The sequence below is a fragment of the Mesorhizobium sp. CNPSo 4661 genome (assembly GCF_057784215.1).
Map to the genome: position 1 here is coordinate 112020 of NZ_JBWGIO010000017.1, position 52182 is coordinate 164201.

General features: G+C 60.2%; 54 protein-coding genes, 2 tRNA genes and 4 pseudogenes (1 of these 60 cut by a window edge). 26 read left to right on the plus strand and 34 right to left on the minus strand.

What is annotated here, in order from left to right; all coding sequences use genetic code 11:
• Both AC0YKC_RS25085 and AC0YKC_RS25090 read left to right on the plus strand, forming a co-directional pair.
• Positions 1 to 1198: the 3' portion of a MalY/PatB family protein gene (locus AC0YKC_RS25085; RefSeq protein WP_488513010.1), read on the plus strand. Its footprint begins 35 nt before the window's first position; the window shows 1198 of its 1233 coding nt (coding positions 36-1233); the start codon falls outside the window, past its left edge; its stop codon occupies positions 1196 to 1198.
• Positions 1199 to 1266: 68 nt separating this feature from the next.
• Positions 1267 to 1943, plus strand: a pseudogene (locus tag AC0YKC_RS25090) (aspartate/glutamate racemase family protein).
• 553 nt (positions 1944 to 2496) lie between these two features.
• Here the strand turns inward: AC0YKC_RS25090 and AC0YKC_RS25095 are convergent.
• The 9 genes and pseudogenes from AC0YKC_RS25095 to AC0YKC_RS25135 all read right to left on the minus strand — a co-directional run bounded on the left by AC0YKC_RS25095 (position 2497) and on the right by AC0YKC_RS25135 (position 5227).
• Positions 2497 to 2628, minus strand: a complete 132-nt coding sequence (locus tag AC0YKC_RS25095) for a hypothetical protein (protein WP_488513011.1) — start codon at positions 2626 to 2628, stop codon at positions 2497 to 2499.
• Between the two features lie 183 nt (positions 2629 to 2811).
• A complete protein-coding gene (locus AC0YKC_RS25100) occupies positions 2812 to 3030 on the minus strand; it encodes a hypothetical protein (RefSeq protein WP_488513012.1) in 219 nt (72 codons plus the stop codon).
• 127 nt (positions 3031 to 3157) lie between these two features.
• Positions 3158 to 3340 carry a hypothetical protein gene (locus AC0YKC_RS25105; RefSeq protein ID WP_488513065.1) on the minus strand — a complete coding sequence of 61 codons (183 nt, stop codon included), beginning with the start codon at positions 3338 to 3340 and terminating at the stop codon, positions 3158 to 3160.
• Between the two features lie 141 nt (positions 3341 to 3481).
• Positions 3482 to 3660, minus strand: a pseudogene (locus tag AC0YKC_RS25110) (transglutaminase family protein); the annotation flags it as partial.
• 10 nt (positions 3661 to 3670) lie between these two features.
• Complete coding sequence (locus AC0YKC_RS25115; RefSeq protein WP_488513013.1) at positions 3671 to 3946, minus strand: DUF1488 family protein; 276 nt, start codon at positions 3944 to 3946, stop codon at positions 3671 to 3673.
• Positions 3943 to 4272, minus strand: coding sequence for a hypothetical protein (locus tag AC0YKC_RS25120; protein WP_488513014.1), 330 nt, complete (start codon positions 4270 to 4272; stop codon positions 3943 to 3945). The genes AC0YKC_RS25115 and AC0YKC_RS25120 overlap by 4 nt, the downstream gene beginning before the upstream one ends.
• Complete coding sequence (locus tag AC0YKC_RS25125; protein ID WP_488513015.1) at positions 4269 to 4505, minus strand: hypothetical protein; 237 nt, start codon at positions 4503 to 4505, stop codon at positions 4269 to 4271. Before AC0YKC_RS25125 ends, AC0YKC_RS25120 begins: the two co-directional genes overlap by 4 nt.
• A 97-nt stretch (positions 4506 to 4602) precedes the next feature.
• On the minus strand, positions 4603 to 4971 hold the full coding sequence (locus AC0YKC_RS25130; RefSeq protein WP_488513016.1) for a hypothetical protein: 369 nt from the start codon (positions 4969 to 4971) through the stop codon (positions 4603 to 4605).
• A complete protein-coding gene (locus tag AC0YKC_RS25135) occupies positions 4931 to 5227 on the minus strand; it encodes a hypothetical protein (RefSeq protein ID WP_488513017.1) in 297 nt (98 codons plus the stop codon). Before AC0YKC_RS25135 ends, AC0YKC_RS25130 begins: the two co-directional genes overlap by 41 nt.
• Here AC0YKC_RS25135 and AC0YKC_RS25140 point away from each other — a divergent pair.
• From AC0YKC_RS25140 to AC0YKC_RS25155, 4 genes are all read left to right on the plus strand, one after another.
• Positions 5226 to 5474, plus strand: a complete 249-nt coding sequence (locus AC0YKC_RS25140) for a hypothetical protein (protein WP_488513018.1) — start codon at positions 5226 to 5228, stop codon at positions 5472 to 5474. The two genes, AC0YKC_RS25135 and AC0YKC_RS25140, sit on opposite strands and share 2 nt — an antisense overlap.
• 257 nt (positions 5475 to 5731) lie before the next feature.
• Positions 5732 to 6049: a co-chaperone GroES gene (locus tag AC0YKC_RS25145; RefSeq protein ID WP_488513019.1), complete on the plus strand. Its 318-nt coding sequence runs from the start codon at positions 5732 to 5734 to the stop codon at positions 6047 to 6049.
• Between the two features lie 52 nt (positions 6050 to 6101).
• Complete coding sequence (gene groL / locus AC0YKC_RS25150; protein WP_488513020.1) at positions 6102 to 7739, plus strand: chaperonin GroEL; 1638 nt, start codon at positions 6102 to 6104, stop codon at positions 7737 to 7739.
• A gap of 154 nt (positions 7740 to 7893) precedes the next feature.
• On the plus strand, positions 7894 to 8286 hold the full coding sequence (locus tag AC0YKC_RS25155; protein ID WP_488513021.1) for a hypothetical protein: 393 nt from the start codon (positions 7894 to 7896) through the stop codon (positions 8284 to 8286).
• A 711-nt stretch (positions 8287 to 8997) separates the two neighbouring features.
• On the opposite strand, the gene AC0YKC_RS25160 is transcribed toward AC0YKC_RS25155, so the two are convergent.
• The 6 genes from AC0YKC_RS25160 to AC0YKC_RS25185 all read right to left on the minus strand — a co-directional run bounded on the left by AC0YKC_RS25160 (position 8998) and on the right by AC0YKC_RS25185 (position 13247).
• Positions 8998 to 9189, minus strand: a complete 192-nt coding sequence (locus AC0YKC_RS25160; protein ID WP_488513022.1) for a hypothetical protein — start codon at positions 9187 to 9189, stop codon at positions 8998 to 9000.
• Positions 9190 to 9442: 253 nt separating this feature from the next.
• The gene (locus AC0YKC_RS25165) at positions 9443 to 9892 is read right to left on the minus strand and encodes a BA14K family protein (protein WP_488513023.1); all 450 of its coding nucleotides are present in this window, start codon (positions 9890 to 9892) and stop codon (positions 9443 to 9445) included.
• A 539-nt stretch (positions 9893 to 10431) separates the two neighbouring features.
• Positions 10432 to 11499, minus strand: a complete 1068-nt coding sequence (locus AC0YKC_RS25170; RefSeq protein WP_488513066.1) for a sensor histidine kinase — start codon at positions 11497 to 11499, stop codon at positions 10432 to 10434.
• A gap of 308 nt (positions 11500 to 11807) precedes the next feature.
• Positions 11808 to 12110, minus strand: a complete 303-nt coding sequence (locus tag AC0YKC_RS25175) for a hypothetical protein (RefSeq protein WP_488513024.1) — start codon at positions 12108 to 12110, stop codon at positions 11808 to 11810.
• Positions 12107 to 12367: a hypothetical protein gene (locus AC0YKC_RS25180; RefSeq protein ID WP_488513025.1), complete on the minus strand. Its 261-nt coding sequence runs from the start codon at positions 12365 to 12367 to the stop codon at positions 12107 to 12109. The genes AC0YKC_RS25175 and AC0YKC_RS25180 overlap by 4 nt, the downstream gene beginning before the upstream one ends.
• Positions 12368 to 13001: 634 nt before the next feature.
• A complete protein-coding gene (locus AC0YKC_RS25185; protein WP_488513026.1) occupies positions 13002 to 13247 on the minus strand; it encodes a hypothetical protein in 246 nt (81 codons plus the stop codon).
• Positions 13248 to 13870: 623 nt separating this feature from the next.
• Between AC0YKC_RS25185 and AC0YKC_RS25190 the strand changes: the two genes are divergently transcribed.
• Positions 13871 to 15874, plus strand: a complete 2004-nt coding sequence (locus tag AC0YKC_RS25190; RefSeq protein ID WP_488513027.1) for an AI-2E family transporter — start codon at positions 13871 to 13873, stop codon at positions 15872 to 15874.
• Positions 15875 to 16250: 376 nt separating this feature from the next.
• On the opposite strand, the gene AC0YKC_RS25195 is transcribed toward AC0YKC_RS25190, so the two are convergent.
• The 4 genes from AC0YKC_RS25195 to AC0YKC_RS25210 form a co-directional block, all read right to left on the minus strand.
• Positions 16251 to 16547 carry a hypothetical protein gene (locus AC0YKC_RS25195; protein WP_488513028.1) on the minus strand — a complete coding sequence of 99 codons (297 nt, stop codon included), beginning with the start codon at positions 16545 to 16547 and terminating at the stop codon, positions 16251 to 16253.
• On the minus strand, positions 16544 to 16750 hold the full coding sequence (locus AC0YKC_RS25200; protein WP_488513029.1) for a hypothetical protein: 207 nt from the start codon (positions 16748 to 16750) through the stop codon (positions 16544 to 16546). The genes AC0YKC_RS25195 and AC0YKC_RS25200 overlap by 4 nt, the downstream gene beginning before the upstream one ends.
• Before the next feature lie 371 nt (positions 16751 to 17121).
• Entirely contained in the window at positions 17122 to 17724 is a 603-nt protein-coding gene (locus AC0YKC_RS25205) for a DUF1003 domain-containing protein (RefSeq protein ID WP_488513030.1), read from the minus strand.
• A gap of 32 nt (positions 17725 to 17756) precedes the next feature.
• The gene (locus AC0YKC_RS25210) at positions 17757 to 18215 is read right to left on the minus strand and encodes a hypothetical protein (RefSeq protein WP_488513031.1); all 459 of its coding nucleotides are present in this window, start codon (positions 18213 to 18215) and stop codon (positions 17757 to 17759) included.
• A 1-nt stretch (position 18216) separates the two neighbouring features.
• Here AC0YKC_RS25210 and AC0YKC_RS25215 point away from each other — a divergent pair, with 1 nt between their 5' ends.
• A complete protein-coding gene (locus AC0YKC_RS25215; protein WP_488513032.1) occupies positions 18217 to 18519 on the plus strand; it encodes a hypothetical protein in 303 nt (100 codons plus the stop codon).
• A 518-nt stretch (positions 18520 to 19037) separates the two neighbouring features.
• On the opposite strand, the gene AC0YKC_RS25220 is transcribed toward AC0YKC_RS25215, so the two are convergent.
• Positions 19038 to 20129, minus strand: a complete 1092-nt coding sequence (locus AC0YKC_RS25220; RefSeq protein WP_488513033.1) for an AI-2E family transporter — start codon at positions 20127 to 20129, stop codon at positions 19038 to 19040.
• A gap of 518 nt (positions 20130 to 20647) precedes the next feature.
• Between AC0YKC_RS25220 and AC0YKC_RS25225 the strand changes: the two genes are divergently transcribed.
• Positions 20648 to 20935 carry a hypothetical protein gene (locus AC0YKC_RS25225; protein WP_488513034.1) on the plus strand — a complete coding sequence of 96 codons (288 nt, stop codon included), beginning with the start codon at positions 20648 to 20650 and terminating at the stop codon, positions 20933 to 20935.
• A gap of 971 nt (positions 20936 to 21906) precedes the next feature.
• On the opposite strand, the gene AC0YKC_RS25230 is transcribed toward AC0YKC_RS25225, so the two are convergent.
• The 5 genes and pseudogenes from AC0YKC_RS25230 to AC0YKC_RS25250 form a co-directional block, all read right to left on the minus strand.
• Positions 21907 to 22215 (minus strand): hypothetical protein, encoded by a 309-nt coding sequence (locus tag AC0YKC_RS25230; RefSeq protein WP_488513035.1) that lies wholly within the window; start codon positions 22213 to 22215, stop codon positions 21907 to 21909.
• Between the two features lie 72 nt (positions 22216 to 22287).
• The gene (locus AC0YKC_RS25235) at positions 22288 to 22668 is read right to left on the minus strand and encodes a VOC family protein (protein WP_488513036.1); all 381 of its coding nucleotides are present in this window, start codon (positions 22666 to 22668) and stop codon (positions 22288 to 22290) included.
• Between the two features lie 494 nt (positions 22669 to 23162).
• Positions 23163 to 23408: pseudogene (locus tag AC0YKC_RS25240) on the minus strand (IS91 family transposase); the annotation flags it as partial.
• A gap of 132 nt (positions 23409 to 23540) precedes the next feature.
• Positions 23541 to 23789: a conjugal transfer protein TraD gene (locus AC0YKC_RS25245; RefSeq protein ID WP_488513067.1), complete on the minus strand. Its 249-nt coding sequence runs from the start codon at positions 23787 to 23789 to the stop codon at positions 23541 to 23543.
• A gap of 1 nt (position 23790) precedes the next feature.
• Positions 23791 to 24117: a conjugal transfer protein TraD gene (locus AC0YKC_RS25250; RefSeq protein WP_488513037.1), complete on the minus strand. Its 327-nt coding sequence runs from the start codon at positions 24115 to 24117 to the stop codon at positions 23791 to 23793.
• Positions 24118 to 24288: 171 nt separating this feature from the next.
• Between AC0YKC_RS25250 and traA the strand changes: the two genes are divergently transcribed.
• The 3 genes from traA to AC0YKC_RS25265 all read left to right on the plus strand — a co-directional run bounded on the left by traA (position 24289) and on the right by AC0YKC_RS25265 (position 30716).
• Positions 24289 to 27336, plus strand: a complete 3048-nt coding sequence (gene traA / locus AC0YKC_RS25255) for a Ti-type conjugative transfer relaxase TraA (protein ID WP_488513038.1) — start codon at positions 24289 to 24291, stop codon at positions 27334 to 27336.
• 315 nt (positions 27337 to 27651) lie between these two features.
• Positions 27652 to 28329 carry an outer membrane protein gene (locus tag AC0YKC_RS25260; protein WP_488513039.1) on the plus strand — a complete coding sequence of 226 codons (678 nt, stop codon included), beginning with the start codon at positions 27652 to 27654 and terminating at the stop codon, positions 28327 to 28329.
• Between the two features lie 1232 nt (positions 28330 to 29561).
• Positions 29562 to 30716, plus strand: a complete 1155-nt coding sequence (locus AC0YKC_RS25265; RefSeq protein ID WP_488513040.1) for a Shedu immune nuclease family protein — start codon at positions 29562 to 29564, stop codon at positions 30714 to 30716.
• A 78-nt stretch (positions 30717 to 30794) separates the two neighbouring features.
• Here AC0YKC_RS25265 and AC0YKC_RS25270 read toward each other — a convergent pair whose 3' ends face one another.
• The 3 genes from AC0YKC_RS25270 to AC0YKC_RS25280 form a co-directional block, all read right to left on the minus strand.
• Complete coding sequence (locus tag AC0YKC_RS25270; protein WP_488513041.1) at positions 30795 to 31319, minus strand: hypothetical protein; 525 nt, start codon at positions 31317 to 31319, stop codon at positions 30795 to 30797.
• A gap of 389 nt (positions 31320 to 31708) precedes the next feature.
• Positions 31709 to 31927, minus strand: a complete 219-nt coding sequence (locus tag AC0YKC_RS25275; RefSeq protein ID WP_488513042.1) for a hypothetical protein — start codon at positions 31925 to 31927, stop codon at positions 31709 to 31711.
• 139 nt (positions 31928 to 32066) lie between these two features.
• Positions 32067 to 32321 (minus strand): hypothetical protein, encoded by a 255-nt coding sequence (locus tag AC0YKC_RS25280; RefSeq protein WP_488513043.1) that lies wholly within the window; start codon positions 32319 to 32321, stop codon positions 32067 to 32069.
• 317 nt (positions 32322 to 32638) lie between these two features.
• Between AC0YKC_RS25280 and AC0YKC_RS25285 the strand changes: the two genes are divergently transcribed.
• The 5 genes from AC0YKC_RS25285 (at position 32639) to AC0YKC_RS25305 (ending at position 37455) form a co-directional block, all read left to right on the plus strand.
• Positions 32639 to 33187: a recombinase family protein gene (locus tag AC0YKC_RS25285; protein WP_488513044.1), complete on the plus strand. Its 549-nt coding sequence runs from the start codon at positions 32639 to 32641 to the stop codon at positions 33185 to 33187.
• 227 nt (positions 33188 to 33414) lie between these two features.
• Positions 33415 to 33861 (plus strand): hypothetical protein, encoded by a 447-nt coding sequence (locus AC0YKC_RS25290; protein ID WP_488513046.1) that lies wholly within the window; start codon positions 33415 to 33417, stop codon positions 33859 to 33861.
• Positions 33862 to 35036: 1175 nt separating this feature from the next.
• Positions 35037 to 35486, plus strand: a complete 450-nt coding sequence (locus AC0YKC_RS25295; RefSeq protein ID WP_488513047.1) for a hypothetical protein — start codon at positions 35037 to 35039, stop codon at positions 35484 to 35486.
• Between the two features lie 852 nt (positions 35487 to 36338).
• A complete protein-coding gene (locus tag AC0YKC_RS25300) occupies positions 36339 to 37256 on the plus strand; it encodes a hypothetical protein (RefSeq protein ID WP_488513048.1) in 918 nt (305 codons plus the stop codon).
• Positions 37257 to 37293: 37 nt separating this feature from the next.
• A complete protein-coding gene (locus AC0YKC_RS25305; RefSeq protein ID WP_488513049.1) occupies positions 37294 to 37455 on the plus strand; it encodes a hypothetical protein in 162 nt (53 codons plus the stop codon).
• Positions 37456 to 38059: 604 nt separating this feature from the next.
• Here AC0YKC_RS25305 and AC0YKC_RS25310 read toward each other — a convergent pair.
• A complete protein-coding gene (locus AC0YKC_RS25310; protein ID WP_488513050.1) occupies positions 38060 to 38245 on the minus strand; it encodes a DUF3606 domain-containing protein in 186 nt (61 codons plus the stop codon).
• A 124-nt stretch (positions 38246 to 38369) separates the two neighbouring features.
• On the opposite strand from AC0YKC_RS25310, the gene AC0YKC_RS25315 reads away from it, so the two are divergent.
• The gene (locus tag AC0YKC_RS25315; protein WP_488513051.1) at positions 38370 to 39245 is read left to right on the plus strand and encodes an ATP-dependent DNA ligase; all 876 of its coding nucleotides are present in this window, start codon (positions 38370 to 38372) and stop codon (positions 39243 to 39245) included.
• A 499-nt stretch (positions 39246 to 39744) separates the two neighbouring features.
• Here the strand turns inward: AC0YKC_RS25315 and AC0YKC_RS25320 are convergent, their stop codons facing one another.
• The 5 genes from AC0YKC_RS25320 to AC0YKC_RS25340 all read right to left on the minus strand — a co-directional run bounded on the left by AC0YKC_RS25320 (position 39745) and on the right by AC0YKC_RS25340 (position 43224).
• Positions 39745 to 39990 (minus strand): hypothetical protein, encoded by a 246-nt coding sequence (locus AC0YKC_RS25320; RefSeq protein WP_488513052.1) that lies wholly within the window; start codon positions 39988 to 39990, stop codon positions 39745 to 39747.
• Positions 39987 to 40280 carry a hypothetical protein gene (locus tag AC0YKC_RS25325; protein ID WP_488513053.1) on the minus strand — a complete coding sequence of 98 codons (294 nt, stop codon included), beginning with the start codon at positions 40278 to 40280 and terminating at the stop codon, positions 39987 to 39989. The genes AC0YKC_RS25320 and AC0YKC_RS25325 overlap by 4 nt, the downstream gene beginning before the upstream one ends.
• Positions 40281 to 40893: 613 nt before the next feature.
• Positions 40894 to 41571: a hypothetical protein gene (locus AC0YKC_RS25330; protein ID WP_488513054.1), complete on the minus strand. Its 678-nt coding sequence runs from the start codon at positions 41569 to 41571 to the stop codon at positions 40894 to 40896.
• A 132-nt stretch (positions 41572 to 41703) separates the two neighbouring features.
• Positions 41704 to 43062, minus strand: coding sequence for a site-specific integrase (locus AC0YKC_RS25335; RefSeq protein ID WP_488513055.1), 1359 nt, complete (start codon positions 43060 to 43062; stop codon positions 41704 to 41706).
• 87 nt (positions 43063 to 43149) lie between these two features.
• A tRNA-Asn gene (locus AC0YKC_RS25340) sits at positions 43150 to 43224 on the minus strand.
• A 206-nt stretch (positions 43225 to 43430) separates the two neighbouring features.
• On the opposite strand from AC0YKC_RS25340, the gene AC0YKC_RS25345 reads away from it, so the two are divergent.
• The 8 genes and pseudogenes from AC0YKC_RS25345 to AC0YKC_RS25380 all read left to right on the plus strand — a co-directional run.
• A complete protein-coding gene (locus tag AC0YKC_RS25345) occupies positions 43431 to 43691 on the plus strand; it encodes a hypothetical protein (protein WP_320295430.1) in 261 nt (86 codons plus the stop codon).
• A 164-nt stretch (positions 43692 to 43855) separates the two neighbouring features.
• A tRNA-Cys gene (locus tag AC0YKC_RS25350) sits at positions 43856 to 43929 on the plus strand.
• 87 nt (positions 43930 to 44016) lie between these two features.
• Positions 44017 to 44691, plus strand: a complete 675-nt coding sequence (locus AC0YKC_RS25355; protein ID WP_488513056.1) for a protein-L-isoaspartate O-methyltransferase family protein — start codon at positions 44017 to 44019, stop codon at positions 44689 to 44691.
• 184 nt (positions 44692 to 44875) lie between these two features.
• Entirely contained in the window at positions 44876 to 46258 is a 1383-nt protein-coding gene (locus AC0YKC_RS25360) for a TolC family outer membrane protein (protein WP_488513057.1), read from the plus strand.
• Between the two features lie 281 nt (positions 46259 to 46539).
• On the plus strand, positions 46540 to 47337 hold the full coding sequence (locus AC0YKC_RS25365; RefSeq protein ID WP_488513058.1) for a PopZ family protein: 798 nt from the start codon (positions 46540 to 46542) through the stop codon (positions 47335 to 47337).
• Positions 47338 to 47573: 236 nt separating this feature from the next.
• Positions 47574 to 50357, plus strand: coding sequence for a valine--tRNA ligase (locus tag AC0YKC_RS25370; RefSeq protein WP_488513059.1), 2784 nt, complete (start codon positions 47574 to 47576; stop codon positions 50355 to 50357).
• A 363-nt stretch (positions 50358 to 50720) separates the two neighbouring features.
• Positions 50721 to 51944, plus strand: a complete 1224-nt coding sequence (locus tag AC0YKC_RS25375; protein ID WP_488513060.1) for an outer membrane protein transport protein — start codon at positions 50721 to 50723, stop codon at positions 51942 to 51944.
• Positions 51945 to 52040: 96 nt separating this feature from the next.
• Positions 52041 to 52182: pseudogene (locus tag AC0YKC_RS25380) on the plus strand (IS5/IS1182 family transposase); the annotation flags it as partial.

Below are 52182 nucleotides of genomic sequence, written 5' to 3' on the forward strand. Positions count from 1 at the left end.
GCAACGAAACAGTGCGGGAATAGATTTCGACCAAATCCACGACCGCCAGCAATTCGGATCGGTCAAATGGGCCAATCAGTGGGATGAGTTCTCGCCGCAGGTCGAAGGCCAGGATCTGCTATCGCTGTGGACGGCGGATATGGATTTCCGGGCTCCCGAACCTGTCATTACGCGGCTGCGCGAAGCCGCGGACCATGGCATTTACGGCTACACCCGCCGCGATCCGCGTCACTATGAGATCGTGCAATCGTGGTTCACGCGCCGGCACAACTGGTCGCCGATGCTGGAGACCCTGCTTCCCGCGCCAGCGATCATGCCATCAGTGGCTGCGATACTGCGAACATTCACCAAGCCCGGTGACAGCATCATCGTGCAGTCACCCGTGTACTCGCCCTATTTCGAAGTGGTTCAAGGAAATGGGCGGGTTTTGCTGACCAACCGGCTGAGGCTGCAAGACAACAGATATGAGCTCGACCTGGAGGATTTCGAGAAACTGGCGGCCGGCGGCGCCAAGGCGTTCCTGCTCTGCAATCCTCACAACCCCGCCGGAAAAGCCTGGACCCGGGAGGAATTGGCGGCGCTGAACCACATTTGTGAGCGCCATGGGGTCCTGGTCATATCGGATGACATTCACTGCGACATAAGGTTGTCGGATCGTCCGCACATCGCCTTCTCTTCCATTTCCGACGATGCCGCAGAGAAGTCATTCATTTGCACCGCTCCGACGAAAACTTTCAACCTGGCCGGGGTTCCTTCTGCGACCATTTCAGTGGCGAACAAAAAGCGCCGCGAGAAGCTTCTTGCGGCAATGCAGGCATCCTTCATGGTGAACGCAAACTTTTTTGGCCGCCTTGCCCTGGAGGTTGCCTACAGCACCGGCGCGCCATGGCTCGACCACCTCACAGGCTACATCGCCAGCAACATTGATCTCGTTTGCGAATTTGCCGGTGAACACCTTCCAGGCATCACGCCCATGCGGCCCGACGCGTCGTTTCTGGTGTGGTTGGATGCTCGCGGCCTTGATCGCCGAGTGGGAGGAATTCAGAAGTTCTTCGTCGATCGGGCAGGGGTCAATCTTTACGACGGCCGCGTCTATGGCCCTGGCGGTGAAGGTTTCATCCGCTTGAACGTCGGCTGCCCGCGGCCTCTGCTACGCCGAGGGCTAGAGCGCATGTCCAGCGCGCTGGCATCGTTGTGATCGAGCAGAACCAAGCCAGGATTTTCCGAATGCGAATTGCCGTCATCAATCCCAACACGACCGCCTCGATGACCAGAAGGATCGTCGCCGCCGCCGTGGCGGCAGCAGGCCCGGGGACGGAGATAGTCGGCATGCAGCCAATGGTTGGACCAGAAGCGATTGAAGGGCCATTTGACGGTGCACTCTCCGTACCCGGCCTGCTCAAGCAGGTGGTTGCGGCGGAAGCGGACAGTGTCGAGGCTCATATCATAGCCTGCTTCGACGATACGGGCTCGACGCGGCAAGGGCGATCGCCACCAAGCCAGTCATCGGCATCGGTGAAGCTTCGCTCCATGCCGTCAGCCTCGTCGCTCACAGCTTCTGTGTCGTAACCACCCTGTCGCGTTCCGCGCCGATCATTGAAGACAACATTCGCCGCTACGGATTCTCCCATCGCTGTCGCGGCGTGTTTGCTTGCGACATACCGGTCCTTGAGTTGGAGAGACCTGAGAGTGATGCGTCCGAACGAATTTCGGAGCTCATTCGCAAAGGCATCGTGCTCGGAGCGGAGGGCGTTGCGCTGGGATGCGCGGGCATGGCCGAGTTTGCCTCCACCCTCCAGCGCAAGCACGATGTTCCTGTGGTCGACGGCGTCGGCGCTGCGGTCGGCCTAGCTGAGACGCTGATACGTTGCGGCCTTGCGCCTCCCAAACGTGGCGTGTGGGCTACGCCGGCGTGCGCGAAGGTGCTGGACAGGTTCGAGTAAGCGGGGCGGTCCTTCGCCAGGTGCACGTCCGTATGGCCTCAGGCCTTGAAATCATTCAAGATTCTTTGGAGCAGGCGCTACCACATATCCGTGATTTTGCTGTGATTTCAAAGGCTTATGATAATTTTGGTAGCGGGAGAGCGCTACCGCCTTTCCCCCCACTCAGAGACCATCCGATATTTTCTACAGTGTCGGGCGTGATGGGCCTGTCTCGGTGCTGCAAAGACCCGTAGGGAACGGCAGAGTCTGACCCGAAAGCTAACGACGACGCGAACGGCAGCTTTGCGCCGCATGTCGGCCATTTGAGCCAGCTTGGCCGCCGCCTGTAAGCAGACGTCGCTGCTCAAAAGGAGAGAACGATTCACAAAGACGAAGTTAAGGGCGCAGCCAAAGAAACTTCGCGGCCAAGTGAAGGACAAAGGTTGGCAAAGCAAGAAATGCAAACCCGAGACGCCGTGAAGGACTCAACTATGAAACCTGATCGAGATGGCCGCGACAGGCCTACGTCAATAGCCCGATGGCCGCCACCCGGCGGAGCAGTTCTTGCTTCAAGCTACGCCTCGGCGGGCGTGGCATCCGAAGCAGGGCCAAGGCTTCGGTCAGCGTTAGTCGTGGAAGCCGCTGTGGCGACAAAAAAGCGGCAGGTGGCGCTCTGGACGGTCACCGTCTCGCCGATGATGCTCATGATGTCGGTACCTCCACTATCAGAGCCCACGCCGTTGACACATGAGGTCGGTCCCTGGCGAAGCGGCCGGGCGCAAATCGGTCGCCGGATGCACGGTCGGCTTTTTAGCCCAAGCAAGCTGCTAGGTCTTGCTTCGTGTCCGGACCTGATCATTGGCACAGTGACTCGTCGCAGCTAAAGACCCTATTGCTCCACTCCAAGGCGAAGCCGGACAGAAGCCTCTAGGTCTTTGGCAAAATCAAGCGCGACCTGAAGAACCGTGGTTTCGTTCGAAGCGACGGATCCTTGACCCTCGATGGCGATCGGCAGTTCTATTTTGCCAGCGGTTGAGGTGACGCGAACATTAAATAGAAGCTGGCCCCCGGGCCGCTCCTCAACAGTTATCAATTCGACGGTTGCCATTGTCACTCTCCCACTCGTCAGCCGATCCCCTGAACCCCAACCTTGCCTCGCTGGGAAATGCAGTTTTCGGCTCTAATCACGATGGCGGCTGTTGCGGCAGACACCTTTTGTCCAACGACGGGGTGGTTCAAATCAGGCGGTTGCGTTCTGCGAGTTCGCGTGACCGCCTTAGAGTGCCGTCGGTGTCAGCGATCCTGCGCCTTGCCGCTTCGTCGGTTCTGATCATCAGCCGAGCTGACATAATCTTGGATGATTTGGCGACCGTCACGATCACGACGGGCGGGGCATCCGGTGTCTTCATGGTTCTCATGGATCTTATCCTTTCAAATGAAATGAGGCAGTCGACATTCGGCGATTGCTCCACATGACCGGGCCAGGAGCGCTGAACCGCAATATCGGCCTTGCCAATCAGGAGTCCCCGCCGGCCTCTTCCCACCGCTTTGCGTCCTGAACGCCGGCAATGGTTCCCGAACAGATCGCGGTAGCTAGAGGCTGGTACGTCGGGATTGGTGACGTCGTCTCCGGCTCCCTGATGTCAGCCGCGCGATCCTCATGGACCGATAACAGGCAGACCAGCGCCGTGGGCTGCTGGCAGGTTAGCGTGATCTCGTAACCATAGCGGATCAGCATGAAGATCCGCCTATCGGAAATTCGCGGCTGTTAGCGTATAGGAATCGCGGCGGTCGTGGGAATAGGCCTTGCGCGCGACATCGTAGATGGACGTGCGCAATGCGTCGAAAGCCGACAGGCATTTGACTTCCAGCGCGGCCGCCTCGCGTTTGGCGCTGTGCGACTTCGTGAGCACATCGGCCTCGACGAAAAAGCGGATTTGGAACATGCCGTCATGGCCCACGAAGCGAACGGCATTACGCGTTTCATCGAAGCTGCGGGTTGGGTTGGGGAAAGCCAGAGTCATGATCCGCACTCCGCCGGTTTCGCGACGGTGTTCAAGGACAAGAGTTCGATGCGTTCCCTGCGGCGCTCGGCATTGCGCAGATTTAAACGCAGCATGCCGCTCGTCGCGTCCAGACAACTCAAGCCGGTCATAGCATCGCCGCCGAAGCGTGCCGGAACACCGGAAAAAACATGATAGATCGACCAGGAGCGGTCGGCTTCGATACGGCGGCCATATTGATGGTGCATTGAATCGTGGCCGGGGGCACCACCTTCGTTCTCCCAGACGCTGATCGCGGTGGCAAGTCGCTTCCGTTCCGTTTCCTTGATGTGCGTATTCATGGTCATTGCCTTCCTTCTTTCACCGCTTCCGAGCCGATGATGCCGGAGTAGTGCATTTTGCCGTTTGCGTCGGTGATCATCATGGAGTCGGGATGCTGTGGCATGTCGAGGGTCCGCGCCAAAAGGCGCGCGGCTGCCATGGCGCCGTCGAGATCGTCGACCTCAACGGTTTCACGACCGACGAGGGCATGGGCATTGTCGGCGTCGCGGGTCCGGTAGAATTCGATCACGACCTTCATTGTTCTTGCCCCCCGATCCCATCGCGGTCATCAGCCCTTGCCGTTGCCGCGCGAAGCGTTGCTGTTCGCGGCCTTGATCGGGCTGCCGGATCCGCTTTCAGACTTGGGCGACGCCTTTTCCTGCTTCGGCTTCCTGATCTCGCGATTGCTGCGTCTTTGTCCCTTGGCCATGGCCGAACGTCCTTTCGATGAGGGTTGCGCCTTCGCTGGATTGCGAAGGACGGATTGGTTCGAGGCTGTCCTGTGTGGCCACCCGCTCATGCCGCTCCTCGTCGTTGCGGATGCGGTATTGTGGCGAATCTCCCCTCGGCGGGAGCGTGCCGGTGACGCGGTAGACTTCCGAGGTCTTCGGGAATGTGCCGAAGTTGCCGCGCAGGCGGACAGCTTGTCCAATAGTGAAGAGATGCATCGGCATCGCGCGGCGATTAGTATGCCCGGAGCGTCGCTGAATGCTCATGGTGGTCATGGTTGTTATCCTTTTCGAGGGCGGCGTCGAGGTCCGCCGGATTGATCGGCACCATCTGCTGCGTAGGTCCACGCATTCCGATGGCCGGCAAGTGGATGAAAGCGGCAACACGTCGCCAGGCAAGCCAGGAGGCGCCCTCGATTGCTTCCTCGTCATGGTCAACGCGATAGTCTCCAGCCGGCTGCAGTGTGTCGAAGTCCGGCAGCCGGAACGGCGCGGAGAAGTGAACGACGGTCTGTGTGGTACGGCTTGTCATGGTTGCGACTTTCGCGGGAGCACGCGGAGGCGCCTCCCGCATCATTCCCCATCCGAACCGGAACGATGCCGATGCCGCCAGTACATCCGTGGTCAGCGCCGACGTTCATTCCAAGGTTCGAACGGAGCGGCGCACGCGCCGGATCGGCGCATGGAACCGCTATCGAGAATTCGGTGGTGAATGGCGGGTCTCTGACACCGCAAAAGCCAAATCGGCCAAATCGACGAGTTCCTTATATGCGCTTTAATTCAGTTGCGAACAAGGCGCGACGTGAACTTTATTTCGCTGTCGAATAAAAAAGTTAGAACCGTCCAAAATAAGCAATCGGCTTGAGCGAACGATATTATGAACAAAAAACGCGTATCTCTTACTTTCCGATAAATTGATATTGGAGGTATTTTTTGAGATACGCGAGAATTAATTTTGGCACTCCTATCAATCGAGTGCCAAATGCACTATTTTGGTGGCGTGGTCGCCCTATGCGCCGGCCGCAGAAAGACACCAATGAAATTCCGGCCACTCCACGACCGCGTCGTCATCCGGCGCGCTGAAGGTGATTTGAAATCCAAAGGCGGGATCATCATCCCCGACACCGCGAAGGAAAAGCCGCAGGAAGGCGAAGTGATCGCCGTCGGCCCCGGTGCCCGGGACGAAAACGGCAAGCCGGTGCCGCTCGACGTCAAGGCAGGCGATCACATCCTGTTCGGCAAATGGTCCGGCACCGAGGTCAGGATCGACGGCGAGGATCTCTTGATCATGAAGGAGGCCGACATCATGGGCATCGTCGAAAAGACCGAGGCGGCCGCCAGCAAGGCCGCCTGACCGCGGCCTCATTCAAGATCGCCCTCATTCAAACATCGATTGGACAAACATCATGTCTGCCAAGGAAATCAAATTCGCCACCGATGCCCGCGACCGCATGCTGCGCGGTGTCGAACTGCTCAACAATGCGGTCAAGGTGACGTTGGGCCCGAAAGGCCGCAACGTCGTCATCGACAAGGCGTATGGCGCGCCGCGCATCACCAAGGACGGGGTCACCGTCGCCAAGGAAATCGAACTTGCCGACAAGTTCGAGAACATGGGTGCGCAGATGGTGCGCGAAGTGGCTTCCAAGACCAACGATCTTGCCGGCGACGGCACCACCACCGCGACCGTGCTTGCTGCTTCCATCCTGCGCGAGGGCATCAAGTTGGTCGCCGCGGGCATGAACCCGATGGATCTCAAGCGTGGCATCGATCTCGGCGTCACCGCCGTCGTCAGGGAAATCCAGGCGCAATCGAAGAAAGTCAAATCGTCCGGCGAGATCGCCCAGGTCGGAACCATCGCAGCCAATGGCGACGCATCGGTGGGCGAGATGATCGCCAAGGCGATGGACAAGGTCGGCAATGACGGCGTTATCACGGTGGAGGAGGCCAAGACGGCCGAGACAGAACTCGACGTCGTCGAGGGCATGCAGTTCGACCGCGGTTATCTTTCGCCCTACTTCGTCACCAATGCCGAAAAGATGCGCGTGGAGATGGAAGACTCCTACATCCTCATCCACGAGAAGAAGCTCGGCAATCTACAAGCCTTGCTCCCGGTCCTGGAGGCCGTCGCACAGAGCGGCAAGCCGCTGCTGATCATTTCCGAGGACGTCGAGGGCGAGGCGCTGGCAACGCTGGTCGTCAACAAGCTGCGCGGCGGCCTCAAGGTCGCGGCCGTCAAGGCGCCCGGATTCGGCGATCGCCGTAAGGCCATGCTGGAAGACATCGCCGTGCTGAGTGCCGGACAGATGATCTCCGAGGACCTCGGCGTCAAGCTGGAGAACGTCACGCTCGATATGCTCGGACGCGCCAAGCGCGTCGTGATCGAGAAGGATACGACCACGATCATCGACGGCGCCGGCGACAAGGCCAGCATCGCTTTGCGCATCGCCCAGATCAAGGGGCAGATCGAGGAAACGACCTCGGACTACGACAAGGAAAAGTTGCAGGAGCGGCTGGCCAAGCTCGCCGGCGGCGTCGCGGTGATCCGCGTCGGCGGCGCGACCGAAACCGAGGTCAAGGAAAAGAAGGACCGCATCGACGATGCCCTGAACGCCACCCGCGCGGCCGTCGAGGAAGGCATCGTTCCGGGTGGCGGCGTCGCGCTGTTGCGCGCAAGGACGGTACTGACGTCGTTGACGGGCGCCAATTCCGACATCAGCGCCGGCATCTCGATCGTGCTCAGGGCGCTGGAGGCGCCGGTCCGGCAGATCGCCGAGAACGCTGGCGTTGAAGGCTCCATCGTTGTCGGCAGGCTCACGGAGAGCAAGGATCGCAACCAGGGCTTCGACGCGCAGACGGAAACCTATGTCGACATGATCAAGGCCGGCATCGTCGACCCCGCCAAGGTGGTTCGCACCGCCTTGCAGGATGCCGGCTCAATTGCCGCCCTGCTGATCACCGCGGAAGCGATGATCGCCGACATCCCGGCGAAGGAGTCCGCGGCCTCGGCTGCCAGAAACGGCGGCATGGGCGGGATGAACTATTAAGTGCATCGACAGTCGCGGATGCCAAGTATGGCATCTGCAAAGTTCGTATTTTCGTTTCAGGCCGTCGTGCCCGAGCCGACATCCAAAGGCAGTGCCTCAATCCCCCGCCGCCGGCGGAGGGCAATCGTAACTTCAATCGGAAAGGATTGATACCATGGCTATGCAGAGCACGACGAAACGATCCCTCTCGCGGCGTTGGGAAGATTATCAGCCTTCGAAGACCATGCTGGTCTGGGCGTGCATCGCGGCGATCGTCGCCACGATGGTCGTCGGCTTCAGCTGGGGCGGCTGGGTGACCGGCGGAACCTCGCAAGCGATGGCGGCGACGGCAGGCGAGAACGCGCGCGGAGAACTGGCCTCCGCCGTATGCGTCGAACGATTCAACGCGGCGCCGGACAAGGCTGCAAAACTCGCCAAGTTGAAGGCCCTGACCGATAGCTACACGAAACGAGATTTCATCGCAGCGGGCGGCTGGGCGACCATGCCCGGACAGAGCAGCCCCGACAGGCTGGGCGTTCAAGGCTGCGCCACGACTCTCGCCGCATAGGCTTTTGAGGCGAGGGATCTGATCGCCGGGCAGGTTCCGGCGGTCTCTTTCGCTCTCCCATTCGATGATCGCCTATGTCAAAAAAGCGGCTCCAAAGCCAGCAACTGACGACAACGAACAAACCGCTTCGAAAGTCTCCGCGACGCGGCTGCCGAACGGCGCAGGAAAGCGGACAGGGATAGCACACCCTGGCGTGCTCGCCAGACGGCCGAGGACAACCGACACATATGACAACGGGAGGTCGGCTGCTCTTCAGCATTCACCAGGCTTCTGCTTGACAGGCCGTTCGGTGCGCAGTCTCCAAATCCATCGAGGCCCGACCATTGTCTTTGACCGACCCACCCACATCCATCTCCCCGCTCCGGGACGGCGAACGGGCTGGCCCAAGATTCTCGCCGGCTATCGGGTGCCGCACAGGGGACGCAGCCTACTTGGACTGATGGTGACGCTTATCCCGTAGCCGGCCGTTGGACGCTTGCCGCGATGGCGGTGCATTATGGCACCTGGTAGGGATGGTCCTGACGGTTCTGGCGGCAGGCTTTCTGACGTTTCTTTTTCTCGGCGCGGATTAGGGCTCGACCGGGCGATGGTGCTGGACTCCAGTCCGAACAGGCCAGCGACCATAGCTCCGCCCTAAGCGTGTCGATGAGTTGGTTCGACCGATCCCGGCTGCTCCAACTAAGCGGTCGGTGGTAGAAGCGTTTCTAGGCTTCAGATCCGATAGGCATTCGTTCTCCCACTCTGCATGATCAGGTTGAGCTGTTTGCGAAGGGCGGTGCCCTCCGTCTGCTTGAGGTCATAGCCTTCAGCTTTCAGCTTTGTTCGTAGCTCGTCCAAATTGGCGTAACCTCCAGATTTGGCGAGTTCGAAGGCGCGCTCTAGTGTCGTTTTGTTTTGATCCATGACGCCAAGCTTATAGGAATTCGACGCGTGGCGCGACAGGCGAGCAACACGGAGGACAGGCGGCCAATGTCAAAGATCTGCCGCCCTTTTTCTTTCCGCCGCTCGAGTTGCGGAGCCTAAACAATCGACGATGGCCGGATTCGGCCGCGCCGTCTTCCGGCGCCTGCATGGCTCGATCTGGGCAATGTGCAGGAAAGCCCGCCACCTTGCGGTGGCGGGCTTCTGAGACACGCGGGCGCCATCGACGCCGTTTTCAATAGGGCGAATTGCACTGCTGACGAGGACCGTAATCGGGCTGGAACGTGTTGTCCGAGGCGCGATAGCTCCGGTACCGGTCGTAGCACCACTGCACATGCGAGTTGCCGCGATAGACGCGATTGTTCTCGCTGTTGACGATGGCGCCGGTGATGAGCGCGCCGGTGACGAAGGCCGCGAGCGGGAACCAGTAGTCGCCGTGACGGCGATAGCCGCGATGATAGTCACGGGAACCTCGATGCCCATTCCAGTATGCACCGTCACTGCCGGAGAAACTGCGATTGATGCTCCGGTGCTTCATCCAGGGCTTGTAGTCGACCGACTGTGTGTCGGGCGACGCGAAAGACGCTTGTGGCTGGAATATCTGCGCAGCATCGGCGGGCACGGCGGCGACGGCAAACGACACTGACAATGTGCCCGCGAGCAAACTCGCTACGATCTTTTTCATGGTCTTTTCCTTAAAGGGTTGTTGACGCTCTTTATCGATATAAAAACTCTCCAAGTCGTTTTTCGTTCCCTAGTGAATCCAAAAGATAAATAAAAACAGTAGATTTATTCTGAAAAGGCCGTCGAAATAACAGTTATTAATGAATCTAGTTATTGATGATTGACATATTTATTCAAGAGATACGACGTTAAATTGAAAATATTCCTGGCTGCGGAACGGTGACGCCTGTATTATCGAACAACGAGATGGAGGTGGGGTTGAGCTTCTCTCCAAGTCCAAATTCGTCCGCCCTCGTGCAAGCCTGCGCGAGCTGGCAGTAGGCGCGGCGGCCCGCAGGAGCGTCTGTCATTCTGTTTTCAGCGAAGAATAAAGCCGGCTAGGGCGATCGTACCGAGAAGTGACAGCGGAACGGCAAGAAGCCAGGAAGCCTCCAGAATGGTGGTTTTCCAGAAGTTCATTTGGGCCTTCCATTCGGTTTCCCGTCAAGAACGGGCAGACCCCAGTTGGCGGTTGCGAGCGCTCAAGCGGCAGGGCTGTTCCTAGGCCGCCCGCGGTATGCGCGACGTGAATGTCGCCCTGGTGATCGACACGCTGGTGCCGCTGCCGTCGCTGATGATATCCATCCGGGCCTCGAGCTGTTTCACCAAGGCCTCGACAATAGCCGTTCCGAGGCCAGCGCTTGACGTCCCGGCTGCCTTGCCGGCGCCATTGTCCGAGACCGTCAGCTTCCAGTCACTGCCGTCGGTCTCGTAAGACACCTGGATCAGCGCCTTGGCCTTCTCCACCGGAAAGGCATATTTGATTGCGTTGAGAACGAGTTCGGTGACGATCAGGCCGAGGCTCACCGCCTTCTGCGAGTCTATCCAGCCACCTTGAGCCGTGACGTTGACCGCGATCGGCTGGTCTTCACCGACCATCGAGGAGGCTAGGCTGCTGCACAGCTTTGACAGATACGACACGACGTCGATCTCTTCGATACCAGCCGAGGTGTGAAGATGGCGCTGCACCTCGGCGACCGAAAGCACCCTTTGATGGGCGTCCTTCAGATGCTGGCGGGTTTCCTCCGAGGTGGCGGAGCGGGCCTTCAATAGAAGGATGCTGGCGATGATCTGCAGGCTGTTGGCAACCCGGTGCTCCATCTCTCGCAGCAGCACATCCTTCTGCCGCAGCAGGTCTTCTGTGCGTCCAAGAAGCTCTTCCTTTTCCCTCTCTATGACGCGGCGGGCGGTTATGTCGTTGAAGGCAAGCAGGATCGTCACAGCCGAACTGTGGTCATAGAGAACCCTTCTGGCGTTGAGCAGCATCGTGCGGCGGCCGATAGCCGGGAAATCATGCTCGACCTCGAAGCCATCCATGGCGGTCTTCTCGGGGATGATGGTCTCCAGGAGCAGGCGAAGCGCTGGGATATCCCACTGGCCGCCGCCGAGAGCGTAGAGCAACGAGCCGAGCGTCTGTTCCGAGTCAACCTTGAAAGTCTCATAGAAAGAGCGGCTGGCCGCAAGGACATGAAACTTCTCGTCCAGCACGAGCAAGGGCTCGGCGATCGTATTGACGATGGCCTGCGCCAGTGTCTGGGCATCGTCGAAGTTGGCAGAGGGATGGAACAAGGCGTGAAGCCGATCTGAAGGCGTTTTGCCTTCCTTCATGGCGTCTTACACCGTCGCCGCCTCTGTGTCGCGAATTGAATCTGCCTCGGCTTGAGGTTCGTCAGCATCGCGGGCGCAGTAAACTCGACCAAGATTTTCGTCGTTTGCCCGTTGCTCCGTCTGGTTCAGGCCGTCAATCCCTGCCGATCCCTACCGTTGCGAACCGAAGCATTGCCCTTTGCGGCGAGCTTGAGCGGGTTGCCGGCCCCGCTTTCAGGTACCTTTTCCTTCTTCGGATCCTGATCCCGCGATTGCTGCGTTTCTGTCCCTTAGCCATGGCCGAATGTCCTTTCGATGAGGACTGCGCCTTCGCCGGATTGCGAAAGGCGGACGGGTTCGAGGCTGTCCTGGGTCGTCACCCGCTCATGCCGCTCGCCATCGCTGCAGATGCGATACCGCGGCGAATCTCCCATTGGTGGGAGCGTGCCGGTGACGCGGTAAATTTCCGAGGTCTTAGGGAATGTGCCGAAATTGCCGCGCAGGCGCACAGCCTGGCCGACTGCAAAAAGATGGGTTGCGGCGGCAGGCCGGATCGAGCGGGCGCCGGGTTGCCGGGCGGTTGTATAAATCATGGTTGTCTGTCCTTTTCGAGGGCGGCGCCGAGGTCCGCCGGATTGATCGGCACCATCTGTTGCGTCGATCCGCGCATTCCGATGGCCGGCAAATGGATGAAGGCGCCGACACGTCGCCAGGCAAGCCAGGAGGCGCCCTCGATCGCTTCCTCGTCATGGTCGACGCGATAGTCTCCAGCCGGTTGCAGCGTATCGAAGTCCGGCAGCCGGAACGGCGCGGAGAAATGAACGACGGTCTGTGTGGTACGGCTGGTCATGGTTGCGACTTTCGCAGGAGCAAGCGAAGGCGCCTCCTGCATTCCCATCCGAACCGGAACGATGCCGCCGGTACATCCGTGGTCAGCGCCGGCGTCTCTAGGGTTCGAACGCAGCGGCACACGCGCCGGCTTGGCGCAATGAGCCGCTATCGAGAATTCGGTGGTGAATGGCGGGTCTCTGACACCGCAAAAGCCAAAATCGGCCAAATCAACGAGCCACTTATATGCGCCTCAATTGAGCTGCGAACAAGGCATGGATAGTTTTGTTTCAGATCCATTAGAATTCTCTATCCAGGGAAACGGGTATTCCCGAAGTTTCGCTTTGGCACCGTCACGGATGTTAATTTCTTCGACAGAGAGCGGGATGGAGGCGATACGCGGGAGCCATGCCCGAACCACCACGGCGAAACGTTCACATTGGAAAGCAGCGACTAGTCGCAGGAAGAGCTGGTGCCAACTTCATAAGATCGTTGAAGAGGCCGGCGCGGAGGCAAGGGCTAAGGCCGCCGAAATCGACCTCATGGCCTGCTTCCTCAGACGCGACCTCGAATACGCTTTGAAGGTTGCGAGAGACTGACAGGATTGGACAACTTGTCCAAGCCGGCCCCTGACTGACGGTGGAGGGCGTTTTCTATTACTGCGATGTCATTGCAATTGCCGAGATCGACGATCTCGCCTTTACCCGCTCTAAGCATCGTTGAGGGATGTCCGGCCATATCGCCTTGGTGCATTCATCGTCGACCACCGCCACAACTTCGACAGGTTGCACAGCGGCGGCCTGGGTTGTCGTTGACGAAGCGAAAAGAAGTGCGTGGGTGATCAGGGCGATAAAGGCGGCGACGGAGATGAGCAGGGCGGGGAAAGCAATCTTCTTGACCATGCACGACAACGCGCTTGTCTGTTACAAGTTCCGGGCGGTCCGCTGTCGACAATATGGCGGGGCGTTTTTTATGTTGCACCATGTTCCCCGTCACGGAGTTGCCGCTACACTTTTGGATTGCCTTAGAATCAAATCAAAAGGACCTTCCGTATCTCGGGCTTTGATGCAAGGTGCTGGCCGGAATGGAGGCCGGCATCTGATGACGCGACCTCTCTCGGATGATCTTCGACAACCGATTATATCGGCGGTTTTGGATGGCGAGAGCCGCCGGTCGGCGGACGCTAAAGGTTTGGCATTTCGGCGGCGGTGAAAATGTTCCAACGCCTCGCACTGATCGCTATCTGCTTCTGCGTGCCGTCCAGGCGGCCCAGAAAGCCGTCATACAGCCGCTGGCTTTGCCGCCTTGTCATCTTAACATCCTCACAGGAGCCACTTAACTCCCCGGAGTCTCCGCCGGAACCGGACAGCATTGCGATAATCCGGGCTGACCCGCTGCGTTGCCGCTTCTTCTGAAGCGTGCAAGGCCGCCGCTCGCGCAATCGGTTCACCGTCTGCGGAAAAAGGAACGTTGCACGCCGGTCTAATATGCCTGATCATGGCCATTGGCAGGGCGGAGATATCAAGTGGCGGCCAACAGTCGAAACGGCTCGCATCCATCGGGTTCCGGACTGGCGGGTATCCTGTATGCGGGCAACGTCCACCCGCGCATGCCCTTGCCCACGGTCGCGACTGTCGTCACGACGGTAGCCGCCCTGTATTTCGGTCGCGAGGTTTTTCTGCCAATCGCGATCGCGCTGCTACTTACCTTCGCGCTTGCCCCGTTGGTTTCCGCACTGAAACGAGCCGGCATTCCCAGGCTTCCTGCTGTCATCGTCAGTGTGCTTGGCGCATTCGCGGCGCTCGCCCTGTTTTCCTTCATCATGGCCACGCAGGTCAGCGAACTTGCTCAGAACATCCCGGTCTACCAGAGCAACATCCTTACCAAGATCCGCTCGCTCAAGGAGACAGGCGTAGGGGGAGGCATGATTGCCAGGTTGAGCGGGGTCATTGAGCGCGTCGGTCAGGAGATCAACCAGCAGGAACCGTCGCCGCCCGCCGCCGACAAGCCAGCGCGCGAGCCGGTGCCAGTCGAGATCGTCGCACGTGAAAGGCCGATCGAGGTGCTCCAGAACCTGGTCGCCCCGCTAATCGGGCCGCTGGCATCGGCTGGACTGATCATCGTCGTCGTCATTTTCATGCTGCTCGAGCGCGAGGACCTGCGCGACCGTTTCATACGCCTCGTCGGCTACGGCGATCTTCATCGAACCACCGAGGCACTCCAGGACGCCGGCAAGAGAGTCGGCCGATATCTGCTCATGCAGTTGGTCGTGAACACCGTCTACGCCATACCGATTACGGTCGGCCTTTGGGTCCTGGGCATACCCAATGCACTGCTGTGGGGATTGCTGGCGTTGGCGTTGCGCTTCGTCCCGTATATTGGCCCGGTCATTGGCGCGCTGCTGCCTTTGTTCCTGGCGCTCGCCGTTGCTCCAGGCTGGGCGCTGGTACTGTGGACCGTCGCGTTGTTCGTGGCGATGGAGTTGATTACCGGAAACGTCGTCGAACCCTGGCTTTACGGTTCGCGGACGGGGCTTTCTCCCTTAGCCATCATTGTTTCGGCAATCTTCTGGACCTGGCTATGGGGTCCGCTGGGTCTGGTCTTGTCGACCCCGCTCACGGTTTGTCTTGTCGTGCTCGGCCGACACGTGCCGCAGTTCGAGTTTCTCGACGTGCTGTTCGGGAATGAGCCCGTGCTCGAACCCCATGCCCGGCTCTATCAACGGCTACTGGCCGGTGATCCGGACGAAGCAACCGATCACGCCGAGGAGATGCTGGAGGACAAATACCTTGTCGAATTCTATGGCAAGGTCGCCATTCCGGCACTCCTGCTCGGCGAGCAGGACCGCGTTCGGGGGGTAATGGGCGACCAGCAAAGGCGGCAGGTGGCGGCCAGCGCCCAGACGCTGGTGGCAAACCTCGACGACAGCGCTAAGGAGGAGGCGGGAGATGAAGCTGATCCAACCGTAGCCGAGCACGCAGGCGCGGATACGGTGAAAGAGGCAGCAGTGGATGGCGGGGACGACATCGAACTACCAGACGGCATCGGTATGTCGGTGCTCTGCGCCGGCGGCCGGGGCGAACTCGACGATGCTGCCGCGGCCATGTTGGCGCAAGTGCTCGAAGTGCAGGGAGCGACCATATCGAAGGCAAGCTTCACTGACATGGAACCGGCAGGCATTCGCCGCCTCGAGCTGGACGCTGTTGACACTGTCGTGGTCGGTTTCCTGAACCGGGATTCTGTCAAGCACGCTCGCTTTCTGGTTCGCCGTCTGAAGCGCGCCAAGCCGGCGTTGCGGGTCGGTATCGTGTTCTGGTCCGAGACCGAAAACAACAACAACGCCCGTCTGGCGGCAGACCTGAATGCGGATTTCGTGTCGCATGGGATTGTCGACACCGTGCTCGGCGCCTTGTCGCATGAGCCGCCGATTGCGATCAAACTCGCCGCCAAACGCCGCATGCGCCGGCGGCCGCCCCCCGCCAAGAAAGTGCCGCTCGCGGTTGCAAAAGCTCAGCGTGAAGCAGGATGACGGACGCATCATTACCGCGCTTGCTGGATGGTTGCTTCTCTGGTTGTCGGCCGCGGGTCGCGGTCGCTTCACTCGGATGCTGCGCATGGCCGATTTGCGAGCCCCTATCAATGGGCGCCCAGCTGGCATGCCGGTAGGGCCGCCGGCTAGCAATTGCCCCATTGGCCCCCTGGCGAGCACGGCTATGCCTCGGAGTTCGGCCGGATACGCTTTTCATGATGCTGGTATTGAAGCATGACGGGTCCGATTTGAGGCGCAGACGTTATTAGCAAAGCACGTCGTGCGATCGGCCGGCTCTCGCTTAAGAACGGAAGCCCGCCGGATTGCTGATCACCTCTGCGATAGAAATTGCCTCAATTGCGGGACTTCCCGACGATCAGTACCCGCCGTTCTCGATAGCGACCTGATGAGGCCTGTGATGAGGATGGGTCGAGACGACGACCACATCCTGGCGATGATGACGCCGGCGCCCGTGGTCATAGAACGCGAGCTGGCCGTGGTGGCGATGATGAAGGCGTTGACCGTCTTCGTTGATGACCACGTTGTTGCCCTCGTTGTTGAAGTATCGGTGATGATGGCGATGGGTTGTAAAAATAACGTCGGCCTCGGCGGTCGAAGCTATCGCAGGCACAGCCAAGCTCAGCGCCAAAGCGCCAAAAATCACCGTTTTCATGGGGAGTTCTCCAAGGCCTGAATGCCCTTCGCCACATCAACTGCCGGCGAACACATTGGTTCCGGTGGGACGCAGAAAGCGTTCAAGATCATCGCCAGAATTCCGGTCACCACCAGCAGCACGCCCTCCACCAGATACCAAAGCGAATACCCCTTGACCGTCTGCCTCATTGCCTCACGAAATACCTCTGCGGCGGCATCCAATGGCTTGCTTCTAACAACGCTCCGTCTGAATGGGCCGAGACGTCTTAGGCTACAGTGCTCGGCATTCGACAACCGTCCAAGTGGGCTTTGCCGCCTTTGTCCGGCCCAGGTTCGCGCACTTCTATCAAAAGCCGCTCAATAGTCTTCGTGTCGTCGGGTGGTTAAGTATCTGAAGGACATAGCATCCTCCTTAAATCCAGGGCTGGAGCTCAATGGCCGCCCTCATTCTACACCGCCCATACTAGAGGCTGAGATTGCGATTGATACGCCTTTAAGAAACGGATAGCAAACGGTCTCTAGAGTCCAGGCAGCTATTGAACGTTAGAAGATCTTCACCCGAGCCATCACGGCGTTGACTTACTGTCTGCGCGTTAGTTTTTGCTAATGCTCTTCGTATCGATATCTGTATTTTGAATTACAATCCGGCTCAAGAGATCGATCTGCTCTTGCTGCTTATGAATGAGGTTCCGTAGTTCCTGGCTGCGCATTTGATCGAGTTTATCGTGCAGCGCCATAATCTCAATCTCAGCTTTCAGGTTCACTTGATAGTCATGGCTCGCGTCAAGCCTATCCCTCGCTGTCTGCCTGTTTTGGCTCATCAAGATCACAGGAGCCTGGATCGCTGCCAGCATTGAGAGCACAAGATTGAGAAAGATAAAGGGGTATGGATCAAACGCTTGCGCTGCAAAATGCAAGTTCGCCAGCACCCAGAAGGCTAGCACCACGCCAAATAGCCCAATGAATTTCCATGACCCTCCGAACTCGGCGACCTTGTCGGCCAGACGCTGTCCAAGAGTCTGGCCTTCATCGAAAGATCGATTAACGTCGCGAGTCACAGTTCTGCGGGAAACCAGATGCCGGAAGACGGAATGCTCGCGCTCATCGAGAGCTTCGATCGGTCTACCTAGATAACGCGAAACATGTTCGGCGATCTGCGGCTCGTCGTCTGCTACTTTTGTTTCATCGCTGTTCATGGCCAGTCCTTCACATGCCGGGAAATTTGATTTTAGCGTGCGGCCGTGGCCCCGCAATGCCGTAGCGGTGTGGCGCCAAAAGAACTCGGTTCACCGGTGTGGCGGCCGTCTGGCAGGCTCCATCGTCCAAAGTGGTGAGAGGCTCCGAGACGACCCATTTTTAGCTTTGTGGTCGGGATGATTGCTCGCCTCGCATCCGAGTTGCCGGCGAGCTTCGTCTCGATCAGGCTGGCATCGACAGCAAAACGTTCACTGCCTGTGATACCTTCCGTCCGCTCCACGCTGGTGCCGAAACAACAGCCACGATCAGCGTGCAGGTTCAGGTCGATCGACGGTGTTTTGCCCGATCCCCGGTCATTATTTTCATCGCATTCGGTCGATGGGCGTACCATATTAGTGCGGCTGGTCAGCAGGACCGGACCCGTTGGTTCCGATTGATGCTCTCCACAAACGCGTTCAGATGATGAACGCAGTCCCCGATCGGAATCCATTATGGATGTCGTTGTAAGAACTTACTCAGGTAAGGGCTCAAAAGAGCTGTTTTCATTCCTGGAAAAGAATAAGGCTAACATTGAAAAGCTCATGCGTTCTGTGAAAGGCTTTGAGAGCTACACGCTCGCACGCAGCAGTGACAGCGAAGGTGGCCTATCGATGACCGTATGCCAGGACAAGGCAGGCACCGAAGAAAGTGTCCGCCTCGCGAAGGATTGGATCTCAAAAAATGCAGCAGACATTAGCGCGGCTGCGCCAAAGGTTTCGGCCGGATCCATAATTATCCACGCCACAAAGCATTAGTTTTATGATTTTGCCCGGCCGTACAACGAGCCGGCCGGGCTTTTCAGGCTGGTGCGCTCAGCCCTGCGGCGCTGGTGAGGTTCCGCGCCTGACGGGGTTGGCTCCTCGCCTCCGGAGAGCGCGATAACACTGCCTTGCTGGTCTTCTGCAACCTCCCGACCTTCGCCTGACAAATCGGCCGTCTTAACCCCGGTCCTTCGCCCTGATCCTTGTCGGCGGCAGCTTAATTGCGTCGCAGTCGCAGCCCACCCTTCGATCAGATCCTGCGCTTGGTCGCATGGTCGGCCATATGCCATCTCGCCCGTTCGCGGCAAGGCGTCCTCCCGTCAACCCAGAGCGGCCTCGCGGCCGATCGCGCCCGGCCTGCTGGCAATGCCGATCGTGACTGCCGGACAAACGGGCCCCCCGATCCCAGATTTGAAAGGCATGCTGCGTGATCATTTCCGGCCGATCGCCGCCCATCTTTCGCGCCTCCATTTCACCTCTTTGTCCCGGCGTCATAGCGGTTGCAAGGGCGATCATTCTTTGTGTGGTGGCATAGGCCCGGGCGGGCTAACAACGTCGTCGTTTACTGCCGTGTGCCATTCCAGGAAGACGCTGTACCCGACTGCTAACAATACTGGCCCCAGAAATATCCCTATGAAGCCGAAGGCAAGAACTCCACCGACGAGCCCGAAAAAACTGAGCAGCACTGGCAGGCTGTTTGCCTGGGCAAGGAGATACGGCTTCAACACGTTATCGACGCTGCTGACGAGCAGCAAGCCCCAGGCTCCAACGAAGAAACCCCAACCGACCTCGCCTTGGAGGAATAGCCAAAGCGTGACCGAGCCCCACACAAGAGGGGCGGCAAAGGGCACGAAGGACAGAATGAAGGTGATGAAGCCGAGCAGAAGTGCCTGAGGCACGCCCGCTATCCAGAAGCCTATGCCGGCCAGCAGCCCTTGCGCGAGGGCAGTGCCGATTAAGCCGTAAACAACACCCGTTACCGTTAGACCTACCACAGACAGCAGATGTCGAGCTCGAGCGCCCGCTATGCGCTCGGAACTGATGCGCACGTAAGCTGCCATCTGCGGGCCACTTCGATAAAAGAAGAAAGCTATAAACACACTGAGGGCAAGCTCTAGCAGGCCCACGCCAAGAATTGCGCCGCTCGCGACGGCGATATCGGTGGCAGGTCGGATCAGCTTCGTGATTTCAATGAGAAAAGCCGGTGCGTTGTACGCCAAGCCTTGCCAGTAAGCGGCCAAGCGCTCACCAACCAGCGGGAGCCCTGCAACCCACGCTGGCGGCGCGGGAGGACCCTGCTCAAGGACACGATTTGCGCCCGTAACGATGCTCGACACGCTTTCAGCCAGCGTTGCCGCTGAAATGGCAAATGGCGCCACGACCACAAGTGCGATCAGCAAGGTCATCAATAAGGCAGCGAGTGTCCTTCGGCCACCCAGCAGTCGTTCGAACCAGCTATACGCCGGCCACGTGGAGAAGCAGAGCACAGCCGCCCAAAGCAACGCCGATAGAAAAGGCCAAAGCACGACTAAGCAGCCCACTCCCAGCAGCACCAGTGCCCCGATCCCCAGGATCTGCTCGACTGAACGGTCGAATTCCATCATGGCTCGCATTTGCTGTCTTGGTCATTCCTGGCATGTCCAGGCCGCTCGATCGAGTGGATAGCGTACCGAATCTAGCGGCCGTCAGCGTGCCCGTACGCACTGTCTCGATCGCGCAGTGACGCACCGGAATGTAGGCGTGCGGCGCGCAAATGATAGCTCAAGACCGCCAGAACCGAGATTCTTTTCGAGGATCTTAAGGCGAAAGGCTAGTATCCATTTGCGGACGACCGGATGCCGGATCAGGAGATCGGCGTTGCTGGTCATTTCGCTGCGCCAAAGCTATCAACCTCCGTCTCGCCGACAATCTTTTCCCAAGCTCGGCTCGACGCGGTGGGTTCTGTGGGTTAGAGAAAAGCATCAAAATTTCATAACAATTACCTTGAAAAACTGTATTTTCAACGCGCTCAGGCAGATATTTATTTCTAACCAACTCCCGGTTTCTTGGAACTATTTTGTATTTCGCTGGTTGTACAATGCAGGGTCGGCGTTTCGTTGATCCACCCAAAAAGGAAATTCCCATGAAAATTCAGATGGTTTGCGCTGGCGCGATAGCGCTTGCGATGATGACCGGTGCCGCACTTGCCAGCGGCAACACCTCAGCGCTCGACAATCCGGCCAAGATGTCGCCCTTCTTCACGGATGCCGGAATGAAGACCTTGAAGTCCGAGAAGGAATTCAAGGCCGCATGGATGGCGATGAAGGATGAAGACCGCGCTGGAATGATGAAGGAATGCGGCGACAAGGCGATAGCCAAGGCGCACGACAATTTCTGCAAGATGACCAAGCAGCTCGGCGGCGCAAACTGACGTTGATCATTAACTAGCAGGGATGGCGGGCCTTTTTCGCTCGCCATCCTCGAAGCAAGCCGGGTGCGAGAGAGATCTCTACCGGGCCGAAATCGATCGTATGAGCCTGCTCGCCTGACAGTGGAACAGTTCAGCATCGATCCACTCGCGGCTTCCGCATATCCGACAGCGAGCCTTGGTCCGCACCTCGTTGATCGTGGACAACGCCCCCCGCAGCTCTAACGGCAGAATCGCTGACGTTGCACCGGATGCCCGCCGCCGGCCCGCGTTAGCATCTATTGCCATGAATGCCGCTCCGGCCGCACGATCGGAACTCCATGCCATGCGGGAAAACTCGCCGGGCGAGGCGATCGACCCCATAGGTAGCTTCACCAGCCTCAAGGCGGCTTGACCGACAGGCCACGTCCTGCCAGCCACGGTTTCGGCAAAAATGCGGCCGACCTTACTTTGATTGACCGGCCCAAGGGTAGGAACCGCGGCGAAAGCCTCTATATCGGCAGCCATGGATGCATCGAGCGACTACCCGCTTTGTTACGAGCTTGCTTCGGACATCCAGCGCCTGTCGTTCGAATATTTTCTCAAAGAGGCAAACCCGGAAAATGGCCTGATCGCCGACCGCAACGCCCAGGCTCGCATAGCGGCCGTCGGGCTCGCCTGGCGCGTCCTATCCCGTCGGTGTCGAGCACGGTTTCATAACGCGCACCGCCGCCCGCCGGGCGGACATTGGCCACGCTTCGCTTCTTCTGGAACGCGCAGCATGGGCCGGAGCACGACGCCACTGGCTATATGGGCCTCTACTACCATTTCCGTGACATGGAGACGGGCCGTCGCGTCTGGAACTGTGATAGCGATGAATGTTGCGAGTTCCTTTAGGAGACAACCGTCCGATAAGGTTGGTTTCTTCGCGACCCCCGCCGGAAGATGGCCGGACCCGACTCTCGCTTTCGAGAAGCCGGGCCGCAGAGTTTCAATCAGTAATCATTATTCTCGATTACGATCGGATGGGGCCGGTGGAGGTGACGGGTCGGAACGGAACTCACCACCACCACGGTGTTGTGTCGGTGATGCCGATGCCAGTTGCGCTGGCCCTGATCATAGAATGCAAGCTGACCGTGGTGCCGATGGTGCAGACGTTGACCGTCTTCGTTGATCGCAGTGGTATCCTGGTTGGTGTTGTAGTGCTTATGGTGGGTTTTGATGACCACGTACGTCTCGGCTGCGGAAGCTGCTGCAGGGACAGCAAAGCTCAGCGCCAAAGCGCTCAAAATCACAAATTTCATGGGAATTGCTCCGAGGGCGGAATGCCCTTCGCCACAACAACAGTGGGCGGACGCATTCGTTCCCGCCCTGCGTCAATCTGGCTGGCCATGAACAAGCACGTTGCCGAAAGGGTCACTAATACGGGCGCATCCCCTGATCGCGATGTCGAAGGGTGGTTCCACTGCCCTTCCGCCCGCTGCCAAAAGCTCTCGACATGCTGCGTCCACGTCATCAACCATAATATCGATCTCTGGACGAATACGAAGATGAATTACTAGTTCTGCATCAGGCAACGCCAATCCGGCGGCTTCCGCGTCCGGCCAGATAAGGGCATGGCCGAGCCGATCCCGATAAAAGGATATGGCTTCCTCAAGATCGCTTACATGCAGTAGATAGTTGTCGAGTTTTCGAAACGATGGTTTTTGGCGGCCTCGTAGGCCATTGGGGAACCTCGCGCAGCATCGCCGGCTCACATCACACTACCCAAGATATGCTTTCGTACGCGTTCCGCAACGACTCAATGCTGTCTAGCTTGCAACAGCTTTTGTATCACCGGAACGGCAGCTATCGGTCGCTTCTGAAGGGCAGCTTCCCGGCTGTTCGAGCGCAAACCTGTCCGTCAGCAAACGTGGAGGTTTTTCGATGCGGGCCGCAGCGCAACGTCTGCCGCTGGCAGCATTGGCGGCCCGCGTTGACAAACCGTCGAAGGAGGAAGCCGCGGGGGGCTGGGTGGGACCTATGGGGAAAGCGCGGCCGCGGGTGTCTGTTGAGAAGTTCGGCGCTGACGGCATAAGCAACCGCGCCGGCCTGAGGGGGTGCGGTGGCATGATCGGCAGCAGATCTGCCGGTCTCCTTCCTGGCGGTTTCGACTGTTTTGCGGTGCTCAGCCTTATGTGGCGCAAACCGATGCGATCCCGGAATGCCGTGTTTTTCCGGGTCAGCCCTGGCCGATATGACGGGCGGCTCGTCATGCTGCCTGCTCCCGCGGTGGCGCACGGGATCTGGGCTTCTGGCCGCGGCGGAAGATCTCGATGATGCGCATCGGGCCGCCACACTCGGGGCATGGCTCTCTCAGGGTGAGTGGGATGATCTCGGCGCTTGGCGGATCACCCTGTCTGGCCGAGTGTGCTCTGAGCAGGGCGCGGATCCTTGCGACAGTGGCCTTGCGGCCTGCGCAGGTTAGATGGTGGGCGATGCAAGGATTGAACCCCTCCCGTGTGAAGGGCTCCGCTGTCTCGTCGGTGCGAGATCACATGTGTCAAACCTGCTGTCAGTGTGAATGCCCAATTTCGCGCCAGGTGTCCAGGTGGGCGGCTTCGGCTAACCCTCTGTTCGGCGACTACCGCTATGTTCGCCGTCCCATCCGCTCTTCACGCCGTTCACCATCGAACGCCTGCCTACCCTTTGCGGCCCATAGATGTCGCACATTGTCACCTTCATGGCTCTGCAGCTTATCGGCGATCCACGGCAGCGCGCCGTAGATGACGGCGCGATCGTCATTGGTCAGCTCGACGATGCCTGCCTTGATGACGAGACCACCGAGCTCGATCAGATGTCGTGTGCGTTTGCGGCGCTCGACCTGCCAAGTGCGCATGTCATGCCGAGCCATTGCCGCTTGCCAGCGATTGTGTGCTGCCCGGTTGCCCTGGAGCGCTGCGAGGGTTGCGCTGAGATGCCGGAGCAGTTTGCCGTGACCGGCTCTCGAAAAACGTCACCCCACGCTTGGCCCATGCCTCACGCTTTGCGGCGTCCTTCGTTTCGGCGACTGCAACCAATGCTCCCGCAAGTTCGTCGGTGCTAAGCTGATCGGCGCCGGTGGCAATCACCAGTTCGCCAAGCTGCTGCACCTTTCGCGTCTTGAGTTCTCGCGCCTTCTCTTCGAGTGCCTTCAGTTCGGCGTCGAAGTCGCGTGGTTTGCGCATAGGTGTCTCCATCGATTGCGATGGGGCGATGATAGGCGAGCCGTTGCCAGAAGGCTTCAGGGTTGCCGAGACAGCCCGGGACGGGCTGGTCCATCCCGAGAATTTTTCGAGGGAGGGCGCGCTTATACGTCGTGCCGACGTGCGCTTTGCCGTGCAAATAGTCTGGTCGCGATGGCGATCTATCATCTTCACGTCAAGGTCATTGGCCGCAAGGCTGGGAGCAGCGCTGTGGCATCCGCCGCCTACCGCTCGGCGTCGCGGCTGCGCGACGAGCGGATCGAACGCACGCACAATTTCTCGGCCAAGCGCGGCGTCATCCATTCCGAGGTGATGCTGCCGGACAATGCACCGAAAGCCTGGAGCGACCGCGAGCGGCTGTGGAACGACGTCGAGGCATTCGAGATGCGCAAGGACGCGCAGCTTGCCCGCGAGGTGGAGTTTGCCCTGCCGCGTGAGCTGAGCCAGGCGCAAGGCATCGAGCTGGCGCGCGACTTCGTGCAGGCCGAGTTTGTCAGTCGAGGCATGGTCGCCGATCTCAACGTGCATTGGGACAGGGCAGAGGATGGCAGTCCCAAACCGCATGCCCATGTCATGCTCACCATGCGGTCGGTGGACGAGGATGGTTTCGGCGCGAAGGTTCGAGACTGGAACGCTACCCAAATGGTCGAACGCTGGCGTGAGCGATGGGCCGGGCTTGCCAATGAGCGTCTTGCCGAGCTCGACATCGACGCTCGCATCGATCATCGCAGTCTGGAAGCGCAGGGCATTGCCTTGGAGCCGCAGACCCAGATCGGTGCACCGGCGCAACGCATTGAGGGCAGCGGCCTTGACGTTGCCGACACTAAAGCAGACCGCGCCGAACTGCATCGCGAGATCGCGCGCAACAATGGCGCGCGCATCATTGCCGATCCATCCGTGGCGCTGGATGCCATCACGCATCAGCAATCGACCTTTACCCGAAAGGACATTGCGAAGTTCGCGCATCGGCACAGCGACGACATCGAGCAGTTCAACGAGGTGATGGGCGCGATCGGCAACGCGGCGGATCTGATCGAACTCGGCAAGGACGGACGCGGCGAAGACCGGTTCACCACCCGGCAGATGATCGAGACCGAACAGCGCCTTCACCACGCGGCGGAACGAATGGCCGGGGAGGAACACTATGCGGTGAGTGATCAGGATCGCGAGGCTGGTCTCGCGCGCGCAGCGCAACGCGGGCTTGCCCTGTCAGGCGAGCAGCTCGACGCGTTGGCGCATGTCACAGACAGCCGCGGTCTTGGTGTCGTTGTCGGGTTTGCCGGAACGGGGAAGAGCGCCATGCTGGGTGTCGCGCGCCAGGCATGGGCTGCAGCGGGCTATGAGGTTCGAGGCGCCGCACTCTCCGGCATTGCGGGCGAGAATCTCGAAAGCGGTTCAGGAATTGCTTCGCGCACCATCGCCAGCATGGAACATGGCTGGGGACAGGGTCGTGATCTGCTTACCGCGCGCGATGTCCTGGTGATCGATGAGGCAGGCATGGTCGGCACGCGCCAGTTGGAGCGCGTGCTCTCCCATGCCGCCAAAGTTGGCGCAAAGGTTGTGCTGGTAGGTGATCCGCAGCAGTTGCAGGCGATCGAGGCTGGCGCTGCGTTCCGTTCGATTCACGAGCGACATGGCGGCGTCGAGATCGGCCAGGTGCGCCGGCAGCGCGAGGACTGGCAGCGAGACGCAACGCGCGATCTGGCAACCGGCAGGATCGGCGCTGCGATCAGCGCCTATGACACGCAAGGCATGGTGCATCAGACTGCATCGCGCGAGGCGGCGCGCAGCGATCTCGTCAACCGCTGGGATCGCGAAAGGCAGGCAGAGCCAGACGCAAGCCGGATCATTCTCACCCACACAAACGACGAGGTGCGCGCGCTCAACCAGGCCGCGCGCGAGCGCATGCGCGCCGCCAGCGATCTCGGCCACGATGTTCGGGTGGATGTCGAACGCGGGGCACGAAACTTCGCCAGCGGCGATCGTGTCATGTTCCTGCGCAACGAGCGCGGCCTCGGCGTCAAGAACGGCACGCTTGGCATCGTGGAACAAGTCAGCATACAGAGCATGGCCGTGCGCACCGACGACGGCAGGTCCGTACGGTTCGAGCTGAAAGACTATGCCCACATCGACCACGGCTATGCGGCGACCATCCACAAGGCGCAGGGCATGACAGTCGACCGCACCCATGTCCTGGCGACGCCAGGCATGGATGCGCATGGCAGCTACGTGGCTCTGTCGCGGCATCGAGATTGGATGGACCTGCATTATGGCAGCGATGACTTCGCGACCCGCGAGCGGCTCGTCCGCACGCTGTCGCGTGACCACGCCAAGGACATGGCGTCGGACTACGACCAGATCGACCCGGCCCAACACTATGCCGAGCGGCGAGGGATCAGCTTCCAACAGCGTGTGGTCGATATCGTGCGCAGTGTCGTTCCGGAGAGGCTGCGTGACCGGATCGGTGAGCTGCTGGACGGGTTGCGCTCAGCCGCAGATGCCGAGCACGGCCAGGACAGTGGACGCAGTCCGGGAAGGGAGCATGTTGGAGCGCTAAGCGCAGATGGCGGCGCTGTGCCTCCAAGAGACGCTTCGGCCAGGGGAGCGCAGCGCGAAACGGATGTGCAGGTTGACCCGGAAGCGGTGTTGCGCAGGGAACGCACCAATGCGCTTGTGCGTCATGCGCGCGCGATCGACGCGATCACTCGCACCGGAAATGCTGACGGGCAAAGCAGTCCCGAGCAGATGCGCGAGTTGAGGGATGCCCGCAGCGCGTTCGAGAAGGTTCGGCCGCATGGCTGGCGCGATGCCGAAGCGGCATACGTCAAAAATCCCGAACTGGTTCGTGAAGCGGGGGCGGGCCGCGTCAACCGCATCGTCCTTGCTCTCCAGCTTGAAACGGAAATCCGCACCGGACTGGATATCGATCCGGTCCGCCGTGCAGACCGTTTCGTGGAACGTTGGCAAAAACTCGATCGAACAAGCCAGCGTCAATATCAGGCCGGCGACATGTCGGGCTACAAGTCAACGCGCGCGGCAATGTCCGACATGGCTAAGAGCCTTGAACGCGATCCGCAACTTGAATCCCTGCTCGCCAATCGCAAAAAGGCGCTTGGCATCCAGGTCGAATCCGGCCGGCGCCTTGGCGCGGAACTCGCATTCAGCCATGGCATCGGCAGGGGGCGTGGCATAGGTATCTAAATTATATACCTTACCAAGGGAACTTTTCCTATGATTCGCGGCGACAGGCCGCGCGAGCCAGTAGGATTTGGGACTCACAGACGAGAGCCCGCCGCTATCACCATGACAACAGCGGGTTCGTCGGCGCGGTTCACGCTTCGCCCGGCAGGAAGGATTGCAAGGCCACAGAACCCCACTGTGGTCCCCAGAACGGCGGGGGTCGCCTTGTGACCCGTCCGCAACAAGATATTGAAATCGCTGCCAGGGGCCACCCAAACCATTTTCCGATTGGGAGGTTCGTTCTAAGATTTCGTATCGATCGCAAAGGGGCTTGCCATGAAATCGATTCTGCTCGCGGCCGCCGCTCTCATTGCAGCAACCGGCAGCGCATTCGCGGCTGACGTTTTAACCCAGGAACCTGTGGCCGCTACGTACAACTGGACTGGGCTCTATGTCGGCGCTCAGGCTGGCTATGAGTGGGCGAGGACGAGCTACAGCTTCAACGGCCCTGTCCCAAGCGGGTCCTTTACCCCGAGCGGTTTCGTGGGTGGTCTGTATGTTGGGTACAATCACCAATTCGACTCGCCGCTCGTCGTCGGTGTGGAAGGCGATATCGAATACGCCAATGTCAAAGCCAGCTTCAACAATCCATTTGGCAATTTGAGCGCCGGTAGCGCCGATTTGCGGTGGCAGGGCTCCGCGCGCGTTAGGGTCGGTTACGCCGTCGATCGCTTCTTGCCCTATGTTACCGGTGGCGTGGCCTTTGGCAATTTCCGCTTCGAGGGCGGTCCGGACCCGGCAACTTTGCAGTCTTGGACGAAGACCAAAACTGGTTGGACCATCGGTGCCGGATTGGAGTACGCGTTCGCCGACAAATGGAGCGCGCGTGTTGAGTATCGCTACACGGACTTCGGGACCGCCAATGGAAGTCTCGCGCCGTCCTTCCCGGGCGTGATCGAAACCATGAAGATCCGGGACCACGCAGTTCGCGTTGGCGTGAGCTACAAATTCTGATCGGACCGCCATCAACGATTATCAGGCCCCGGCATCGTCCGGGGCTTTTCGTTAGTGGCGAGAGAAACCATGACGGCTTGGACCGCCACGCGGGTTAGGAAAGAACTCGTTTACCAAGTCTTGTTGCGTTAGGATGACCTAATATACAAACCTGGAGTATGATTCCCACGGGACGGAGAGGCGTCGTTAGGAGAGACGCCATGCAACGTTTTATTCTTTCCACGTCAGCGATTTTGACGCTCGCGGTTCGCTGCATCTCGGGCCAGGCTCATGCAGCGGGGGATGGCGTAGCATGTAAGAATGGTAGTGTTCACGTCTCAGTTGGCGGAACGGGCGCCAAATGCTCGCCCAATGTAGGATCCACTCAGGTCACCTGCACAAATAGCGAAGGCGAATCGATAACAGGAAAGTGCGGCTCCGATGGTCACGGGCTGTGTCCGTCCACCTCCGGAACCGAAGATTGCAGCGCCACATCAAATCCTCCGGGCGGCGGCGTTGTGATTAAGCGTCCTCCGGTCGGCACAAGGCACAAATAGAACTGCTGTGAGAGGCTTAGTGGGAAAGGTCATTGTAGGCATTGCGGCGCTGATGTTCCTACTCGCTGCGGTGTCGACCATCTATTCCTTGATTTTCGGCTGTCCGCATGGCGGCAAGTACCGCTGTGAGCAGCGCATTAATCGCTACGTATGTGGCTGCCCGGAATCGTAGCGGCGGCGCCGGGAGGTAACCGCTACCGGCGCCTGAAGCGTTGACGGACTGAGGGAATGGCGACGGTCCGAAAGCCGAAGCCGCCGGGCGAATCGAACTCTATTACCGCCGCGAAAGGGAAGGGCGTTGGGCGATACTGGAGTTCGTCAAAGCCTTTCGTCTGATCGCGGCAATCATCAGATCAGGCCATAGCGAAACCCGATTCTGTAGACATGCTGTAGATCAGCCGGTTTTTAGAAATTTTCAGGATCGGCTAAGTCTCTGAAAAGTTTGGCTCCCCGGGCCGGGCTATAGGAGCCAAATCGAACCGCGTGGCAAAGTCCTATTATCTCAACGATACCAAAGCCTTGCGCAATGTCCCTCTGCTGAACCCATTCCGCTGTTGTGGACCTCTTGCGGAAGGAATGTGTACCGCAACGCCGTCCGATTGCCAAGGTGCGGTGGGTTCTCCCGCTTTGCCGCGAGGTATGCAAAGCTGATCTGATGGGTTGTACTGTTGCGAGACGAAAGGTGAGGGGGTGTCGATGAATGAGGACGACGCGAAATTCTTCCAGCTTCGCAAGGAGGGAAAGACCTATCTTAGCAGGGTCTTCACCCACGGTACGATCGATCCTGAAAGGCGGCGCTTTGCCTACGCCGTCTTCGAGGGGACCGAACGTGCCTTACTCGGCGAAATTGAAGGTGCTCTTTGCCTGCGGCTGACCGGTGAACAGCGGAAGACCCAAGTTGCGGCGTTAGTCAGTCAGGATGACGCGTCTGTAAGGCGGGTGACCCTGCAAACCTTTCAGAGCCGTGTGGGGGACTGGTACCAAGGCTACGCAAAAGATGCCTTCACGTTCCGTTCAGATGAGTTCGAAAGGCTTCTCGAGTTCTTGAAGCGGATCAAGTTCATAGACCTGTCTAACGAGGATCGATTTCAGGTTGAGGACATCTCTGTCACAGCGGGTCCCAAAATCATCACCGACGCCTCTGACCGCTCCCTGATCGATCGCATTAGGCGCATGGATGAGAGCCAGCGGGAGCACTTCTTCCGGTCCTTGCAGTCCAGTCTCTCACCCGAAGAAGTCAATCTTCTCTTGGGCAGGCGACAGGCGCTGGAACAGTTCCAAGCCAGACTTGAGGACGGGGCTTGGACGGAGGTCGATTGGCAAGACTTTTTCGAAGCCCAGAACTGGGTTTTTGGCTACGGGCTCGACTACCGGATCATGCGGTTGTTTGGTCGCGAGTTGGTGGTGGGGACGGCGGGCACCGACAACCAGAACAAGCCCACGGTCGATTTCTTGATGAGCTTCACGGACTACACGGTACTGGTCGAAATCAAACGGCCCGACACCGAGATATTCCAGCTCCGGAAGGGCCGTTCGGGCACGTGGCGGTTTAGTGTAGAGTTCATGGACGCAGTTTCGCAGGTTCTTGAGCAAAAGGCCGAATGGATGGCTGCGGCCCAATCCAGCGACCGCTTCGACAAATCCGGGACGCGGCGGCTGGAAGCGAGAACGCGTGACGCGAAGACCATCTTGGTCATTGGCAACCGCAATGAGTTCGATGCCTCGGACACCTTGAGGGACGCGGCGGTGAAGCGTGACACGTTCGAACTCTTTCGGCGCGACACGCGAAATCTGGATATCATCACCTACGACGAATTGTTTGAACGCGCCCGGTTCATCACGAGGAGCTAACGCAGTCGCTACTTCTTTGTAGGCCGTGTCGGAGCGGGGGTTGACGACGGCTTGCCAGCATCCGGCTTGCCCACGCCGCTAGGGACTACTGGCGCTGGCCGGTGGCTGGGGGTTCCCCGTTGTTCGTAGCTGGGAGTTGGTGGTCGCGCCATTTGGGACGGTCCTCGTGCTTGTGTAGGCATGGAGTGCCAACGAAATTACACCGACAATAAATAGCACGAGCGCCGCGACATTGAGGAGTTTCGTCGCCCCTCGGAATGGGTTTCCACCGCTTTCGTAAGCCGTGGAGTTGACGACGCATTTGTCCAGCTTGTCGATTTCTCTCTGCGCATCCTCCGCGCCCGTGAAGTACGACGTGATGTTTGCCGATATGGCAGCACCGAAACAAATCCATGAGGCAAGCAGGAACCCGCTTACCGCCGCGCTGCCTCCTCCGATCTTGTCCATGAAAACAATCGAGATACCGAGGGCACCGCTCGACACGCTCAACAGCGACTTGTCCAGCGTGGTTAGCTGGTCCGAGCGCAACTCGACCATCGCCTCCCGGTGCTTCAGGAGGCCCTCAAAATACGTCTCCGAGAATTCGCTTTCCTGGCTGGTCATCGTCTATGCCCCCCTTGCTATCACGCCGATGGCGTAGGAACATACTCCTAGATGGGGCGACACTCAACAGGAGGTCGCAGTGGTCCGACGCAATAAACCCAAGCAGCTATCGAGGGAGGAGCTGGAGCAATTCTTGAGGGCGGCCGAGGCGCTGCACAACAGCATCACGCGACCCCTCATATCGCCCCAGTGCGACCACTACAGGTCCCTTCAGGATTTGCACGAGGCGCTGTTGAAGACGGTCAAGGAAATGACTGGGCAGGATGCGGCATTCATCAGATGGAACGGGACGGGGCCGGTGAGCTAGACGGGAACCGAGGCGGCTCGACCGGTTTATCAAGGTGACACAGGATTTTGCCGACCGAGCCGCCCCGTAAGGCCAGCGTCGGCTAGCCTACCTTTTCAAGTTCAGCAGGTATCTGGGCTGGATCAAGGCCGCGTCTGAAAAGGCACATGACCTTGAGCGCAATCGTCTCGCGGTGCTCCTCCTTAACGATCCGATGCTGTTCGCAATAGTCCTTGAAAACTTGCCCCAGCAGTTCCAGCTCGTCTGCGTCGGCCACGCCGTATGGCAATGCTGACCGTTCCGGGGAATGGTTCCCAAGCATGCGTTGCCTCCGCTCGCTATGGACGACCCGGAAAAGATACACCCAGAAAAAGTCAGACACGAGAAAATTCTATGCGGACTTAGGTCCCAACGCGGATAGAGCCTACGGACGCCACCCCTCACGGCTAACGAAAGAATGGTCAGTTGGCCTGTTCCAATCGCTCCAACTGATCAAGCAGTGAGACTTGTTGGGTGGTAAGCGACAGCTCCACCTCCAGGCCGAGCAGTTTTTGAAGACCACGCCGGTTTGCTTCGGTCCTGATGAGCTTGCGCAAGGTCCTTGCGACGTCCGCTTCGGGTTCGCCGGGCATTTGGGCAATGCTTTCTGGTAAGTCTCCCCCATAGGCAAACGCCGCCAGAGCACAACGGTTCCGGTCGGTTTCAAAATGGCCCAAAAATCCGAAGTGTCGAACTGGATAGTTTCAGCAGCGCGATACCCCCCGCAGGGTCGCGGCCGCTTCACGCCCGGTCCACTCTTGGCCCACGGCAGGCCGCCCGGATGCCTCTCCTCTATGTCCCGTTGGGGCGTTTCAGTGGCTTCGAGGGTGCCAGAGGTGGAATGCATCATGCCGACAAGAACGCCTCTCCACGGACCGGACCGGACAGAAGGCGTGTCCACTAAGGTTTACGTTGGTGCACATTCCGCTTGACATGTGCACTAGGCGTCCACTAACTAGTGTGCACTAACGGTCTTAGACGAAAGGGCACAGCAATGGCGGTAGTCGGATATGCGCGGGTCAGCTCGACAGGGCAGGACCTTGCCACACAGATTGAGAAGCTGAAGGCGGCCGGGGCCACCAAGATATTTGAGGAGAAGCAGTCCGGCACCGACAAGACCCGACCGAAGTTGAAGGAGTGCCTGAACTACCTCCGGGATGAGGGCGACACGCTCTTGGTCACCAAGCTTGATCGTCTGGCCCGCTCTGCGGCGCACCTTCACGAGATCGTGGAGGGCCTGAACGCGAAAGGGGTGGGCTTCAAGGTGCTGGATGACCAGTCCCTCGACACCACGTCCCGAACCGGCAAGCTGGTCTTCGGCATCCTCGCCAGCATCGCAGAGTTTGAGACGGCCCTGCGTAAGGAGCGCCAGATGGAAGGCATCGCCAAGGCAAAGGCCGAGGGGCGCACTCTTGGCGGGCGGCCTGTGACGCTGGACCATGACCTCATTCGCAGCCTGAAGGCCGAGGGTCGCTCCGTACGGCAGATTGCCAAAGAGGCGGGCTGCTCATCCTCGGCAGTGCAGAAGGTGCTGTCGAGCTAAGAAGACGTTGGGCCAGCCGGCAGAATAACCATGTATCAGTTCCGCCCGGATGCGGGACAGTCTACGAAGCATCCGGCGTTCCTCTGGATCGCTGGGTGACTTTGTTTGGCCCGTATGCGGGACAACTCACTTATTGGCCCGGTTGCGGGAGCTTTATTCTCCATTGATTGATCGCAGGCCGTGCGGCATCCCGTGACCGTCTCATTCAACACACGAGGACCGCAGACATGACTGACCAGACCACCGCCGCCCCTTCAAGCCACCACAGGCAAGCCATCGCCCACCTTGCGAAGGCCATAGGCGGACTTACGACCACCATTCGCGCCGTAGGGTCCGGCCGAGAGCTACACGCACCCTTCACCCAAGAGCCGCTCGGGTGGACCAGCGAGGCCCTGACAGAGTTTGATCGGCTGTCGAAGGCATCGCAGGACGCCGGCTCGGCCGAGGCCAGCGACACCCTGACAGCGGTCTCGCCCCTTGCGCTTGTCGCCGAGGCCATATCGCAGGCGCTGGAGTGCGTTGCCGCCGGAGAGGGGGTGAAGTCGGTCCTCCGTTACGTCCTGATGGCTGACAGTCACCTCACCCAGTTCGTCCGCATGATCCCGGAGGAGGAGTACAAAGGGGCCATCCGGGACACATGGGGCCGAGAGGCAATGCCCGTTCGGCTCCGATAGGCTCTCTTTCGTGTCCCGTTAGGGCGTTTCAGCGGCTTCGAGGGTCCCGGAGGTAGAATGTACCGTCCGGAGCCTGAAGGCCGTTTTTGGGGCTGACCGGACAGGAAACCAATTACCCCTTCCTTCAGGAATGGCGGCCCCGTTTCAATTACAACTCCACTTAGGAATGGCGGCCCGGTTGTGGGTCTTACGTGATTAGGCCGTATCTTAGGAATGGCGGTCCGTTTCGATTACGACTTACCCTAGGAATGCCCGCCTCCCTCATGTGTGGTTATGAGTGTCTTGAGAGGGGCTTACCCAATTACCCCTTACTCTAGGAATGGCGGCCCCGGTTGTGGGTCTTACGTGATTAGGGCCTCACTCAGAAATGGGGCTCCGGTTCAATTTCGACGCACCTCAGGAACGGCGGCTCTTTCCAATTACCCCCTAACTCAGGAATGACGGCTCCGATGGGGTGTCCTACGTGATTAGGGACCGCTTCAGGAATGGGGCTCCGCTTCAATTACCCCACACCTCAGGAATGGCAGTCCGGTTGCCCTGATATGATTAGGGCCTGCTCTAGGAACGGGCCTCCGGTTCAATTACCACCCCATTCAGGAATGCTCGCCTCCCTAACGTGGCTATAAACGTGTTGACGGTATCGCGGGGTGATTACCCCCTCCCTCAGGAATGGCCTTCCCTTCACGCTGTTCTGAAGGTATGTCTGGGCTTGCCTGTCAATTACCCCCCACCTTAGGAACCGTCCCTCGGTACGTTCTATGGAGGCTGGATGATTACCCCCTCAGTTAGGAATGCTCCCCGGTTGCGCTGAACGTTATAGGCGTTCGATGTGACAGGGTTCGATAGAGCATCCTGACATCTATCGTTTTCTTGCCCGTAACGGGGCTCCTCCTTCGTTCTCTCTCCTCTGCCTCCTTCGACGCGGGACGCCAGCAACGTCCCTTCATCCAGACCTCATGCCTTCTCCGGTGGCTCCGTCTCCATAGACCGCCCGAGACGGAGTGTAGGCTCATGCTGTTCCCACCGAATGGTGTTTCAGCGTCCCGCGTCTCCTTTTGCTGCGAAGTGAGAGTGTGTCTGTCTGTATCTATTTTCCGGCCCCCGTAAGGCCCCCTTCAGTCCCACCCGAGCGCCCGCCGCTCCCTACTTCCCTCTTATTTTTTGGACCTCGTAACATGACCATCATCGAACAGGGTGGCGGCCCTACTCCAGGACGCCCCGATACCTACCTCAAGGCCCCTAACGATCACCGTAAGTGGGGCGTCTCCAGCGAAATCGTGCTGGTGCCGATCAACGACCCTAAGCGCGGCCGAGTGCTGTTCGCCAAGGTGGACCAGCGGTCTTTTGACAGCCTGCCGGAGCGAGTACGAAAGGCCCGCTGGGTGGTCGTCAAGGACGGCACCGCCACCGACGACTTGCAAGTCTCCGTTCGCGCTATGATCGGCGGCCGACTTGTGACCATTCCCCGTCTCATCATGAACGCGAAGGCAGGGGAGTACGTCCAGAACATTAATGGTAACCGTCTCGACCTTCGCAAAACCAACCTCCGGCTCAAGACCGGAGGCATGGGAAAGAACTGTAGGCGACACGACCTCGCCCTCGTGCGGGAGGCTTGCGATCAATGAGCCTCTTGGAAACTTGCGAGTGGTCGGACGAGTACCGCGCTGTCGTCGCCACCATAGGCCCCCGTTTCCGCGTCATAGTGGACCGCAGGGGCTTCGGTTGGAACCTACAGCAGCGCCGAGCGCGGGGCGGTGGACATGGGCGGTGGTTCTCTGTCGCTTCCTTCATCATGCACCGGGAGAGCCTCGCCTCACGTGCCATCCCGCTCATGCACTCGGGCTACGTCAAAGACCAAGGGATCACGCAAGAGGTGGTTGACGCCGCGCTGGCGCATCTGCCCGAGCGGTTCTCTCCCGAGCCCACTTTCGACCACCTAACGGTCCGCACCCGGCCACAGGCGGCGGCCCCAGCTTCCTACAAGACGGCCCACGACATCTTCGACCCTCGGCCGTAACCCTCATCACCATCACAAAAGGAGCAAAGGTATCTCCACGCATACCCACGGCGGAAACGCCGCGACCCTGACCGTTGAACTGTTCGGTTCATACGGTGCCCGACACAAGGGCTACGTCGTAGACTTCCGCAACGACAAGAGCCCCAAAGACCCGCTTGGCCCACTAGCCCGCCTTCTCATCCGCGAAGGCTTCCACCCTAACACCCGGATGCATGTCGTCCGCGACGGAGTGTCGGTCTTCAAACGAGACCGCAAATTGTCCGCGTGGGCCGGTGAGGATTGGACCGAAGCGGGTGCCGGGGGGCTAAGGCGCAAGAAGTACCGCGCATTCCCGACCGGTAAGCGCATTCCGAAGGCTCCGGCCGCCTTGGACGTAGAAAGTACCGTCCCGGCCTGAACACCTCTCCACGACCCTAACCAGACAAGCTTCCAACACAGTAGAAAAGAGAGACACACCCCTATGGCAAACTATGCCGACTTCCAGATCACCGCAGACACCGCCCTTGAGGCACAGGCCGCCGCTTCACAGTCCCGCAGCACCCCAGCCGCAACCCCCACGGTCCAGACCAATCGCAAGGTCCAGGTGGACACTCACGGCGATGGCCGGGTCGTCACGAAAGACCTTAGCCCCCGCAGCGTAGAGACGCAGCGACAAGTCCGCCCGGGCAACGTTCTCGTCGGAGGTGTAGAGACCTCTATCGAGGCCGCCCGCGCCGCCGGATTGCTCCCTCCGGGTTTTGATGGGCCTGTCGGGAAGAAGGCCACCCCGGCAGGCACCGCGCAGGCCACTTCCGTTAACGCCGCAGACGACGCAAAGGGCTCTGAAGCTGACCAGAAGGCCGCCGAGGGTGGCGCTGAAGGTGACGCCGCAACCGACCTCGCCGCAATGGTGATGGACACGCTTGCGGGAGCCTTGGGTGCTGACGCTGTAGAGACCGGCATTTGGCAGGCCGCCGAGAGCGGCGACTATGAGGCCAGCATCCCGCAGGGCGTCACGGACGACGCCGTGTCCGCGATTGTCGAGGGCTTCACCGCGCAAGCCAATGCCGTCCTCCGCAGTCTCCCCGCCGGGGTCGTGTCCGTGGATATGCTCACCGAGACCCTGAACGAGAACGAGCTTCGAGAGGCCCGCATGGCGACCATCTACAACGACCGGGAGAAGCTCGCCCACATTGGCAAGACCGCTCTCGGCCGCATGGAAACGATGCCCTACCAGAACCCGCAGGGGTTCGAGGCCCTCATAGCTGACATGCCGGAGAAGGAGCGCAAGACTCTGTCCTTCAACGAGGAGCGCCGGGAGTGGATGGTGAAGGTTCCGGGCCGACAGGCCATGTCCTTCGGCTCCGCAGTACGCGCCGGCCTCGTCCGCATCGGCTAATGCCGACCCAAGCCCTCAACAACACCAAGGATCACCCATGACCACAGAAGCCAAGACCGCGCCCGCAACCACCGTCGCCAGCGCCGTACACATGCTCGCCCCTTCGACCAGCAAAGCGGCACGACAGGCCGAACACGCGGAAGCTCGTTTGCGAGAAGCCGCCGCATATGCCGCCATGGTGGCGTCCACCGAGAAGTGACATCGCGTTACGCTTCGCTTGGGGAGTGGCAGGCTTACGTCCTCCGCTCCCGCACGGCGCACCTCTACCGCATCGCCAGCGACGGGAACGGAGGCTGGGTCGTGACCAGACCGGGCTCGAAAGAGCGTCTACACTTTCCTTACGGCCACCTTAGTCCCGGAGCGGGGACGGCGGACGACGAAAAGGCTATGCAGGATGCACCCTCAATGGATGCACAGGCAAAGACGCCGGCGGCGATGACACCGGCAGAGAAACATGCTGCGGACGTCAGGGGCAGCTATCCAGACCTAAGCGTATGATTGTGTCCGGTCGGGGCATTTCAGGGGCGTGTGATCTAGGACGGGTCTTTCTGCCTCCCAACCCCAAAAGCAGATCAATCGTGCTTACCGGACACAGACTAGGACCTGTCTGGTCGCGTGGCGTTGTCACGCGTCCATTTCGAGCGGCTGGTGTCCTTGCTGCTCATGCCAGATAACCTGTCGGAGGTCGCGCTTGTCGACCGCCTGACCGCATGAGGGGCAGGCGTAGTAGTGGTCATCTTCGTTCGGCATCTCGCCACCGTGCCGCCTGCCTGTGATGGGCGGTCCAAGATCCGATAGCTTGGTCATCCTCTAAGCTTGTCGGCTTCGCGTTCCAGCGTCTTGCGGTCGTTGCCGTGCTGCTTGATCAGATCGCGGACCTGTTGAACCGTCAGGCCCACCTTGTTGGCGAAGTGCCGGACTTCATAGTCTTCTTCCGCTGACACTCGGTCACGGTCCCGGCCGCCGCGTTTGCTCTTGTCGTTTGCCATGCTCGTTCCTCCTCCTCGGCAAAGGAGAACAGCGCCCGCGCTCGATTGTTCCATGAGCGCCAGCTAACGGAACGCTTACGGCTGTGCGATATTGAATAAAATTCGAGTGTCGCGTGGAGTGCCTATGCGTAAGCCTGCCGGCCGCGTTCGGCTGTCGTTCATCCGCCCTATGGAGCCCGAGCTGGTCGAACAGCCGCCCAAGGGTGGCGAATGGGGCCATGAGGTCAAATTCGACGGCTACCGGACCCAAGTCATCAAGGACGCTGACGGCATCCGCTTTTACACCAAGAACGGCTTCGACTGGACGGCCAAGTACCGGCCGCTGGCCGAGGAGGCGAAGGCGATTGACGCGGAGAGCTTCATCATTGAGGGCGAGACAATCGTCACCAATGAGGCCGGGCTGTCGAACTTCCATGCGTTGCGTTCGGCCATCACGAAACGCCCCCAAGACCTCTACCTCGTGGCCTTCGACCTTCTGCACCTCAATGGCCACGATCTGCGCGACATGCCGCTGAAGGACAGGCGCGAAATCTTGCAGGCATTGATCCCGGCCGGCGGTCGTATCCAGTTCAGCGAGGCTCTGCCTGGCACGGGTGAGGCCGTCTACCATCTTGCCTGTGAAGCTGGCCTAGAGGGCATCGTCTCGAAGCGTCTCGACAGCCTCTACCGCAGCGGCCCGACCATGAACTGGCGCAAGATCAAGTGCTACGTAGAGAAGGAGATGGACATCATCGGCGTGAAGCGGGAGACCGGAAAGCCGGCCATGGTGCTCATGGCTGACAAGGGCCACTACATGGGTGGTGCCTTCGTGACCTTCAAAGCCGACAAGCGGCAGGCACTATGGGACCGCGTTCAGGGCAAGGCCGGCGCACCGCCGCCCAAAGGGCTCGCAAAAGAGAAGGCCGAGTGGCTCAAGCCGGGTCTGGTGGGGCGGGTCAAGTTCCTGAAGGGCGAGGAGAAGCTTCGCCATGCGTCACTGAAGGACTTCCGAGAGGAATGAAAAATGCTGCCCAAACTCACCGCTCTCCCGCCGCGCCCCGGCCATTTGCCGGAACCAAGCTGGCCTGCTCTTCCGGGAGCGTAGCCATTTGCCGGCCGCGTCGCTGGAAGCTGCCCAGCCGAAGGCGGCGGGCTGCGCCTTTAGCAAGCTTCGCAGCCTACTCCGACTGTATGTCCATCGCCTCCAAATAGATGATGGCACGTCCGTCCTGGGAGCTATAGGATCGAGTTGAAACGACTGGGGACCTCGCGCGGGTCCCCCGGAAATGCCGAGGCGAAAAGATGCAGTCTCCGGTAGAAAAGAACAAAAGCCCACCTCGATCGTTGCCGGGTGACGCGGAACGTCAGGCGAGGCTACAGAAAATCGTAAGGCTCCGAAGCCTCCGATCCTACAGGACTTGCCTTCGGCTCGACCCAGACGCCGAATTTCACGAGGTGATCGACTGTACTGCGCTGTTTGAACCGCCGCATGACGTGGAGGCTGTGAGCCGATACCTATCCTAGAGTGGCTTTCCGGCCCGGATCATCGCCCTCGCGATCGCCAACTCGGCCTCGGCCTTGGCATTTTCCTTCTGGGCCATGTTGTCCGCCGCTATCAGCCGACGAAGCGACCGCATCACCTCACCGCGCTGCCACCCGGCCTCCAGCATGCAATCCACAATGGCCTGAAAGCCGGGCTCCATCGCCTCCTGACAGTCAATTTCGCGGTCGAGGTAATCGCGGTCATGGCGGGGTGCGCTGATCATGCGTTGCCTTCCACTGTACTGTCCTCGTCCAACGCATACGGAACCGGCAGATAGGCATTTGCGACAAGCCAATCGCTTACGATGGTTCGTATGAGGTCCGCCCTCGTGAGCCCCATTTCTTCAGCCACGGCCGACAGAGGCTCTTGCACGCTCGGATCGAGTACCAGCCCGGTCACGTTTCGCAGCATGAGAGCCGCTCGTCGGAGCATCACCTGAAGGTCCGCGCGGGAAACCTCGGCGATGTGATTGGCCGCGCTTTCCAGATCGGCGGCAATGTCATGACGGCTCATGGTCGGCCTCCAGCTATAGGTAGTGCTCGCCCTCCGCCCGGTGTTCAAAGCAGAACCAGTGGGGTGCCTGCTTCGGCTTCGCAAACCCCCAGCCGGCATCCTTGGCGCAGCCTTCGTGTTCGCAGACATGATGCTGGACGCCGGGCGGAGTGGCATATTCAGGTCTTGGCATTCGGATTTCGTCGCTCATATACAACAGTGAACAAAATGAGAACAAATCTGTCAAGCGCCTCTTGACCGGAGCCGCCGCCGTTCCTCATTTCAGGTCATGCCCGAGCAACCCGAGAAGTGGCCGAGAGGTGCCGCCTGGACACTGACGCATGCCCATGACGCGGGGCAGGTGGCGGGCATTCGCCGCGCCCGCTGTAGCATCACGCGCTACTACAAGCCGGCGGAGCTGCAGGAGGTGATCGGGAACGTCACGATTGACGAGGTACGGGAGAAGGTGCGGTGCCAAACGTGCAAGAGCAGGGAGTGGATGAGCGCCCAGCTCTTTCATCCGACCGGAGAGCAGGCGCACACCATCAGGTACAGGCGGCTCGTGGAAATCCGGTGGGAGAAGCGCGTCGTATGGCGGGACGAGTAGAGCCGAGACGCCTTCGGCTTTCGCTTCCTAAGCCGAAGTGGTTTGCGCGGCCCGCAGCCCTTTCACGAACGCTTTGGAGAACTCGACAGCGTTCACGAACAGTCCAGCGTCTTGCCAAACGTCAGGGGTCTTGTCGGTTCGCAGAGCAGCCAGTACCGGGCCTCCTGCGGTTCCGTATCCAAACCCGCCATTGAACACGCGACTGGCGTTGCCTTCCGGGTGTTCGATCAATTGGTTTCTGGCATCTCGAACGCCCGGAGCGGAAAGTGACTTCAAGCCGGGTAGCGGGTTCGCGGCCTTCATCGCACGGCCTGCAATCCAGTAGAACGTTTCTGAGTACAAGCAGACCAAATCCATGAGTTCGCTCTGTCGCTGCGTATATGGTTCTAGGGCAGCCACCCTCGCGTTTAGAGGGGCCCACTCATCACCACTCCCGTCTGCGGCGTTTGCGGGCTCGTCCCCAAGCTCACTAATTTGGCTGCTCTCGGCAAGGGCAGCGTTCAAGAGCTGGAGGACCAACCGGACCTGCGCAATCCTCTTTCTGACATCGATCCCTTGGTCGTTCAGCCTCCCGTTATATGTCTTGTCCATCCAACGGTAGTATTCGTCAAACTCGGCAAGAACCGCGTTTACGGCCGCTACCGCTCGGTCCCCGGCCTGAGCCTCGGCTGCGCGCTCTCTCCCTCCAATGTCTGATATGGCCATTCTACCCTCCACTCACCCCTTTGCTGTTTGTGTCCGGTGCGGCCTGTAGAGCGCCATTCGGGTCCGGTCGGTACATTCTACCAACAGGACCCCCGAAGCGAGTGAAACAGCGCCACCAGACATAGGGCAGGCCTATCGGCGTTGGCTCTGGATACCCAGTGCCGCCGTGAGCGCCCGTTCGGCCACCTTGAGCCTAGCCTCGTCGCCGCCGTAGTCTTCGCCAACGCTGCCCGAGGAATGGCCGAGCACGATGTCTTGGTCTGACTTCGAGATACCAGCCAGCCGGAGCCGGTCTTTCATGAGGTGGCGAAGGGAGTGGGATGGGCCAATTTTGGGATCGTCCACGACACTCCGGACGTGCTTGCCGAGAGCAGCAGACGCCGAGGCGGGGCCGCCCTCGCGACCGTAGGCCGGAAACAGCAGACCTCCCTTGGCCGCCTTCACGGCTTCCTTGGCTGCTTGGAGCGCGGTCCCGAACAGCGGCACTTTACGCCGCGATACAGCATTCTTGATGCGCCGATTATCGTGCCACTCAACAGTCATATGTGGAATGGCGTGGTCAAGGCGAACATCGGCCACCCGTAACCCCGCCACCTCGGCGATGCGGCATCCGGTCCCCTCCATGATTTGCCATATCCGGCGAAGGTCCGGCCGAGCGTGCGACGCGATACGGGCTGTCACGGCCTTCGCTTCCTCCTCCGTGTAGGGACGGCGCTTGTCGCGGTCCGGCTCTGCCTTGGCTCTTGTGGGGTCAGCCTCAAGGTTCATGAATGGGTTGGCTACGCCGGCCAGATCAAATTCCCGGATGGCGTGATTGGTGACGGCGCGGACAACATTCAAATAGCGATCTACGGACGACGCCTTACGCCCGTCCGCCATATGGTCGCGGACTTCCTTGGCATCTTCACGCTTGAGGCTCGCCAACGTCCGGTCACTCTGGAGCGCCTCGCTCACCAGCTTGAAAACGCGTTCCAACTCCATGGTCTTCTTAGTGTCGTCTCCAACGCGCTCTTTGAGATAGAGCTTTCGGGCGTCCTCAAGCGTTGGGGCAGGGCGAGACAGCTTATCCCCGCCGGAAAGGATAGCCACTGCACGACCCTCAATAGGGTCACGGTGCTGTTCGGACCTCGATAGGAAACTCTCCAGGATCACGTCCACCGCATCAGGATGGCTACCGGGCAGCGTTTCGTCGCCGATGTGAACCGTGGTAGACGCCAGTTCTTGCGCCCGCCGCTCTGCCAGCTTGTGCAACTCCATGGGCGTGAGCGTAGATAGGTCAGGCCGGCCACTACGCCGCCGCGTCTCGGCCACGAGCCGCTCAAATTCACCGTTGACCTTTGGGTAGTTGCGCAGAGCCTCTCGCTCTGTACCCCCGAGCAGGCGTTTGAACTCGCCCTGTCCGAGGAGTGGCGCTATGTCGCGAGGAAGCCTTCTACGATAGTGCCAAGTGCCAGCTTTGGTCTGCGTTACGTTCTTCAATACAAGCCCCATTGTGGACCTCCGGTGTACCGGAATGTGGACCGCTGGGAAAGGCTTGGCCTTGAAAACGTTGAGAAATAAGGTGTTCCGTGTGGAACTTGGCTCCCCGGGCCGGATTCGAACCAGCGACCAACCGGTTAACAGCCGGTTGCTCTACCACTGAGCTACCGGGGAACGGAGGCTCTGACGTGAGTGGCGCAGCCTATAGCAAACACCTTTCCGCTTTGCAAAGCAGCAATTCGCAATTTTTCTCCAGTTTTTGATGCGGCTATTTGTGCCATCGTTCGGCGCGCCCACATATGAAGGGCTTCACACGGCACGGAACAAAGCGGCCGGTCATCGCCTTGAGATGACTTAGGCAGTAGATGGGATTGGTTTGAATGACCGCAGCGGACGATGACAGCGCCCCGGCGCGGAAGATTTCGATCTTCGGCCGCGAATTCACCATGCCGCGCTCGCGCGGCTGGCGAATCGCGATCGGCATGCTGCTTACCCTTGGCGGGCTTCTAGGCTTTCTGCCGATACTCGGCTTCTGGATGATTCCGCTCGGTCTGCTGGTTCTATCCTATGAATTCGCCATGATCCGGCGCCACCGGCGGCGTTTCATCGTCTGGTGGGGACGCCGGCGCCGGCCCGACTGAAAAGCGCGGCGGCTCCGCCGCGGCGATGCCTGAACCAAACGACAACCGATTGGTAATCACCACTTTCGCCGCCCATGCGAAAGCGCCGGGAATGACGCGCGGGCGCTTGACGACCTTTGAGCGCCAACATAATGAGTTCGCTCGGAACGCCGGGAGCATTGCGAGGCCTCGTGGCGGAGTGGTTACGCAGAGGACTGCAAATCCTTGCACCCCGGTTCGATTCCGGGCGAGGCCTCCAGATGCTTGGGCTCCAGCGCAACCGCGCCGGAGCGGGGTTCCAGTCGAAGTTTTAGCCGCGCTGGCGCGGAGAGCGGATTGTTGGGACATGAGCGCTGATTTCTCCGAACGCCGCGTGAAGATGGTCGACGGCCAGGTCCGCACCACCGATGTGACCAGCGCGCCCCTCATCGAAGCGATGCTGGTCGTTCCGCGCGAGGCCTTCGTCGGCGCCGGACAGCAGGATCTGGCCTATATCGACGAAGACATCCGCATTTCCGAGGGCGCCAACGGCAGCGGCGCACGCTATCTGATGGAGCCGTCGCCGCTCGCCAAGCTCTTGCAGCTTGCTGAAATCGACGCGGGCGATTCGGTGCTCGATGTCGGCTGCGGCACCGGCTATTCCGCCGCATTGCTGTCCCGGCTCGCGCGCTCCGTCGTCGCGCTGGAAAGCGATCCCGCGCTGGCGGAGGCCGCCAAATCCACGCTTTCCAGCCTTGGCTGCCAAAACGTCACGGTGGTCACCGGGCCGCTGCCGCAAGGGCACGCCGCCAAGGGGCCCTACAACGCCATCTTCATCGGTGGCAGCGTCGAGGAAGTGCCGCCGGCATTGCTCGACCAGCTTGCGGAAGAAGGTCGCCTGGTTGTGGTCGAAGGGCGAGGCAACTCTGGCGTGGCCAGGCTGTTTTTCAAGGCAGGGGGGGTTGTAACCGGAAGAAGGGCCTTTAATGCGGCAATTAAGCCACTACCGGGCTTCGAACGCGTCCACGCTTTCGAATTCTGAGTGATTTTGCCTTGCAGCAAAGGCGCTGTCATGATCGCTTGCGCCTGACAATCGTTGCTGATTGGTTAACCGGGCATCCGGGAGGCCAGTCAGCGGGGGAACGATAAACAACGCGGCGCCGGCCGATCCGTAAGGGTGGGCTGACGTGGCGTGGTTCCCATGCAAAACGAATGAGGGAAATAACGTGCCGCCTCTACGCAAGAGTGTTTTAGTAGCTATCCTTGTTTCCGCCACGGCGCTTTCGCCGCTGGCCGCCTCCGCCGAAACCATTACGGGCGCTCTCGCCAAGGCCTATCAGTACAATTCGCAGCTCAACGCAGCGCGCGCCGGCGTGCGCGTGACCGACGAAGGCGTGGCCATCGCCAAGTCGGGCTGGCGCCCGACCGTCACCGGCTCGGCCAACATCGACTACACCAACACGCATGGTTTTGGCACCAGCAGGAGACTGACGACGGGCAGCTTCGGCGTGCAGATCAACCAGACGCTGTTCGATGGATTTCAGACCAAGAACAATGTCGCCGCCGCCGAATCGCAGGTGAAGGCCTCGGTCGAAAGCCTGCGCAACACCGAAGAGAACATCCTGTTCAACGCGGCAAGCGCCTATATGGACGTGATTCGCGACCGGCAGGTCGCGGCGCTGACCGCGCAGAACCTGCAATTCCTGACCGAGCAGGCCCGCGCCGCCCGCTCGCGCTTCGAGGTCGGCGAGGGCACCCGCACCGACGTCGCCCAGGCCGATGCCTCGCGCGCGACGGCCGTGGCGCAGTTGAGCGCCGCCCGCGCGACGGCGCTGGCGAGCGCCGCGACCTACCACCAGATCGTCGGCGACGAGCCGGGCAAGCTGAAGGCGGCTTCGCCGCTGGGCAAGCTTCTGCCGGGTAGCGTCGATTCCGCGCTGGCTGTCGCCTCCGCAGAACATCCGGCTATCCTTGCCACGCAGCACCTTGTGGATGCGGCGGCATTCTCGGTGAAATCCTCGGAAGGCGCGCTGCTGCCTCAGCTTTCAGCTTCCGCCGGTATTTCGGACAACTACAGCCACACCGTTCCCGGTTCCCCCAGCAATCCGAACGGCAGCTCGACATCGGCCAATATCGGCGCGACGCTGACCATTCCGATCTATTCGGGCGGTCGCACCTCGGCAGTTGTGCGGCAGAGCAAGGAATCGCTCAGCGAGGCGCGCATTCAGGTCGACGTCAGCCGCGACCAGGTGCGCCAAGCCGTGGTCTCGGCCTGGACGCAATATGTCGCCGCGCGCGAAAGCGTGGATGCCAACAGGCAGGTGATCGATGCCGCGCAACTGGCGCTCAACGGCGTCATCGAGGAGCGCAATGTCGGCCAGCGCACGACGCTGGACGTCTTGAACGCACAGAACGCGGTCATCACCGCCAAGATCAACCAGGCGAGTTCCGAGCGCGACGTGGTCGTGGCGAGCTACGCCATCCTGTCGGCGATGGGCCGGCTGTCGGTCGATCGACTGGGCCTGCCGGTCACCAAGTACAGACCGGAAGAGCATTACAACGCCGTCAAGGACAAGTGGATAGGAACGAGCACGCCCGACGGGCGCTGATTCCCGACAGCATGTTTCGGCAAAACGCCGCGTGTCCGATGGATGCGCGGCGTTTGTCTTTGCGGGCGGCTCGTCGGGCCGCGCGTCGCCTAATCTGTTGAAATCCCCCTAATCTGTTGAAATCCAAAGAGTCCCCAGATTGGGGATTCTCGGATGACGATCGGTCGGTTACGCTGTCGGCATTGATTCGAATTCCAACCTGGGCAGGCGGGAATTCCTGGAATGGTCAAGTTCTTGAACGCGTCAGTTCTTGAACGGTCACTAGGGCGGCGGATGTGACGATGGCGACGGCAAGCAGCGCGCAGCGCGAACCTTCCATGGAAGAGATACTGGCTTCCATCCGAAGGATCATCGAAGACAGCGACACCGGGCGCAAGCAGCCGGCCGAGGCCGGCGAGCTGCGCCAGGATCTGGAGCCGGCCGCGGTTAGCGTGCCGACGGTCGAGGTCGACGCCTTTCGTTCCGAATTGCATGCCGACACCGGCCCCCGCAAGCCGGCGACGCTGGCCGAGGTCCAGGCTCAGCTTGCTGCGGCCGATCCGGCGATCGCGCGCGTCGAGGCTCGTCCCGAGCCGGTCAGGGCGGCTCCGGCTGCGGTCGATCCTGAGGGCGCCGAGCCGAGCGCGCAAACCGCCACGAGCAGGCCGGCCGCGGCAAATGCGCCGCAGACGGCCGAGACCATCGTCGCCGATTGGCGGCGCGAAATAGCCGCGGTCGGCGGCAGCACGGTCACCGCGAAACCAGCCGTCCGGGCCCCGGAAGCCGCGCCGAGGGTTGAGATCGAGAGGGAAGAGCCGGCGCTTGAAGCTGCCGCGCATGCCGGCGCTCCCCGAGCATCCGAACCGGAGGCGCAGCCGGCTCGGCCCGCGATCCTTTCCGAGCATGCGGGCCGGCAGGTTGCCGCGGCCTTCGGCGAGCTTTCCGATGCTTTCGCCAGCCGCGGCAAGAAGAGTTTCGACGAGATGGCCGAGGCGATGCTGCGGCCGATGCTGCAGGATTGGCTCGACAACAATCTGCCGACGCTGGTCGAAAGGCTGGTGCGCGAGGAGATCGAGCGGGTGGCGCGCGGGGCGCAGTAAGCTGCCGGAATACGAATGCTGAAAGCGCCGCCTTTCGGGGCGGCGCTTTTGCTTTAGGACCCGCCGCGCCCTTGCGAGCGACATGAGTCAGGCGAGCCGCCATTGCGGCACCGGCCGGGATTGTCGCCGGGCGCGTCACGCCTATCTGTGAGAGTGATCGCAGCTCTCGCGGTTGACTCGGCCAAGACCTTCCGATTTACACCGGACGCTTGTTCCCGACAGTTCGGACCTCCTCCATGCTTGAAAAGACATACGACGCCAAAACCGTCGAGCCGAAGATCGCCAAAATCTGGGAAGACGCGGATGCCTTCCGGGCAGGCGCCGGCGCGGAAGAAGGGGCCGAAGCCTTCACTATCGTCATCCCGCCGCCGAACGTCACCGGCTCGCTGCATATGGGCCATGCGCTCAACAACACGCTGCAGGACATTCTCGTGCGCTTCGAGCGCATGCGCGGCAAGAACGTGCTTTGGCAGCCCGGCATGGATCACGCCGGCATTGCCACGCAAATGGTGGTCGAGCGCCAGCTCATGGAAAAGCAGATCCACCGCCGTGATCTGACGCGTGAAGAGTTCATCGAGAAGGTCTGGGAGTGGAAGGCCGAATCCGGCGGCGCGATCTTCAACCAGCTGAAGCGGCTCGGCGCCTCGGCCGACTGGTCGCGCGAACGCTTCACCATGGACGAAGGCCTGTCCAAGGCGGTGCTGGAGGTCTTCGTCACGCTCTACAAGGAAGGCTTGATCTACAAGGACAAGCGCCTTGTGAACTGGGATCCGAAGCTGCTCACCGCCATTTCCGATCTCGAGGTTGAGCAGCACGAGGTCAACGGCAATCTCTGGCACTTCCGCTATCCGATCGAAGGCGAGGCGTTCGACCCTGGGAACCCGAAGACCTTCATCACGGTCGCGACGACGCGCCCCGAGACGATGCTCGGCGACACGGCCGTGGCCGTGCATCCGGACGACGAGCGCTTCACCGATCTGGTCGGCCGCAACGTCGTGCTGCCGATCGTCGGCCGCAAGATTCCGATCATCGCGGATGAGTATTCCGATCCGGAGAAAGGGTCCGGCGCGGTCAAGATCACGCCGGCGCATGACTTCAACGACTTCGAGGTCGGCAAGCGCCACAAGCTGCCTGCGATCAACATCCTGACGGTCGAAGCGGCCATCAAGCTGAAGGACAATGAGGATTTCCTCGCCGGTCTCGAGGTCACGCCGGAGCGCCAGGCCGTGTGGGACGAACTGGACGGGCTCGACCGCTTCGCCGCCCGCAAGAAGATCGTCGAGCTAATGGAGACTGGCGGGTTCCTCGACAAGATCGAGCCGCACCGGCATGCCGTGCCGCATGGCGACCGCGGCGGCGTGCCGATCGAGCCGTTCCTGACCGACCAGTGGTACGTCAACGCCGCCGAGCTCGCAAAGCCGGCGATCGCCTCGGTGCGCGAGGGCCGTACCAACTTCGTGCCGAAGAACTGGGAAAAGACCTATTTCGACTGGATGGAGAACATCCAGCCCTGGTGCATCTCGCGCCAGCTCTGGTGGGGCCACCAGATACCGGCCTGGTACGGGCCGGACGGGCACGTCTTCGTCGAAAAGACCGAGGAAGAAGCCTTGGCCTCGGCGGTCGAATATTACCTTGCGCTGGAAGGGCCGTGGAAGGCCTGGGTGGAGGACAAGCTGGAGAATTTCCAGCCGGGCGAGATCCTGACCCGAGACGAGGACGTGCTCGACACCTGGTTCTCGTCGGCGCTGTGGCCGTTCTCGACGCTCGGCTGGCCGGACCAGACGCCGGAGCTCAAGACCTATTACCAGACCGACGTGCTGGTGACCGGCTTCGACATCATCTTCTTCTGGGTCGCCCGCATGATGATGATGGGTCTACATTTCATGGACGAGGAGCCGTTCCACACCGTCTATGTGCATGCGCTGGTGCGCGACAAGAACGGGCAGAAGATGTCGAAGTCGAAAGGCAACGTCATCGATCCGCTCGACCTGATCGACGAATATGGCGCCGATGCGCTGCGCTTCACGCTGACCGTCATGGCGGCGCAAGGGCGCGACGTGAAGCTCGATCCGGCGCGCATCGCCGGCTACCGCAATTTCGGCACCAAGCTGTGGAACGCGACGCGCTTCGCCGAGATGAACGAGGTCGCGCGCAACGACGAGTTCTGGCTGAACGACGCGAAGCTGCAGGTCAATCGCTGGATCCTGACCGAGCTGACTCGGGCGGCGCGCGCGGTCACCGAAGGCATCATCAGTTATCGTTTCAACGAGGCGGCGGGCGCGGCCTATCGCTTCGTCTGGAACCTGTTCTGCGACTGGTACCTGGAACTTCTGAAGCCGGTGTTCATGGGCACGGACGAGGCCGCCAAGGCCGAGAGCCGGGCCTGCGTCGCCTTCGTGCTGGACGAGATCTACAAGCTGTTGCATCCGATGATGCCGTTCATGACCGAGGAGTTGTGGGCGCAGACCGCGGGCGAGGGCAAGGAGCGCTCCTCGCTGCTTTGCCATGCCGCCTGGCCGTCGCCCGACTTCGAGGACGGCGAGGCCGCCGCCGACATCAACTGGCTGGTCGACCTCGTCTCGGGCATCCGCTCGGTGCGCTCGGAAATGAATGTGCCGCCGGCGGCGATCGCGCCGCTGATGGTGATCGGCGCCAACACGCTGACGCAGGAGCGGCTGGAGCGTCACGCCCAGGCGATCAAGCGGCTGGCGCGCGTCGGCGATATCGCGCTCACCGATGCGCCGCCGAAGGGCTCGGCCCAGATCGTGCTCAACGAGGCGACAGTGAGCCTGCCGCTCGGCAGCCTGATCGACCTCCAGGCGGAGGCCGCGCGGCTGCAGAAGGAACTGGCCAAGGTCACCGAGGAGATCGCGCGCCTGCACAAGAAGCTGTCGAACGAAAAGTTCGTCGCCAACGCGCCGGAAGAAGTGGTCGAAGCCGAGCGCGAGAAACTCGCCGAATATCGCGAGGCGCAGGAGAAGCTTTCGGTGGCTTTGACCAGGGTCCGCGACGCCGGCTGAGCGGCAAGAATCGCCCTCGCTCAGGAGGCGCTTTCCGGTACGTTAGCTGCCTCGAAAATGGGCGTGCCGCTACGTTAATTTTGACGTAAACGGAAAGTTTGCGCCCCATTGTTGCCATAATGTAACAATGGGGCCTGCAAGCCCTTAAAATGGCTGTTTTTGCCCTGTTTCGGGGTAGTTTCTTCCGATTTTTTCGATCATTTGACGCTGGTTGGCGCGATTTGGGCGCCAATTGCGCCGCCCCTGACCACGGCAAAAATACGTGCTGCCAAGGTGTACATGTACAGCTCTTGAAAACGTTGTTGCGCCGTTAACCCGAATTGGTTCTAGCTTGAGCCACTTGTATTTCGGGGAGGGATTTCCATGAATATTTTGCGGCTTAAAGCTCTGGCGGGGGCAGGCTGCTTTTCGATCGCTTTGATCGGCGCCGCGATGCATCCCGCGCATGCCGGCGGCCTGGAGCGTGGCGGCTACGACATCGACCTGTTGTTCGATCCGGCGCCGGTCGCGACGGAGGCTGAAGCGACGTATGTGATGCCAGACCGCAAGTACAAGAATGCGCGCGGTCCGCTCGGCTTCAATTTCCTCAGTTCTACTGCGGATGGCGCCGAGCCCTATTGGGTGCCGCGCATTGGGGTCAAAGCCCAAGTTGTGCAAGGCGTCGACTGCATGGTCGACTATTCACAGCCGTGGGGTGCCCACACCGCACCCGGCGCGGCGTGGAATGGCGCTTTTTCCAACGTCGAAACGGATATTAAGAGCAATAACTATGCTGGTACCTGCTCATATAAGTTTGATGCGGGTAAGGGCCAGCTACGTTTTATCGGCGGCGTGTTCTATCAGGACATTTCGGGGTTCAAGGAAAGCTTGGTGGGTTTCAATCCAGTTGGACCGTCACCGATTGGCCGCGTCGACCTAGAGGCCAACGGTTGGGGCTGGCGCGCCGGCATTGCCTACGAAATTCCTGATATCGCGCTTCGGGCCAGCTTGGTCTACAATTCGCAGGTCAAACTTGACAATATCTCTGGCACGCTCACGACCCCGAAAGGGTCTCAGCCGATTTACGGCTCAACGCAATATATGCCCGACTCGGTGGAACTCAAGCTCCAGTCGGGTATCGCGCCCGGCTGGCTTGCCTTCGGCTCGATCAAATGGGTAAATTGGAGTGTGCTGCAAAGCGTTCCGATTTGCCCGACTCTTTTTGTTCCATCATCGTCGTGCTTCACGGGCTCCCCTGGCGCGGTCACCTCGCTCGACCTTATGTATCGCGACGGCTGGACTGTTTCTGGAGGTATCGGCCACAAATTCAACGATCAATGGAGCGCCGCCGGCCAGCTGACCTGGGACCGTGGCACGTCGCATGGCTATGGTGCCCAGACCGATACTTGGACGCTCGGTGGCGGTGTTGCCTATACGCCAAGCCCGAACGTTGAACTTCGCTTGGCTGGTGCGGTTGGTGTCATGACCAGCGGCCACTCCGGAACTTTGGCCGGCGAGAATGGCTATGTGGCCGGCACCGATGCCAGTTACGACTTCGGCAACGATCTCGTCACGGCAGTTTCCGGTGGGCTTAAGATCAAGTTCTAAGTTTCTGAAAATTCAAGAAAAAGGCCGGGCACTGCCCGGCCTTCAGACTGCTGACAAACCCCTGGCGTTAGCCGGGGGTTTTTGATTCACTGGGTCATGTTGAAGCGACCCGCCCCCGAACAGACCGCGCTTGAGATGGTAACGTTGGATCAGCTGGTTCCGGCTGATCATCTGCTTCGCAAGATCGATCGAGCGATCGACTTTTCCTTCATCCACGATCTGACGGCGCCGTTGTACT

Coding starts and splice junctions, on each gene's coding strand:
- AC0YKC_RS25295 (WP_488513047.1), top strand. CDS start 35,037: ATGACCATCATCGAACAGGGTGGCGGCCCTACTCCAGGACGCCCCGAT.
- AC0YKC_RS25320 (WP_488513052.1), bottom strand. CDS start 39,990: ATGATCAGCGCACCCCGCCATGACCGCGATTACCTCGACCGCGAAATT.
- AC0YKC_RS25100 (WP_488513012.1), bottom strand. CDS start 3,030: ATGGCAACCGTCGAATTGATAACTGTTGAGGAGCGGCCCGGGGGCCAG.
- AC0YKC_RS25210 (WP_488513031.1), bottom strand. CDS start 18,215: ATGGATTCCGATCGGGGACTGCGTTCATCATCTGAACGCGTTTGTGGA.
- traA (WP_488513038.1), top strand. CDS start 24,289: ATGGCGATCTATCATCTTCACGTCAAGGTCATTGGCCGCAAGGCTGGG.
- AC0YKC_RS25270 (WP_488513041.1), bottom strand. CDS start 31,319: ATGACCAGCCAGGAAAGCGAATTCTCGGAGACGTATTTTGAGGGCCTC.
- AC0YKC_RS25335 (WP_488513055.1), bottom strand. CDS start 43,062: ATGGGGCTTGTATTGAAGAACGTAACGCAGACCAAAGCTGGCACTTGG.
- AC0YKC_RS25155 (WP_488513021.1), top strand. CDS start 7,894: ATGGCTATGCAGAGCACGACGAAACGATCCCTCTCGCGGCGTTGGGAA.
- AC0YKC_RS25215 (WP_488513032.1), top strand. CDS start 18,217: ATGGATGTCGTTGTAAGAACTTACTCAGGTAAGGGCTCAAAAGAGCTG.
- AC0YKC_RS25105 (WP_488513065.1), bottom strand. CDS start 3,340: ATGAGAACCATGAAGACACCGGATGCCCCGCCCGTCGTGATCGTGACG.
- AC0YKC_RS25230 (WP_488513035.1), bottom strand. CDS start 22,215: ATGAAATTTGTGATTTTGAGCGCTTTGGCGCTGAGCTTTGCTGTCCCT.
- AC0YKC_RS25145 (WP_488513019.1), top strand. CDS start 5,732: ATGAAATTCCGGCCACTCCACGACCGCGTCGTCATCCGGCGCGCTGAA.
- AC0YKC_RS25180 (WP_488513025.1), bottom strand. CDS start 12,367: ATGACCAGCCGTACCACACAGACCGTCGTTCATTTCTCCGCGCCGTTC.
- AC0YKC_RS25095 (WP_488513011.1), bottom strand. CDS start 2,628: ATGAGCATCATCGGCGAGACGGTGACCGTCCAGAGCGCCACCTGCCGC.
- AC0YKC_RS25115 (WP_488513013.1), bottom strand. CDS start 3,946: ATGACTCTGGCTTTCCCCAACCCAACCCGCAGCTTCGATGAAACGCGT.
- AC0YKC_RS25265 (WP_488513040.1), top strand. CDS start 29,562: ATGAATGAGGACGACGCGAAATTCTTCCAGCTTCGCAAGGAGGGAAAG.
- AC0YKC_RS25325 (WP_488513053.1), bottom strand. CDS start 40,280: ATGAGCCGTCATGACATTGCCGCCGATCTGGAAAGCGCGGCCAATCAC.
- AC0YKC_RS25285 (WP_488513044.1), top strand. CDS start 32,639: ATGGCGGTAGTCGGATATGCGCGGGTCAGCTCGACAGGGCAGGACCTT.
- AC0YKC_RS25300 (WP_488513048.1), top strand. CDS start 36,339: ATGGCAAACTATGCCGACTTCCAGATCACCGCAGACACCGCCCTTGAG.
- AC0YKC_RS25330 (WP_488513054.1), bottom strand. CDS start 41,571: ATGGCCATATCAGACATTGGAGGGAGAGAGCGCGCAGCCGAGGCTCAG.
- AC0YKC_RS25315 (WP_488513051.1), top strand. CDS start 38,370: ATGCGTAAGCCTGCCGGCCGCGTTCGGCTGTCGTTCATCCGCCCTATG.
- AC0YKC_RS25205 (WP_488513030.1), bottom strand. CDS start 17,724: ATGAACAGCGATGAAACAAAAGTAGCAGACGACGAGCCGCAGATCGCC.
- AC0YKC_RS25290 (WP_488513046.1), top strand. CDS start 33,415: ATGACTGACCAGACCACCGCCGCCCCTTCAAGCCACCACAGGCAAGCC.
- AC0YKC_RS25355 (WP_488513056.1), top strand. CDS start 44,017: ATGAGCGCTGATTTCTCCGAACGCCGCGTGAAGATGGTCGACGGCCAG.
- AC0YKC_RS25120 (WP_488513014.1), bottom strand. CDS start 4,272: ATGACCATGAATACGCACATCAAGGAAACGGAACGGAAGCGACTTGCC.
- AC0YKC_RS25160 (WP_488513022.1), bottom strand. CDS start 9,189: ATGGATCAAAACAAAACGACACTAGAGCGCGCCTTCGAACTCGCCAAA.
- AC0YKC_RS25245 (WP_488513067.1), bottom strand. CDS start 23,789: ATGCGCACTTGGCAGGTCGAGCGCCGCAAACGCACACGACATCTGATC.
- AC0YKC_RS25195 (WP_488513028.1), bottom strand. CDS start 16,547: ATGAAAACGGTGATTTTTGGCGCTTTGGCGCTGAGCTTGGCTGTGCCT.
- AC0YKC_RS25175 (WP_488513024.1), bottom strand. CDS start 12,110: ATGATTTATACAACCGCCCGGCAACCCGGCGCCCGCTCGATCCGGCCT.
- AC0YKC_RS25275 (WP_488513042.1), bottom strand. CDS start 31,927: ATGCTTGGGAACCATTCCCCGGAACGGTCAGCATTGCCATACGGCGTG.
- AC0YKC_RS25250 (WP_488513037.1), bottom strand. CDS start 24,117: ATGCGCAAACCACGCGACTTCGACGCCGAACTGAAGGCACTCGAAGAG.
- AC0YKC_RS25220 (WP_488513033.1), bottom strand. CDS start 20,129: ATGATGGAATTCGACCGTTCAGTCGAGCAGATCCTGGGGATCGGGGCA.
- AC0YKC_RS25165 (WP_488513023.1), bottom strand. CDS start 9,892: ATGAAAAAGATCGTAGCGAGTTTGCTCGCGGGCACATTGTCAGTGTCG.
- AC0YKC_RS25305 (WP_488513049.1), top strand. CDS start 37,294: ATGACCACAGAAGCCAAGACCGCGCCCGCAACCACCGTCGCCAGCGCC.
- AC0YKC_RS25130 (WP_488513016.1), bottom strand. CDS start 4,971: ATGACCACCATGAGCATTCAGCGACGCTCCGGGCATACTAATCGCCGC.
- AC0YKC_RS25345 (WP_320295430.1), top strand. CDS start 43,431: ATGACCGCAGCGGACGATGACAGCGCCCCGGCGCGGAAGATTTCGATC.
- AC0YKC_RS25375 (WP_488513060.1), top strand. CDS start 50,721: ATGAATATTTTGCGGCTTAAAGCTCTGGCGGGGGCAGGCTGCTTTTCG.
- groL (WP_488513020.1), top strand. CDS start 6,102: ATGTCTGCCAAGGAAATCAAATTCGCCACCGATGCCCGCGACCGCATG.
- AC0YKC_RS25135 (WP_488513017.1), bottom strand. CDS start 5,227: ATGACAAGCCGTACCACACAGACCGTCGTTCACTTCTCCGCGCCGTTC.
- AC0YKC_RS25140 (WP_488513018.1), top strand. CDS start 5,226: ATGGTTGCGACTTTCGCGGGAGCACGCGGAGGCGCCTCCCGCATCATT.
- AC0YKC_RS25370 (WP_488513059.1), top strand. CDS start 47,574: ATGCTTGAAAAGACATACGACGCCAAAACCGTCGAGCCGAAGATCGCC.
- AC0YKC_RS25260 (WP_488513039.1), top strand. CDS start 27,652: ATGAAATCGATTCTGCTCGCGGCCGCCGCTCTCATTGCAGCAACCGGC.
- AC0YKC_RS25225 (WP_488513034.1), top strand. CDS start 20,648: ATGAAAATTCAGATGGTTTGCGCTGGCGCGATAGCGCTTGCGATGATG.
- AC0YKC_RS25125 (WP_488513015.1), bottom strand. CDS start 4,505: ATGAAGGTCGTGATCGAATTCTACCGGACCCGCGACGCCGACAATGCC.
- AC0YKC_RS25185 (WP_488513026.1), bottom strand. CDS start 13,247: ATGGTCAAGAAGATTGCTTTCCCCGCCCTGCTCATCTCCGTCGCCGCC.
- AC0YKC_RS25365 (WP_488513058.1), top strand. CDS start 46,540: ATGGCGACGGCAAGCAGCGCGCAGCGCGAACCTTCCATGGAAGAGATA.
- AC0YKC_RS25310 (WP_488513050.1), bottom strand. CDS start 38,245: ATGGCAAACGACAAGAGCAAACGCGGCGGCCGGGACCGTGACCGAGTG.